The sequence below is a fragment of the Actinoplanes campanulatus genome (genome assembly GCF_014647795.1).
Taxonomy (GTDB): domain Bacteria; phylum Actinomycetota; class Actinomycetes; order Mycobacteriales; family Micromonosporaceae; genus Actinoplanes; species Actinoplanes campanulatus.
The window spans coordinates 226,787-282,652 of the sequence record NZ_BMPW01000014.1 but is presented as its reverse complement, the minus strand read 5'-3'; the positions used below and the strand labels follow the sequence as shown (position 1 = coordinate 282,652).

Annotated in this window: 42 protein-coding genes (1 of these 42 running past the window's edge); 24 read left to right on the top strand and 18 right to left on the bottom strand. The window is 72.3% G+C overall.

All coding sequences use genetic code 11. From position 1 onward, the window contains the following. The 7 genes from IEZ13_RS26860 to IEZ13_RS26830 all read right to left on the bottom strand — a co-directional run. Window positions 1–441, bottom strand: a 441-nt coding sequence (locus IEZ13_RS26860; protein WP_306421545.1) for an S-adenosylmethionine synthetase N-terminal domain-containing protein, incomplete at its 3' end; no start/stop codon positions are given. Further along, the gene (locus IEZ13_RS26855) at window positions 438–1,667 is read right to left on the bottom strand and encodes a benzoate/H(+) symporter BenE family transporter (protein WP_183223957.1); all 1,230 of its coding nucleotides are present in this window, start codon (window positions 1,665–1,667) and stop codon (window positions 438–440) included. The genes IEZ13_RS26855 and IEZ13_RS26860, both read right to left, overlap by 4 nt. After that, complete coding sequence (locus tag IEZ13_RS26850; RefSeq protein WP_203833994.1) at window positions 1,651–2,967, bottom strand: nucleotide sugar dehydrogenase; 1,317 nt, start codon at window positions 2,965–2,967, stop codon at window positions 1,651–1,653. The genes IEZ13_RS26855 and IEZ13_RS26850 overlap by 17 nt, the downstream gene beginning before the upstream one ends. Window positions 2,968–3,007: 40 nt before the next feature. Beyond that, window positions 3,008–3,955, bottom strand: coding sequence for a UbiA family prenyltransferase (locus tag IEZ13_RS26845; protein ID WP_183223955.1), 948 nt, complete (start codon window positions 3,953–3,955; stop codon window positions 3,008–3,010). Further along, complete coding sequence (locus tag IEZ13_RS26840; RefSeq protein ID WP_183223953.1) at window positions 3,952–4,782, bottom strand: class I SAM-dependent methyltransferase; 831 nt, start codon at window positions 4,780–4,782, stop codon at window positions 3,952–3,954. The genes IEZ13_RS26845 and IEZ13_RS26840 overlap by 4 nt, the downstream gene beginning before the upstream one ends. Window positions 4,783–4,815: 33 nt before the next feature. Next, on the bottom strand, window positions 4,816–5,931 hold the full coding sequence (locus IEZ13_RS26835; RefSeq protein ID WP_203833995.1) for a DegT/DnrJ/EryC1/StrS family aminotransferase: 1,116 nt from the start codon (window positions 5,929–5,931) through the stop codon (window positions 4,816–4,818). Further along, window positions 5,928–7,106 (bottom strand): DegT/DnrJ/EryC1/StrS family aminotransferase, encoded by a 1,179-nt coding sequence (locus IEZ13_RS26830; protein WP_229795068.1) that lies wholly within the window; start codon window positions 7,104–7,106, stop codon window positions 5,928–5,930. The genes IEZ13_RS26835 and IEZ13_RS26830 overlap by 4 nt, the downstream gene beginning before the upstream one ends. A gap of 487 nt (window positions 7,107–7,593) precedes the next feature. On the opposite strand from IEZ13_RS26830, the gene IEZ13_RS26825 reads away from it, so the two are divergent. The 11 genes from IEZ13_RS26825 to IEZ13_RS26775 all read left to right on the top strand — a co-directional run bounded on the left by IEZ13_RS26825 (window position 7,594) and on the right by IEZ13_RS26775 (window position 19,840). Beyond that, a complete protein-coding gene (locus IEZ13_RS26825; protein WP_183223951.1) occupies window positions 7,594–8,649 on the top strand; it encodes a polyprenyl synthetase family protein in 1,056 nt (351 codons plus the stop codon). A 16-nt stretch (window positions 8,650–8,665) separates the two neighbouring features. Beyond that, window positions 8,666–9,700, top strand: coding sequence for a Gfo/Idh/MocA family oxidoreductase (locus tag IEZ13_RS26820; protein WP_183223949.1), 1,035 nt, complete (start codon window positions 8,666–8,668; stop codon window positions 9,698–9,700). Beyond that, a complete protein-coding gene (locus IEZ13_RS26815; RefSeq protein WP_183223947.1) occupies window positions 9,693–10,580 on the top strand; it encodes a sugar phosphate isomerase/epimerase family protein in 888 nt (295 codons plus the stop codon). Before IEZ13_RS26820 ends, IEZ13_RS26815 begins: the two co-directional genes overlap by 8 nt. Next, entirely contained in the window at window positions 10,577–11,875 is a 1,299-nt protein-coding gene (locus IEZ13_RS26810; protein WP_203833996.1) for a M20 family metallopeptidase, read from the top strand. Before IEZ13_RS26815 ends, IEZ13_RS26810 begins: the two co-directional genes overlap by 4 nt. Before the next feature lie 6 nt (window positions 11,876–11,881). Beyond that, a complete protein-coding gene (locus tag IEZ13_RS26805) occupies window positions 11,882–13,009 on the top strand; it encodes an Ldh family oxidoreductase (RefSeq protein ID WP_183223945.1) in 1,128 nt (375 codons plus the stop codon). Beyond that, complete coding sequence (locus tag IEZ13_RS26800) at window positions 13,006–13,920, top strand: Gfo/Idh/MocA family protein (RefSeq protein ID WP_183223943.1); 915 nt, start codon at window positions 13,006–13,008, stop codon at window positions 13,918–13,920. Before IEZ13_RS26805 ends, IEZ13_RS26800 begins: the two co-directional genes overlap by 4 nt. Then, window positions 13,917–14,333, top strand: coding sequence for a DUF6917 domain-containing protein (locus IEZ13_RS26795; protein WP_183223941.1), 417 nt, complete (start codon window positions 13,917–13,919; stop codon window positions 14,331–14,333). Before IEZ13_RS26800 ends, IEZ13_RS26795 begins: the two co-directional genes overlap by 4 nt. A 10-nt stretch (window positions 14,334–14,343) precedes the next feature. After that, window positions 14,344–15,264, top strand: coding sequence for an alpha/beta hydrolase (locus IEZ13_RS26790; protein WP_183223939.1), 921 nt, complete (start codon window positions 14,344–14,346; stop codon window positions 15,262–15,264). Beyond that, a complete protein-coding gene (locus IEZ13_RS26785) occupies window positions 15,261–16,685 on the top strand; it encodes an NAD(P)/FAD-dependent oxidoreductase (RefSeq protein WP_183223937.1) in 1,425 nt (474 codons plus the stop codon). Before IEZ13_RS26790 ends, IEZ13_RS26785 begins: the two co-directional genes overlap by 4 nt. After that, complete coding sequence (locus IEZ13_RS26780; RefSeq protein WP_183223935.1) at window positions 16,682–17,347, top strand: class I SAM-dependent methyltransferase; 666 nt, start codon at window positions 16,682–16,684, stop codon at window positions 17,345–17,347. The genes IEZ13_RS26785 and IEZ13_RS26780 overlap by 4 nt, the downstream gene beginning before the upstream one ends. Before the next feature lie 246 nt (window positions 17,348–17,593). Further along, window positions 17,594–19,840, top strand: coding sequence for an ATP-binding protein (locus IEZ13_RS26775; protein ID WP_183223933.1), 2,247 nt, complete (start codon window positions 17,594–17,596; stop codon window positions 19,838–19,840). 693 nt (window positions 19,841–20,533) lie between these two features. On the opposite strand, the gene sigJ is transcribed toward IEZ13_RS26775, so the two are convergent. After that, entirely contained in the window at window positions 20,534–21,415 is an 882-nt protein-coding gene (gene sigJ, locus IEZ13_RS26770; protein WP_183223931.1) for an RNA polymerase sigma factor SigJ, read from the bottom strand. Between the two features lie 133 nt (window positions 21,416–21,548). On the opposite strand from sigJ, the gene IEZ13_RS26765 reads away from it, so the two are divergent. Genes IEZ13_RS26765 through IEZ13_RS26755 form a run of 3 tightly spaced genes read left to right on the top strand, consistent with a single transcriptional unit; the run spans window position 21,549 to window position 25,419 of the window. Further along, a complete protein-coding gene (locus IEZ13_RS26765; protein WP_183223929.1) occupies window positions 21,549–23,189 on the top strand; it encodes an MFS transporter in 1,641 nt (546 codons plus the stop codon). A 31-nt stretch (window positions 23,190–23,220) separates the two neighbouring features. Next, window positions 23,221–23,703: an ester cyclase gene (locus tag IEZ13_RS26760; RefSeq protein ID WP_183223927.1), complete on the top strand. Its 483-nt coding sequence runs from the start codon at window positions 23,221–23,223 to the stop codon at window positions 23,701–23,703. Between the two features lie 21 nt (window positions 23,704–23,724). Beyond that, window positions 23,725–25,419, top strand: a complete 1,695-nt coding sequence (locus IEZ13_RS26755) for an AMP-binding protein (RefSeq protein ID WP_183223925.1) — start codon at window positions 23,725–23,727, stop codon at window positions 25,417–25,419. Between the two features lie 286 nt (window positions 25,420–25,705). Here IEZ13_RS26755 and IEZ13_RS26750 read toward each other — a convergent pair whose 3' ends face one another. Continuing rightward, window positions 25,706–27,079 carry an aminotransferase-like domain-containing protein gene (locus tag IEZ13_RS26750; protein ID WP_183223923.1) on the bottom strand — a complete coding sequence of 458 codons (1,374 nt, stop codon included), beginning with the start codon at window positions 27,077–27,079 and terminating at the stop codon, window positions 25,706–25,708. A gap of 92 nt (window positions 27,080–27,171) precedes the next feature. Here IEZ13_RS26750 and IEZ13_RS26745 point away from each other — a divergent pair, with 92 nt between their 5' ends. Beyond that, entirely contained in the window at window positions 27,172–28,380 is a 1,209-nt protein-coding gene (locus tag IEZ13_RS26745) for an MFS transporter (protein ID WP_183223921.1), read from the top strand. Here the strand turns inward: IEZ13_RS26745 and IEZ13_RS46815 are convergent. Both IEZ13_RS46815 and IEZ13_RS26735 read right to left on the bottom strand, forming a co-directional pair. Continuing rightward, window positions 28,333–29,139 carry a hypothetical protein gene (locus tag IEZ13_RS46815; protein ID WP_229795066.1) on the bottom strand — a complete coding sequence of 269 codons (807 nt, stop codon included), beginning with the start codon at window positions 29,137–29,139 and terminating at the stop codon, window positions 28,333–28,335. The genes IEZ13_RS26745 and IEZ13_RS46815 overlap by 48 nt on opposite strands. A gap of 9 nt (window positions 29,140–29,148) precedes the next feature. Further along, a complete protein-coding gene (locus tag IEZ13_RS26735; RefSeq protein WP_183223918.1) occupies window positions 29,149–30,804 on the bottom strand; it encodes a serine/threonine-protein kinase in 1,656 nt (551 codons plus the stop codon). 322 nt (window positions 30,805–31,126) lie between these two features. Between IEZ13_RS26735 and IEZ13_RS26730 the strand changes: the two genes are divergently transcribed. From IEZ13_RS26730 to IEZ13_RS26705, 6 genes are all read left to right on the top strand, one after another. Further along, on the top strand, window positions 31,127–34,993 hold the full coding sequence (locus IEZ13_RS26730; protein WP_183223916.1) for a Pls/PosA family non-ribosomal peptide synthetase: 3,867 nt from the start codon (window positions 31,127–31,129) through the stop codon (window positions 34,991–34,993). Continuing rightward, window positions 34,990–36,318 (top strand): M1 family metallopeptidase, encoded by a 1,329-nt coding sequence (locus IEZ13_RS26725; protein ID WP_183223914.1) that lies wholly within the window; start codon window positions 34,990–34,992, stop codon window positions 36,316–36,318. Before IEZ13_RS26730 ends, IEZ13_RS26725 begins: the two co-directional genes overlap by 4 nt. Before the next feature lie 109 nt (window positions 36,319–36,427). Then, on the top strand, window positions 36,428–37,288 hold the full coding sequence (locus tag IEZ13_RS26720; RefSeq protein WP_229795064.1) for a glycoside hydrolase family protein: 861 nt from the start codon (window positions 36,428–36,430) through the stop codon (window positions 37,286–37,288). A gap of 12 nt (window positions 37,289–37,300) precedes the next feature. Further along, a complete protein-coding gene (locus IEZ13_RS26715; RefSeq protein WP_229795061.1) occupies window positions 37,301–38,320 on the top strand; it encodes a glycoside hydrolase family 5 protein in 1,020 nt (339 codons plus the stop codon). A gap of 259 nt (window positions 38,321–38,579) precedes the next feature. Continuing rightward, window positions 38,580–40,523 carry an Hsp70 family protein gene (locus IEZ13_RS26710; protein WP_183223912.1) on the top strand — a complete coding sequence of 648 codons (1,944 nt, stop codon included), beginning with the start codon at window positions 38,580–38,582 and terminating at the stop codon, window positions 40,521–40,523. A 126-nt stretch (window positions 40,524–40,649) separates the two neighbouring features. Next, a complete protein-coding gene (locus IEZ13_RS26705) occupies window positions 40,650–43,814 on the top strand; it encodes a LamG-like jellyroll fold domain-containing protein (protein ID WP_183223910.1) in 3,165 nt (1,054 codons plus the stop codon). A gap of 104 nt (window positions 43,815–43,918) precedes the next feature. On the opposite strand, the gene IEZ13_RS26700 is transcribed toward IEZ13_RS26705, so the two are convergent. Both IEZ13_RS26700 and IEZ13_RS26695 read right to left on the bottom strand, forming a co-directional pair. Beyond that, window positions 43,919–45,661, bottom strand: a complete 1,743-nt coding sequence (locus IEZ13_RS26700; protein WP_183223908.1) for a helix-turn-helix domain-containing protein — start codon at window positions 45,659–45,661, stop codon at window positions 43,919–43,921. A 144-nt stretch (window positions 45,662–45,805) separates the two neighbouring features. Beyond that, complete coding sequence (locus IEZ13_RS26695) at window positions 45,806–46,354, bottom strand: hypothetical protein (RefSeq protein ID WP_183223906.1); 549 nt, start codon at window positions 46,352–46,354, stop codon at window positions 45,806–45,808. A gap of 323 nt (window positions 46,355–46,677) precedes the next feature. Here IEZ13_RS26695 and IEZ13_RS26690 point away from each other — a divergent pair, with 323 nt between their 5' ends. Then, window positions 46,678–48,519: a rhamnogalacturonan lyase gene (locus tag IEZ13_RS26690; RefSeq protein WP_183223904.1), complete on the top strand. Its 1,842-nt coding sequence runs from the start codon at window positions 46,678–46,680 to the stop codon at window positions 48,517–48,519. 39 nt (window positions 48,520–48,558) lie between these two features. Here the strand turns inward: IEZ13_RS26690 and IEZ13_RS26685 are convergent, their stop codons facing one another. Continuing rightward, window positions 48,559–50,004, bottom strand: coding sequence for a family 43 glycosylhydrolase (locus tag IEZ13_RS26685; protein WP_183223902.1), 1,446 nt, complete (start codon window positions 50,002–50,004; stop codon window positions 48,559–48,561). A gap of 207 nt (window positions 50,005–50,211) precedes the next feature. On the opposite strand from IEZ13_RS26685, the gene IEZ13_RS26680 reads away from it, so the two are divergent. Beyond that, a complete protein-coding gene (locus tag IEZ13_RS26680) occupies window positions 50,212–51,678 on the top strand; it encodes a family 43 glycosylhydrolase (RefSeq protein WP_183223900.1) in 1,467 nt (488 codons plus the stop codon). On the opposite strand, the gene IEZ13_RS47565 is transcribed toward IEZ13_RS26680, so the two are convergent. The 3 genes from IEZ13_RS47565 to IEZ13_RS26665 form a co-directional block, all read right to left on the bottom strand. Beyond that, entirely contained in the window at window positions 51,606–52,520 is a 915-nt protein-coding gene (locus IEZ13_RS47565) for a phosphatase PAP2 family protein (protein ID WP_183223898.1), read from the bottom strand. The genes IEZ13_RS26680 and IEZ13_RS47565 overlap by 73 nt on opposite strands. Window positions 52,521–52,581: 61 nt before the next feature. Next, window positions 52,582–52,929: a phosphotransferase gene (locus IEZ13_RS46805; protein WP_229795059.1), complete on the bottom strand. Its 348-nt coding sequence runs from the start codon at window positions 52,927–52,929 to the stop codon at window positions 52,582–52,584. Between the two features lie 185 nt (window positions 52,930–53,114). Beyond that, complete coding sequence (locus IEZ13_RS26665) at window positions 53,115–53,324, bottom strand: DUF4287 domain-containing protein (protein ID WP_183223896.1); 210 nt, start codon at window positions 53,322–53,324, stop codon at window positions 53,115–53,117. 75 nt (window positions 53,325–53,399) lie between these two features. Between IEZ13_RS26665 and IEZ13_RS26660 the strand changes: the two genes are divergently transcribed. Continuing rightward, on the top strand, window positions 53,400–55,277 hold the full coding sequence (locus tag IEZ13_RS26660; RefSeq protein ID WP_183223893.1) for a glycoside hydrolase family 5 protein: 1,878 nt from the start codon (window positions 53,400–53,402) through the stop codon (window positions 55,275–55,277). A 299-nt stretch (window positions 55,278–55,576) separates the two neighbouring features. Here IEZ13_RS26660 and IEZ13_RS26655 read toward each other — a convergent pair whose 3' ends face one another. After that, window positions 55,577–55,866, bottom strand: the 3' portion of a protein-coding gene (locus tag IEZ13_RS26655; protein WP_229795057.1) for a peptide chain release factor 3. 1,324 nt of this gene lie beyond the right edge of the window; only the last 290 of its 1,614 coding nucleotides appear in the window; the start codon falls outside the window, past its right edge; it ends in the stop codon at window positions 55,577–55,579.

The window sequence follows — 55,866 nt, the reverse complement described above, 5'->3', positions numbered from 1 at the left end:
CCGGGCCAGACGGTGCGCCAGCGCGATCGGCAGCGGCATCAGCTCGGGCGTCTCCGAGCAGGCGAAACCGAACATCATGCCCTGGTCGCCGGCGCCCTGCGAGTCCAGGTCGTCCCCGTCGACACCGAGGGCGATGTCCGGCGACTGCGCGCCCAGCGACACGCTCACGCCGCAGGAGGCGCCGTCGAAACCCTTCTTCGACGAGTCGTAGCCGATGTTCAGGACGGTGTCGCGCACGATCTTGGGGATGTCGGCGTAGGCCTGCGTGGTGACCTCACCCGCCACGTGCACCTGGCCGGTGGTGATCAGGGTCTCCACCGCGACACGGCTACGCGGATCCTGCGCGAGCAGGGCGTCGAGAATCCCGTCGCTGATCTGGTCAGCGATCTTGTCCGGGTGGCCTTCCGTGACCGACTCGGAGGTGAACAAGCGAAGGTTCATCGTCTTCTCCAGCTGTCCGGGATGAGATGTGGGGTCTGACCGGGCACGCGCCGCCGGGTCAGGATCAGGTGGGCCAGGATCCCGAGGACCAGGCCCCAGAACGGGGCGGCGAGACCGAGCACGGTGATGCCCGAGCCGCTCACCAGGAAGGTGATCAGTGCGCTCTCCCTGTCCCGCGGCTCGGCGAACGCCCCGGCCAGGCCGTTCAGCAGCGGGCCGAGCAGCGCGATCCCGGCCATCAGCGCCACCAGTTGCGACGGCAGGGCCAGGAAGACCTGGGCGAGCGCCATGCCCACCGAGCCGACCAGCAGGTACCAGAAGCCGGTCGACAGGCCGGCGACGTACCGCCGGCGCGGATCCGGATGGGCGTCGGGGCCCGCGCAGATCGCCGCGGTGATCGCCGCGACGTTGATGCCGGGGCTGCCGAACGGCGCGAGCGCCACCGACGCGACGCCGGTCGCCAGCACCACCCGGCCGGCCGGTGGGTGGTAGCCGGCGGCGTTCAGCACCGCGAAGCCCGGCGCGTTCTGCGAGGTCATGGTGACCACGAAGAGCGGCAGTGCCAGACCCACCAGCGCGGCGGCGCTGAACTGCGGCGTCGTCCAGAGCGGGACGGCCGGGTTCAACCGGACGCCGCCGAGGTGCAGGCCGGTGGTGACCGCCGAGGTGAGCACCCCGGTCGCGAGGGTGAGGGCCAGGGCGTACCGGGGGAGCAGGCGACGTGCCACCACGTACGTCAGGATCATGACGCTCGCCAGCAGCGGCGCCCCGGAGAGGGCTCCGAAGGCGCCGAGGCCGTAGCGCAGCAGGATGCCGGCCAGCATCGCGGCGGCGATCGTCACCGGGATGCGCGCCATCAGCCGGGTCAGCACCCCGCTCAGGCCGGCGAGGACGGTGAGCACCCCGGCGACCAGGTAGGCGCCGACCGCCTCGGCGTACCGGTACTCGGCGAGCCCGGTGACCAGCAGCGCGGCGCCCGGGGTGGACCAGGCCGCCAGGATCGGCATCCGGTACCGCAGGGAGAGCACGATGCCGACCAGCCCGCTGCCGATCGAGATCGCCCAGATCCACGACGCGAGCCGCTCGTCGCTCAGCTGAGCCGCCCGGGCCGCCTGGATGACGACCACGAGCGGGCCCGCGTAGGAGACCAGGGCGGCCACGAGACCGGCCACCACGGCCGGGAACGAGAAGTCGCGCAGCAGGGACGGCTCAGAGGAGTTCGACATTGGCGTGCCCGGCCGGCGCCCGGTTCCGGCAGTCGAAGACGTACCGCGCGTGGCGTACGACCATGTCGTAGTCGAAGTCGTCGTGGTCGGTCAGGATGACCGCGACGTCGGCCGCCTCCACCTCCTGGCGGGTCAGTTCGACCCGGGTGACCCCGGCGCCCGGCGGGGGCGCCTCGACGGCGTGCGGCTCCGCGGCCCGGACGTCGGCGCCCCGTGCGGCGAGCAACTCGGCGACCCGCACGGCGGGCGACTCCCGTACGTCACTGGTGTTCTTCTTGTAGGCCAGCCCGAGCAGCAGCACCCGCGAGCCGTTGATCGCCTGCCGCTGCCGGTTGAGCCCCTGCAACAGGCGGTTGACCACGTAGTTGGGCATGTGCTCGTTGACGTCGTTGGCGAGCTCCACGAAGAGGAACCGTTTGCCCAGCTTGCGCTGCACCCGCCAGGACAGGTAGTGCGGATCGATCGGCAGGCAGTGGCCGCCGACCCCGGGACCGGGCGTGAACCGCATGAACCCGAACGGCTTGCTGGAGGCGGCGTCGATCGCCTCCCAGACGTCGATGCCGAGCTCCTCGGCGCACATCGCGACCTCGTTGACGAAGCCGATGTTGACGTGCCGGAAGGTGTTCTCGATGAGTTTGGACAGTTCGGCCACCTTCGGCGAGCTGACCGGGACGGTGCGCTCGACGACGCTGCCGTAGAACTGCTCGGCCCGCCGCAGTGCCGCCTCACCGAGTCCGGAGACCAGCTTGGGAGTGTTCTCCAGGCGCCATTCCCGGTTGCCCGGGTCGATCCGCTCGGGGCTGTAGCCGAGATGGAAGTCGTCGAGCCGCAACCCGGACGCCGCCGTCAGCAGCGGCGCCACGATCTCCTCGGTGGTGCCCGGATAGGTGGTGGACTCCAGGATCACCAGGGCCCCGGGCCGCAGATGCCGCCCGAGGGTCCGGGACGCGTCCTCGATGTACGACAGGTCGGGCGCCCCGTCGCGCAGCGGCGTCGGCACGGTGATCACCGCGACGTCGAACCCGGCCAGGTCGGCCTCGACGAGCGTGGGCTGGAACCGGCCGCTGCCCAGCACGGCGGCGAGCCGCTCGGCGGGGATGTCCTCGACGTACGACTCGCCGGCCGCCAGCCGCTTGATCCGGCGCTCGTCCACGTCGTACCCGATCACGGTGTGCCCGACCTCGGCGGCCCGGACGGCCAGTGGCAGCCCGACGTAACCCTGGCCCACGATGACGACCCGCAAGCCGCTGTCGTGGACGTCGGTGGCCGGCGCCGGGCCGGCTTCGATGCGCGTCACCATCGCTGCTCTCCTTGTGCGTGCGTTCGATTGCGTACGGTGCTCAGCGGACGTGGAAGATGAGCAGGTTCGCCACGACCAGGACGGCCACCCCGGTCCGGTGCGCGGTGATGCCCAGCTTCCGGGCGGCGAGGGGCTGCGCGCGCAACAGGCCGAAGCCCACCTGCCGGAGCCGGATCAGCAGCACCGGCAGCCAGGCCACGGCGAACCACCACGGCGCCGCCCCGGTGGCGACGGCGATGCCGATCGCCACCGGTTCGAGCAGGGTCAGCAGGCCGATCAGCACCCGGTAGGTGTCCGGGGACACCCGGGTGGCGAGGTTGCGCCGGCCGGCCGCGCGGTCGCCCTCGACGTCGTTGACGTTCGAGTAGACCGAGACGAGCAGGCTCCAGAGGCCGAACAGGAACGACTCCAGCAGCGCCAGCCCGCTGACCGAGCCGGCCAGCAGCCAGTACGGGATGAGGACGCAGAGCGCCGTGCTGAGCAGGATCACCAGCTCCTGGCCGCCGCGGTAGCTCAGCCGCAGGCCGTACGAGTACTGCACGCTGATGAACACCGAGAACGCGGCCGCCACGATGGCCCCCACCGGCTGGTACGGGGCGATCAGGATCGCCGCGGTCCAGCAGAGCACCCCCCACAGCGCCGCCGCGTAGCCGAACCGCACCGCCTGCCTGACGGTCAGCGCCCCGCTCAGCAGCGGCTTGCGGGCCCGGTCGCGCAGTGCCGCCCCGGGCGCGTAGTTGCGGTCGTCGCTGCCGTCGCGGTAGCCGGTCACGTCGTCGAGGGTGACCGTCGCCGCGACCACGCCGACCCAGCCCAGATCGAAGAGCAGCAGCACGGCGAACGTGCCCGGATCGGTCCGCGCCGGGGCGGTGAGCAGCGTCCAGACGACGAAGACACAGAGGTAGTAGTCGTAGAAGGAGAGTTTCGCCAGTTTCGCGTACGCCCGCAGCCGGTCGCCGAGCGGTGGCGTGACGGGCAGCACGGTCATCGGCCGGCTCCCGGCGAGCCGGAGGGCCGGCGGGCGATCGTGGAGATCAGGATCTGGCTGAGCCAGTAGTTCTCCGGGTCGGCCATCTCGGCCAGCGCCTCGTCGATCCGCTCGGCGGTGAGCAGGCCGGCCGCCAGGATCCTCGGGCGCATGTAGTCGAGCCACAGCATGTAGTGGCGGGCCTGCGGGGAGCCGCCGCGCACCATCACCACACGTCCGTCGGCCTGGGCGTTCAGTCCGAGCGCGCGTGCCGCCTGGAGGTCGAAGTGGCCGCCGCGGGGCTCGTGCCCGGCCTGGGCCATCAGCCCGTACCCGGCCTCCCGGACGTCCTGGAGGAAATCGGTCGAGCGGAAGCTGCGGAACAGCGGCAGCGAGTCGGTGTCCTCCAGGAAGAGGGTGCCGCCCGGGCGCAGGGCCCGGACCAGCCGGGCGATGGCCGCCTCCCGGTCCGGCAGGTGCTGGATCAGCATCCGGGAGTGGATCAGGTCGAACGCGTCGGCCGGCAGGTCGTCGGAGCGCAGGTCGTGGCACCACACCTCGACCTGGTGGCCGCTCAGCCAGCCCAGCCGCTCGACCTCCAGATCGGTGGCGACCACCCGGCCGCCGGGACCGACCCGGTCGGCCAGCCACTGGGCCGCGGAGCCGTACCCGGCGCCCACTTCCAGGCAGGACCAGCCGGGAGCGACACCGATCTGGTCGAAGCGCGCGACCGTTCCGGGGTCCCAGAGGGCCTCGTTGGTGCGCAGCCGTTCGGTCTCGCGGTCCCAGCCGGGATCGAAGACGTAGCCGGAGGAGATGTCGTCGGTGGCGGATTCGAGCAGATTCATGTCGGTGGCTCCAGTCGTCACGGGCGGCGGTTCTCAGGAGACGAACGCGCAGACGGTGTCGGCGATGTACTCGACGTCGGCGTCGGTGAGGTGCGGCCAGATCGGGATGGCCACGTTGGCCCGGCCGGCCCGGCGGGCGTTCGGCCAGGCCCGGTCCGGGGTGGCGAAGTTCGCGAAGGCCTGCTGCTCCGGCAGGGGGATCGGGTAGTAGACGTGCGACCCGATGCCCTTCTCGGTCAGCCAGGCCCGCATCTCGTCACGACGGTCCACGAGCAGGGAGTAGACGTAGTAGCAGCGGCCGTCGCGGCCGGGCGGCGGCGCCTGCACCCCGCGGTCGGCGAGCCCGGCGAAGCGCGCGGTGTAGTAGTCGGCGATCCGCGCCCGGCGTTCCAGCCGGTCGGCGAAGCCGGGCAGCCGGTGCAGCTGGACCGCGGCGAGCACCTCGTCGAAGCGGCTGTTGACGCCGAGCCGGTGGTGCAGGAAGCGGGTCACGCCGTCCTGGCCGTGGTTGCGGATCATCCGGCAGGCCCGCGCCAGCTCGTCGTCGTCGGTGAGCACCATGCCGCCCTCACCCGGTGTGCCGAACGCCTTGACCTGGAAGAAGGAGAACACCCCCAGGTCACCCCAGCGGCCGGCCGGGTGGCCGCCGAGCACCGCGCCCTGGGCGACCGCGGCGTCCTCGATGAGCGCCAGCGAGTGACGCGCCGCGATGTCCCGGAACGCGGGCATGTCGGCCATGATCGAGAAGACGTGGGCGGGCAGCAGCGCCCGGGTCCGTGGCGTGATCAGCTTCTCGGTCTCGACCGGGTCCATGACCAGCGTCCAGGGGTCGATGTCGGCGAACACCGGCACCGCCCCCACGTTGGCCACCGCGCTGGCGACCGGCTGGCAGCAGAAGGCCGGCACGATGACCTCGTCGCCGGGGCCGAGGCCGAGCGCCCGCACGCTCAGCTCCAGCCCGCCGGTTCCGCTGCCGCAGGCGATGACGTGCCGGGCGCCGGTCATCTCGGCCAGCGCGGCCTCCAGCCGGGCGGTGCGCTCGCCGAGGATGAATCTCTGGTCCGGTGTCGTGCCGACCTCGTGCACCAGGGCGAGCATCGCGTCGCGGTCGGTCTCGAACAGGTCGGGCGGGAAGAAGGGCAGATTCACGCGGCGCTCCCGGTGTAGAACTCGCGGACGGCGTCACACACCCGGTCCACGTCGTCGATGCTCAGGTCGGGGTAGAACGGCAGGCCGACCGCGTGCCGGCAGGCCGCCTCGGCGTGCGGGAACTGACCCGGGCGATAGCCCTGACCGGCGAAGAGCGGTTGGGCGTGCAGCGGGATCGGGTAGTAGACCTCGGTGCCGATGCCCCGGCCCGTGAGGTGCGCGACCAGGTCGTCACGGCGGTCCACCTCGATCAGGTAGACGTAGAAGACCGAGTCGGTGGGCACCGGCCGGGTCACCACGCGCGGTGTCCTGCGTACCCCCGGCACGCCGGTGAGCCGCGCGGTGTAGGCCTCGGCGAGCCGGGCGCGGGTCGCGATGTCGCCGTCCAGGTGCGGCAGTTTGGCGAGCAGGACCGCGGCTTGCAGATCGTCCATCTTGCTGTTGGTGCCGGAGGCGCCGGAGAGGTTGGAGATCCCCGCGATGTGGTCGATGGTCCGGCCGATCCGCCCGTGGTGGCGCAGCGTGCCGGCCCGGTCGGCGATCCCCGGGTCGTCCGTGATGATCATCCCGGCGTCGCCGATGGCGCCCAGCGTCTTGGTCGGGAAGAACGAAAGCACGCCACCCGCGCCGAGCAGCCCGGCGTGCCGCCCGTCCCAGCGCATGCCGATCGCCTCGGCGCTGTCCTCCAGCACCGTGATCCCGTGCCGGGCGGCGAGCTGGAGCACACCCTCCATGTCGCACATCTGCGTGAACAGGTGGACCGGCATGATCCCGGCGGTCCGGGGCGTGATCGCCGCCTCGGCGGAGGCGGGATCGATGCCGTAGGTGTCCGGGTCGATGTCGGCGAAGGTGGGGCGGGCCCGGGCCAGCGCCACCGAGCTGGCCGACGCCACGAAGGTGAAGGCGGGCACCACGACCTCGTCGTCCGGGCCGATCCCGGCGGCGCGCAGCAGCAGGGTCAGGGCGTCCGTGCCGTTGTTGACGGCCACCGCGAACCGGGCGCCGGTGTAGCCGGCGATCGCCTGCTCCAGTTCCTCGACCTTGCGGCCGTGCGAGAACTTGCCGCGGTCGAAGACGTCGTGGAGGTGCCGGGCGATCTCCGGCCATCTGGCGTCGAAGCTCTTCGCCTGGGTGAAGAACGGGACGTCGACGGGTGGCGCCGTTGCTGGCTTCACGCGCAGCTCCTCAGATTCGGTGAATGAGGGAGTCTCTTTACAGGCCGTAGACAACCCGGAGAATGTTTCGAAAGATTCGCCGACGTCAATCACGGTCGATCGTGGGCAACCTCGACGAAGCGTAGGTCACGGCTATCTCCAGCGACAACTGACAGCTTCTGGCAATGCCTATCGGCAGCCGTAACAAGAACCAGCCATGCCTTGCCGAGGTCCTGCCGGGGAGGGATTACACCGGATTTATCGGGCATTACTGGTGCTCTTTGCCCGTTATATCGGTCTATTTGGCAACGCCGGAATGTCCTTGACAAGGTGCGCGGTGGTCCCCGAGCGTATTAGCCGACGCGCTGCCGGGCCTCTTCCGGCGGCATCCGGCCTCCTTTCAGGCGTTACTCGGTTATCGGCAGCCGACCGGATTCCGCGCGTTCAATTTCAGTTCAGCAGTGGTGGATCGGGGGCTTCATTTATGTCCGCAGATCAGGAAACCGGCTTGCCGGCGGCCGCCCGGGCCGCGGCAGCGGCCCGGGATCGCCTGCTCGCCCGTGCCGACGAACGCATCGGCGAACTGCTGGCCGGCGAGCGCGCCCGGTGGTCCGCGGTGCACGACCTGGCGGCCGTCCCGGTCGAGGCGATCGAGACGCTCGTCGGCTCCGGCGGCAAGCGGCTCCGGCCGTCCTTCGTGATCAGCGGCTACCTCGCCGCGGGCGGCGCCGAGGCGGCGTCCGGGCCGGTCGTCGACGCGGCCGCGGGGATCGAGCTGCTGCACGCCTTCCTGCTGCTGCACGACGACGTCTTCGACGACTCGGCGCTGCGCCGTGGCCGGCCGACCGCTCACGAGCACCACGCCGATCTGCACCGCGCCGCCGGGTGGGCCGGTGAGTCCCGCCGCTACGGCGAGGCGGTGGCGATCCTCGCCGGCGACCTGGTGCACGGCTACGCCGACCGGCTGACGGCCGGCCTGCCCGCCGACGCCCGCCGGATCTGGTTCGAGCTGCGCGAGGAGGTCCTCGTCGGACAGTTCCTCGACCTGCGCGCGGCGGCCGGACGCCGGTTCGACGCCCCGCTGGCCCGCTGGATCGCCATCGCCAAGTCCGGCCGGTACAGCATCCAGCGGCCACTCGCCCTCGGCGCCGTCCTGGCCGGCCGGCCCGATCTGATCGAGCCGTTCACCCGCTTCGGCGACGCGCTCGGCGAGGCGTTCCAGCTCCGCGACGACCTGATCGACACGTACGGCGACTCCGCCGCCTCGGGCAAGCCGTCCCGTCTCGACGTCGCCGGGCACAAGATGACCCTGCTCCTGGCCCTCGCGGCCGCCCAGAACGACCGGATCGGCGACCTGCTCGACGGCGCCGAGACCGTTGCCGGGACCGGCGCCGCGACGCTGATCGGCGAGCTCGACCGGCTCGGGGTGCGCGAGCAGGTGGAGAAGCACATCGACGAGCTGGTGGCCGAGGCCGGAACCGCCCTCGACGGGATCGACCTGTCGCCCGGCTGGGATCCGGCACTGCGGCTGACGGCGAATCACGTCGCCTACCGCGACCGGTGACGAGGGGGAGACCGTCATGTTCCGTGTCTTGATCATCGGCTTCGGGCGATCCGGCCATGGTCTGCACCTGCCCGTCCTGCGCCGGTTGCGCGCGGGCCGGCACGCCGGGCTGTTCGCGGGCGCGCCGATCGCGGTCCACGATCCGTATGCGCCCGCACCGGCTTCCGCCCCGGATCTGCGGCCGCTCGCCGACCTGGCCGCCGCCCCCGCCGTGACGCCGCCGGACCAGACCGTGGTGCATCTCTGCACCCCACCCGAGGTACGGGTCCGCGTCCTGCGCGAGCTGGCCGCGATGGGCTACCGGCGTTTCCTGGTGGAGAAGCCGGTGGCCACCGACGAGGCGTCCGCCGAGCAGATCCTCGACCTGCGGCGCCGCCTCGGCCTGCACATCGTGGTGGTGGCGCCGTGGCTGGCCAGCACCCTCACCGCCGGCCTGCGCCGGCTGATCACGGACGGCACGCTCGGCACGCTCAGCCGCATCGACATCCTCCAGACCAAGCCGCGCCTCGGGCGTACGCTGCGCGGCGACGGCCACCCGACCGCGCTCGACGTCGAGGTGCCGCACTCTACCGGTGTGGCGCTGCGCCTGGCCGGCCCGGCCCGGCTGGTCGACGCCGGCTGGACCGACATGCGCGCCGGCGACCGGGTGGTCCCGCGGATGGGCACCGGCCGGCTGACCCTGGCACACGCCACCGGCACGCGTACGCACATCTTCACCGACCTCACCTCGCCGATCCGCGAGCGGCGGATCACCCTGACCTTCACCGGAGGGCAGGCCGTCGGGTTCTACCCGAGCAGCGAGACCGACCACTACGCGCATCTGCGGACCTCCGGGCTGGCCCATCCCGGCGCACGCCAGATGTTCGTCGACGACTCGCTGACCGAGTTCATGCTGCGCGCGTACACGGCGTTCCGGGACGAGACCGACCACGAGCTCGACCTGCTGCTCAACATGGACGTGGTACGCCTTATCAGCGCGGCGAAGGCCCGGATCACGGCGGCCGAGCAGGCGACGCGGCCGCCGACGCTCGCCGGGACCAGTCATGGCTGAGCGGCGGCTGACCGTGGCGCCCTCGGGCATCACCCTGGGCGGCATCGGCGACGAGGCGGCCCCCGACCTGGCCGGGCAGATCGAGGCGCACACCCGGCTCGGCTGGTCGGCGATCGAGCTGCGCAACGTCGACGGCCACGCTCTCGCCGACCTCGGCGACGGCGCCTTCGAGCAGGCCCGGGACGCGATCGTCGCGGCCGGCCTGCGGGTGACCTGTGTGGACTCGCGGATCGCGAACTGGGGCCGGCCGATCAGCGGCAACCTGGGCGCCGACGTCGCCGAGCTGGCCACCCTCGCGCCGCGCTGCCGGGCGCTGGGCACTCGGTACGTGCGCATCATGTCCTACCCCAACGACGGGCTGACCGCCGCCCAGTGGGGCGCCGAGGTGGTCCGCCGGATCCGGTTGCTCGCCGCCCAGGCGGCCGACGAGGGACTGGTCCTGCTGCACGAGAACTGCGCCGGCTGGGCGGGGGAGAGCGCCGAGCGGACGCTGCGGTTGCTGGACGCGGTGCAGAGCCCCGCGCTACGGCTCGTCTTCGACATCGGCAACGGCCTGGCGTACGGCTACCAGGGCTACGACTTCCTCACCCAGGTGGTCGACGCGGTGGCGCACGTGCACGTCAAGGACGGCGTCGACCGGGCCGGCGTCCCGGTCTGGACCGGTCCCGGTGACGGCGACTGCCGGGTCGCCGACTGCCTGCGCCTGCTCGCCGACCGGAACTGGACCGGGGTCTGCTCCATCGAACCGCACCTCAACGTCCAGCCGCACGCCGGCGTGACCGACGCGGGGGCCGCCGGGAAGGACGCCTTCGTGGCGTACGGCCGGCGGCTCGAAGAGCTGCTGCGCACCGCCGACCCGCGACTACGGGTCCGCACGTGAGCGCCCCGCAGATCCCGGCCGGGCGGGTGGAGCTGCGGCGCGCGGACCGTGACCTCCTGCTGCGCCTGCTCGCCGTGGACACCGTCAGCCCGCTGGAGACCGGGGTCCTATCGGACGGTCTGTGGCAGGCCCAGCGTGCCTACGCGGCCGCGGCGGCGGACCTGGGTTTCGTGGTGGCCCGGCACGAGGCGCCCACCGCTGCCGACCTGACCGGGACCGGGGTGCCGGCGTCGGTCCGGCGGGCGGCGGCCGACCCGGGGTTCCTCGCCTGCCAGCCGAGCCTGGTGCTCCGGCTCGGCCCGCCGCGGCCCGCCGCCCGCACCGTGATGTTCAACGTGCACCTCGACACGGTCGCCGGGGCGGAGCCGGTCCGGGAGGAGGCGGACCGGATCCACGGCCGCGGCGCGGTGGACGCCAAGGGCCCGGCGGTGGCCCTGCTCGCCGGCGTCCGCGCCGCCCTGGAGACCGAGCCGCGGCTCACCGACCGGGTCACCGTGCTGATCCAGGCGGTGGCCGGTGAGGAGGGCGGAGCGATGGGGGTCTTCGGCACCCGGCCCCTGGTGCGCGCCGGCTTCACCGGCCGGATCAACCTGTTCTGCGAACCGACCGGCGGCCGGCTGCTGGACCACTGCACCGCGTCGATGACCGCCTGCCTGTCCGTTGACGGGGAGGACGCCATCGACGACCGGCCCGGCGCCGGGCACAACGCGACAGTGCTCCTCGGCTACCTGGCCCAGCACCTGGCCGTGGCGCTGTCCGGCGAGACCGCGGGCGGGCAGGTCTGCGTGGCCGGGATGCACACCGGCGACGCCCACAACCGGGTGTACGGCTCGGGCCGCCTGCTGCTCAACCTGTCGTACGGCACCCCAGAGTCGGGCCGGGCGCTGGCGGCCGCGACCGAACAGGCCGTGGCCGAGGGGCTCGCCGCCTTCCGTACCGTCTTCGCCGGCCGGCCGGGATTCGCCCGGACCGCGACCGACGCCGCCGCGGTGACCCACCTGGAATGGCTCAAGCGCGACCTGCCCGCGCTGACCCCCTCCGCCGACCCGGTCGCCCGGGCGCTCCTGGAGGAGCACGCCGGCCTGCCGCGCTGGCCGGCGGACGAGCCGGGCTTCACCTGCGACGCCATCTGGATGCAGGGGGTGCCCGGCGCGCACACCGCCGTGTTCGGGCCCGGCGATCTCGCCGCCAACCGGGCACACGCGGCGGGGGAGTACGTCGACGTGGCCGATCTCGAGCGGTACGCCGCCGCGATCGGCCGTGTCCTGGTCCAGTTCAGCCGAACCGAAAGTTGACCATCGATGACCTCAGCAAGCACCGTGGCGGTGACCGGAGACGTCTCGGTCGCCTACCCGGACCTGATCACCTTCACCACCGGCGTCTTCGAGCATCACGGCGTGCCGGCCGCGCGGGCGAGGACGGCGGCCGAGGCGCTGTGCCACGGCGACCTGACCGGCGTGCGATCCCACGGGCTGGCCAATCTGACCCGCCTCTATCTGCCCCTGTTCGCCGAGGGGCGGGCCGATCCGGTGGCGGAACCGCGGGTGCTCGCCGACCGCGGCGCCAGCGTGCTGCTCGACGGCGGCCGGGCGCTGGGCCTGTGGCTGGCCGCCGAGGCGGTGGACCTCGCCGTCGAGCGGGCCGGCGAGCACGGTGTCGGCCTGGTGTCGATCCGCAACGCCACCCACTTCGGCTGCGCGGGCTTCCACGCGGCCCGCGCCGTCCCGCACGACATGGTCGGCCTGCTGGCCGGCAACTGCGGCCGGCAGCGGATCGCCCGGCCCCCGGGCGCCCGGCCCGCGCTGCTCGGCACCAACCCGCTGAGCATCGCCGCGCCGGCCGGACCGCACCACCCCTTCGTGCTGGACATGAGCACGACGGTGGTGCCGACCGGGCGGATCCGGGCGGCCGAGCGCGCCGGCGAGACGATCCCGGTGGGCTGGCTGGAGGACACCGACGGCCGGCCGGTCACCGACCCGGGCGCGCTGGACCGCCGGGAGGCCTACGTGCAGTGGCTCGGCGGCTCGCCGGAGACCGGCGCCTTCAAGGGGTACGGGCTGGCGCTGCTGGTGGAGGTGCTGGCGGCCGCGGTCGCCGGAGCCGGACTGGGCCCCGATCCGGAGGCGTTCGGCGGTGACGGCGGCCCCACCGGCCGGGACGACGACATCGGCGTCTTCGCCCTGGCCGTCGCGCCCGGCGAACTGCGCGGCGCGGACGGCTTCCGGCAGACCGTCACCGCGCTGTTCGGCGCGCTGCTCGACAGCCCGGCGGCGCGGCCCGGCCAGGCGGTCCGCTATCCCGGCTGGTACGAGGCGGAGCGGGCCGGCGAGTACCAGCGAGACGGTGTTCCGCTCAGCGCGGCCCTCGCGGCCGAACTGCGCGCGGTCGCCGCACAGACCGGTGTCGCGTTCCCGGCGGTGAAGCGATGAGCGAGCTGCGGGTGGGGGTGATCGGCCTCGGCGTGATCTCCCGGTTCTACGTCGAGGCGTTCGCCGGGGTGCCCGGCATCCGCCTCGAAGCGGTGTGCGACCTGCGCCCGGAGGTGCTCGACCCGTTCGCCGGGCGGGCGCGGCGCTACATCGATCACCGGGCGATGCTGGCGGCCGGCGGGATCGACGCCGTCGTGGTCAACGCCCCGAACGACGTGCACCTGGAGATCTGCCGGGACGTGCTGAACGCGGGCCTGCCGGTCTGCGTGGAGAAGCCGCTGGCCCTCGACGTCGCCGGCGGCCGCGAGCTGTCCGATCTGGCCCGCGCCCGTGGGCTGACCCTGTTCACCGCCTTCCACCGCCGGTACAACGACAACGTCCTGCGACTGCGCGACGGGTTGCCGGCCGGGGTGCCGATCGCCGGCCTGACCGTGCGGTACCTGGAGAAGATCGAGGAGCACGCCGGCACGGACAGCTGGTACCTGGATCCGGGCCGGTGCGGTGGCGGCTGCGTCGCCGACAACGGGCCGAACGCGTACGACCTGGTGCGGCTCTTCCTCGGTGAGGTCTCCGTCGAGGACGTCCGGGTGACCCGGGACGGCGCGGGCGTCGACCAGCAGGCCGTCGTGGAGCTGCGGTCCACCGGCGGGGTTCCGGCCCGGGTGGAGCTGGACTGGGCCTATCCCGGTGAGATCAAGGACGTCACGGTACGGCTGGCCGACGGGACCACCGCGTACGCCGACATGCTGGCCGGCCACTCCGAGTTCAAGAGCTCGCTGTGGCACGAGTACGTCGCGGTGCTCACCGACTTCGCGGCGGCGGTGCGGGGCGGGCCGTCGTCGCACCGTGCCGAGGACGGTCTCGCCGCGCTCCGGCTGGTCGAGCGGACGTACGCCCGGGAGGCGCGATGAATCCGGCCGAGGACGGGCCGAAGCGCCCGGTCCACGCGGTGGTCGTCAAGACGCTGGTCCACCGGCGTGACGACCGCGGCATGAGCCTGGAGCCGTTCGCGAGCCGTTGCGTGCGGGCCGGCGAGGTGCACGAACTCGTCACCACCGACCACACCGAGACCGCCGCCGGCGCCCGGATCGACCGGGTCGGCTTCCTCGGGTTCGCCGAGGTCGGCAACGCCGGCGTGCTGGACCGCGGCGACGAGGTGGTGATCGGCGGCGAGGTGGTGGGCACGGTGCTCGGCTTCGACGGCTGCCACTTCCCGAACCACTACAACGTGCTGATCCACACCCCGGTGCCGGTCACCGGACCCGACCTGGGCCTGAAGCCGGAGATCGAGATCCAGTTCCGCCCGGCCCGGCGTTTCCCTTAAGGAGAACAGCATGTCAGCCAACCGTGCGATCACGTTCGACGTCGCGCTGCACGACGGCGATCCGGTCCGCTACCCGGTGCACGCCGAGCTCTTCCTGCCCGAGGGCCCGGCCCCCGACTCCGTCCAGGTCCTGATCTCCGGCCTGACCTACGACAGCCGGTACTGGACGCTGCCCGGTGAGAACGACTACGTGGCACACCAGGTCCGGGCCGGTCACGCCGTGCTGGCCCTGGACCGGATCGGCACCGGGCGCAGCGGCCGTCCGCCGGCCACCGAGGTCACCGTGGACGGCAACCTCGCGGCGCTGCACCAGGTGATCACCGCGCTGCGGGCCGGTCACGCCGGCCTGCCCACGTTCCGCCGGGTGATCGCGGTCGGGCACTCACTCGGCTCCGGTCTGGCGCTGCTGGAGGCGGCCGAGCACCGCGACGTCGACGGCGTGGTGGTCACCGGGCTCCAGCACCGTCTCGGCCCGCTCCACGACGAGGTCGCCGGCGGGCTCTACCCGGCGGCGCTGGACCCGGCGTTCGAGGCGGGCGCCCTGCCTTCGGGGTACCTCACCACCCAGCCCGGTAGGCGGGCCGACTTCTACGAGCACCCCGGCGCGGTGACGCCCGAGCTGAGCAAGTGGCACGAGGAGACGAAGTCGACGGTCACCCTCGGCGAGGGCGGCACCCTCCAGCGGATCTACGACCCGGCGGTGCCGGCCGGCGTGGAGGTCCCGGTCCTGCTGGTGGTGGGAGCCGAGGACCGGATCTTCGGCGGCGGTGACGCCGCAACGGTCCTCGCGCACGAGCGGCCGCTCTACGCGCCCGCGGCCCGGCTGGAGGTGTTCGTGCTCCCCGCCGCCGGTCATGCGCTGAACGTGCACGCGAACGCCGCGCAGTGGTTCACCGCAGCCGGCGCCTGGATCGACGGGATCCTCCGGTGACCGCCCCGGCCGCCGGCGGTCACGCGATCGTGCTCGGCGCCAGCCTCACCGGCCTGGTCATGGCCCGGGTCATGGCCGACCACGTGGAACGGGTGACGCTGATCGAACGCGACACCCTGCCGGACCGGCCCGCCTGGCGGCGCGGCGTGCCGCAGGCGCGGCACACCCACAACCTGCTCGCCGCCGGGCAGCGGGCGCTCGACGAGCTCTTCCCCGGCCTCACCGGCCAGTTGCGCACGGCCGGCATGGTGCCGGTGCGGATGCCCCGCGACATGCTGCTGCTGGTGGCCGGCGGCTGGGTGAACCGGTTCGACGGCCCGCACGTGGTGCTGACCGGAACGCGGGACCTGCTGGACCATCACGTGCGGTTCCGGCTGCGCGAGATCCCGAACGTCGACTGGCTGGAGGCCACCGAGGCGACCGGTCTGCTCGCCGCGGACGACGGTGGCGTCGCCGGGGTCCGGGTCCGCACCCGGACGGCCGGCGGCGGCACCGAGGAGAGCGACCTGCGGGCCGACCTGGTGGTGGACGCGACGGGCCGCACGTCACAGGCGGCGAACTGGCTGCGGGCCCTCGGGTACGACGCGCCGGAGGAGTCCGTGGTGGACCCCCGGACCTCCTATGCGACGTGCGTGTTCGAGCCCGGGCCGGATCACCGGCGCGACTGGAAGTGCATCCTGATCCAGTCCACCGAACGGGAACCGCGCCAGGGCATCCTCAACCCGATCGAGGGCGGCCGCTGGATGGTGTCGGTGACCGGGATGAACGGTGAACGTCCGCCACACGATCACGACGGTTTCGTGGAATTCGCGCGGGGACTGCGTACCCCGGTGCTCTACGAGGCGCTGCGCACCGCGACCCCGGTGTCGCCGGTGTACGGGTCCGGCCGTACCGAGAACCGCCGCCGGCACTACGAGAAGCTGTCCCGCTGGCCGGACCGGTTCATCGTGGCCGGTGACGCCTTCGGCTCCTTCAACCCCTCGTACGGCCAGGGCATCTCGGTGGCCGCCCGGACCGCGGTGGCGGTCGGCCGGGCGATGGCCGCGGCCCGGGAACGCAACGGCGGCCGCCTGCCGGCCGGGCTCGCGGCCCGCCTGCGCAAACCGATCGCGGCCGAGGTGAACGCGGCCTGGGCGCTGTCGGCGGCGGCCGACTCGGGCTACCCCTGGGCGCGCGAGGGCAGGCAGCCGCTGCCGGACCGGCTCGCCGGCCGGTACATGCGGCGCCTGCTCCGGGTGGTCACCGACGACCAGCGTGCGGCCACCGCGCTGTTCGACATGACGCACCTGGTCGCGCCGCCCACCGTGGTCTTCCGGCCGGGCATCGTGGCCGCGGTGCTCCGTGGCCCCCGCCGGACCGTCATCGACACCGTCACACCCCCGGCCGACCGGGGCCTGATCTTCGAGGGGGAGCGGTCATGACCGTCGACGAGAACCGCCGCATGGTGGATGTCTACCGCAATCTGGCGGGGAAGTACGACATCGTGTCGAACCGTCTGTACGTGGTCGGTCAGCGCACGATGGCCTACAAGCATCTGGCCGTGCAGCAGCTCGATCTGAAACCGGGCGACACCGTGGTGGACGCGGGCTGCGGCACCGGCCACAATCTGCCGCTGCTGTCGAAGGCGGTGGGTCCCACCGGGCGGGTCATCGGTGTCGATCTCACCGACGCCATGCTGGCCCGGGCCGACGACCGGGTGCGCCAGCACGGGCTGACCAACGTCACGCTGCAGGAGGCGGACCTGACCAGGTTCGTCTTCCCGAAGGACACCGCCGGCATCATCGCGTGTTTCTCGCTGACCCTGATCAGGGAATTCGGCACGGTGATCCAGCACGGGTTCGATGCGCTGGCGCCCGGCGGCCGGTTCGTGGCGCTGGACTACAAGCTACCGCGCTGGTGGCCGAATTTCGCGGTGCCGGCGATCGGGCCGATGGTGGCGCCGTTCGGCGGGACGCTGGAGATGGTGCGGCGCAAGCCCTTCGAGGAGGTGGCGCGCCATGCGGAGACCATGCGCATGCTGGAGCGCTACTTCGGCTGGGTGTACGTCGCCGTCGGTGTCGCGGGCGATAGATCAACAGTTTGATCGACGTTTATGTAACGTCAATCACGCCTCGCGATCTGCGCCCGGAAGGTGGGGGAACTATCTAATGGAACGACGAGAGCCGATGTAAAGGCTCGCTTGCCAATTGGTGATCTTCATCAGATGTACGGGGGCTATGAGGTGTCGCGTGACCATTTACCGGGGGTTACTGAAACGATCGATCGCTCCTCAGGATTCCTTCCGGTCGGGTCGCTGCTGCCGCTCGTCGGCCGCACGGAGGAACTCGCGATGCTCACCGGGCACCTGCTCTCCCCGGACCTCCGCATCCTGAACCTGACCGGGCCGGGTGGGGTCGGCAAGACCCGCCTGGCCCTGGCCGCCACCGAGCTCGCCGCCGCCGAGCACCCGGTCGACGTCGTCATCGCCGATCTGGCCGGGGTGACCGACGGCCGTGCGGCGCTCGCCGCCCTCGCCGAGCGGGTCTTCCCGCCGGGCGCCGGCGACGGGCACGAACTGCTGCTGGTGCTCGACGGCTGTGAGCGGGCCGCCGGCCTCGCCACCGAGCTGCATCACCTTCTCACCGCGGCGCCCCGGCTGCGGGTGCTGGCCACCAGCCGGGAAGCCCTGGGGGTGTACGGCGAGCGCCTGTTCCGGGTGGACCCGCTGCCCACGCCGCGCCAGGGCGCCCGGGCCGACCCGCTGGAGCTCGAGGAGTATTCCTCGGTGGCGCTCTTCGTGCAGCGTGCCCGGACCGTCGACCCCGCCTTCTCCCTCACCGCGGACAACGCCGCCGTGGTCGCGCGACTCTGCGCCCGGCTCGACGGACTGCCGCTGGCCATCGAGCTGTGCGCGGGGCGCCTGCGGCTGTTCTCCCTGGCCACGATGCTGACCCGGGTGCGCGCCGGCAACGGTGTGCTCACCGGGGGGCATGTGGCCGCACATCCCCGTCAGCGATCCCTGACGGCAACCATCGAGTGGAGCCTGGACGCGCTCGAACCGCCGTTGCGGGAGGCCCTGGACCGCCTCAGCCTCTGCCTCGACGGCTTCGACCTGCGAACCGTCGAGGAGCTGTGCGAGCTCACCCCCGAGGCGGCCGAGCACACGGTCGAGGCCCTCGCCGACCGGAGCCTGATCACGGCCGCCGAGCACACCGGCGACGAGCCGCGGTTCCGGATGCTGCGGACCATGGCGGCGCACTGCCGGGACCGGCTCACCCGGGTCCCCGGCCGGTTGGAGGCCGCCCGGGACCGCCACGCCCGCTACTTCGCCGCGCTCGCCGCCCGGACCGGCCCGGCCCTCGACGGGGCCACCCAGGCCACCGCCCTGAACCGGCTGCGCACCGTCCACGACGACCTGCTCGCGGCCCTGACCCACCTGAGCGCCGGCGGCCTGCACCGGGAGGTGGCCGCGCACTGCCTGAACCTCCACCGGTACTTCCTGATCGACACCCGCGCGGCGGAGGGACTGCGGCTGCTGGACGCCGCCGCCGAGCAGTGCGCCGAGACCGACCCGCCGCTCGCCGCCCGGGTCCGGGACGCGGCGGGCCAGCTGGCCACGGCCCTCGGCGACCCGGACGCCGCCGCCGATCGGCACGAGCGGGCGGTGGACGTGCTGGCCGAGGCGGTCGGCGACCCCGCGGACGCGCTCCAGGCGCGGGCCCGCGGCCGCACGGCACGCCTGCTCGCCGGCTCCGGCACCGGCCGCGACCCGGCCGCCAGGATCCTGCCGGCCCTCGACGAGTCCCGGCCCGCGGCGGCCGCGGCGGTCCGCCTGAGCCTCGCCGACGTCCTGATCCGCAACGGTGACCTGGTCGCCGCCGCGGAACACGCGGAGACCGCGCTCGCGGCGTACCGGCGTCTCGACGACACCTACGGGGAGGCCCTGGCCCTGCGGCAGGCCGCCGTCATCGCCGACGCCGAGGGCGCCGTCGAACGTGCCGACCAGCTGCACCGCCGGAGCCTGCGCATGCTGTACGAGGTCGGCGCCGAGGGCGAACTCGGCCGCGGGCTGACCCACGCCGCGCTGCTGCTGCTCTCCTGTGTGGCCGGGCAGGAGACCCGGGTCGCCCGGGTGCTCGGCACCGCCGACGCGGTGCGCGAACGTGCCGGCATCAGGCTGCTGCCCCACGAGTCGGCGGCGTTGCGGACCGCGGTGGACGACGTCCGTACCCGGCTCGGCGCCCTGGCCTTCGAGACCGCGTGGCGCATCGGCGGCCGGTCCAGCGCCGCCGCCGCGACCCTGGACCTGCTGTCCGCGCCCGGCGCCGAGCCGGTCGAGGTCCTCGACGGCAGCCGCGCCCGCACCCTGACCGCCCGCCAGTTCCAGGTCGCGATGCTGGTCGGGCAGGGCATGACGAACCGGCAGGTGGCCAAGCGGTTGGAGCTGTCGGAGTGGACGGTGATCAACCACGTCCGGCAGATCATGCGCAAGCTCGACCTGCCGTCGCGGGTGCACGTGGCTCAGTGGATCTCGCAGCAGCGGGGCGCCGAGTCCACCGGCTACGCCGAGGTCGCCGGGCGCGCCGATGCCGGCTGACCCCGATCGTGGGGATGTGCCGGGCGGCTGGAGATCTCTCGTGGTCGAGGTCCGCGTTTCGCTTCCAGCTTCATTTCCTGTACGCGTGTCGTCGTCCCGCCTTGTCGGGGCCGTTCCGTCCGCCCGGCGCGATCCTACTGCCGGCCCCCGCCTGTGCCGCGCCCGCCGGGCGTAGATCGGTTGGACCCTTTCGCATGTGCTGCCGCTCGCGCCGGGCGGGTGGTTGTGGTGGTGCTTGCCAGGCATCGGGGTGCGGCTCCGGGCCGTCACGCCGGTCGCGCCAGGTGGGTGGTGGCGCTCGATGCCCGTCGCGCCATGGGAATCCCATCGAAAGTCACTCACCGTGACCGGTCGGGCCTCGGGAGGTGAAGGCACACGGAAGCCGCCACATGGGCGGCCGTCGTGGCGGTAGGCCACGTAGGCGGCCACGATACTGCCGCCGTGCGCACCCGCCCAGCGTGACCGAAAGCAGGGGGCACAAGTGGCAACCCGCCCGGGCACCGATCTAACTCGAAAGTAGACCTACTTCCTCCCGATTAGGGCCGCTTCGCGCAGCGGAGCGGCAGGGACTCAGCCCGGCGGGCGCGGCACAGGCCGGAGTCGGCAGCGAGATCGCGCCGACCGGACGAGACCGTCCTGATAAGACGGAGCGGAGACACGCGTACCACAGAGGAGCGAGACGCGGACCGTGACCTAGCCGGGGACCGAGCCGAGCCGGGTGAGCTTCTCCGGGTTGCGGACCAGCCGGACCACGGCCACCCGGCCCTGCTCGTCGAGGTCGAGCAGGACCGCCGCGGCGATCCCGTCGGCGGTGGCGAGCAGCCCGGCGGGCCCTCCGTTGAGGTCGGCCGGGTGCGCCGCGATGTCCGGCGGGAACAGCTTGATCGAGTCGCGGAAGAACGCGAGCACGGCGTCCCAGCCGTGCAGCACCTCGCGCGGCATCTCGTTGGAGCCGTTCGCGTCGGCCCACAGCGCGACGTCGGGGGCGAGCACGTCCATCAGCCCGCTCAGGTCGCCGCCCAGGCAGACCTTCAGGAACCGGTCCGTGACGGCCCGCCGGAGCGCGGGATCGGCGTTGTACCGCGGGCGGCGTTCCCGGACGTGCGCGCGGGCCCGGGCGGCGAGCTGGCGCACCGCGGGCTCGGCACGGCCGACGGCCTCGGCAACCTCGGGGTAACCGAACTCGAAGACGTCGTGCAGCACGAAGACCGCACGCTCCAACGGCGACAGCGACTCCAGCAGCACCAGCATGGCCATCGAGACGGACTCGGTCCGCGCCACCGGCTCGTCGGCGCCCGGCGCACTCGGCAGCGGCTCGGGCAGCCAGGGTCCGATGTACGCCTCCCGGCGCACCCGCTCGCGGCGGAGGTGGTCGATCGCCAGCCGGGTGGCCGTGCGCACCAGGAAGGCGCGCGGGTCACGAACCGTCCCGGGCTCCACCCGGTGCCAGCGCAGCCACGTCTCCTGGACCACGTCCTCGGCGTCGGCGGTGCTGCCGGTCATCCGGTACGTCAGCTGGAAGAGCAGCCCGCGATGGCGCTGGAAATCGTCGGTGGACACGGTCTGTCCGGACACGTGCGGCCTCCTGCCGTGGCTGCCGATCTCGTTTCTCACCTTACTTCGCACGCCATGTCACAGACGACGGGAACCCCGCGTCGTATGGGCCGAACGCACCGACGCGGAACCGAAAATCCGAGGAGACGTGATAGTGAGGAAGTTGCAAGGAAATCCGTGGGCCGTGCTCGTCACCCTGTGCCTCGGCTTCTTCATGGTCCTGCTGGACACCACCATCGTGAACATCGCGATTCCCAGCCTGACCGCCGATCTGGGCGCCTCGTTCGACGAGATTCTGTGGATCGTCAACGCCTACACCCTGGTGTTCGCGGCGCTGCTGCTGGTCGGCAGCCGGCTGGGTGACGTGCTCGGCCGGCGTTCGATGCTGATCACCGGTGTCCTGGTCTTCACCGTCGCCTCGCTGCTGTGCGGCCTGGCGCAGACCTCCGAGCAGCTGATCGGCGCCCGCGCGTTGCAGGGTGTCGGCGGCATGCTGTTGCTGCCGCAGACGCTGGCGCTGATCACGATGGTCTTCCCGCGCGAGAAGCGGGGCACCGCCTTCGGGGTGTGGAGCGGTGTCGCCGGCCTGGCCCCGGTGGCCGGCCCGATCGTGGGCGGTGTGCTGGTCGACAACGCGTCCTGGCGCTGGATCTTCTACGTCAACGTGCCGATCGGTCTCGCGGTGCTCGCCCTCGCGGTGCTCGTGATCCCGGCCACACCCCGGATCGGCCGCTCGATCGACCCGCTGGGCGCGCTGCTCTCCACCGCGGGCCTGACCGCGGTGATCTACGCGCTGATCGAGGGTGAGCGCTACGACTGGGGCCGGATCAACGCGGTCTTCTCCATCCCGCTGCTGCTGGGCGCGGGTCTGCTGCTGCTCGCCCTCTTCGTCGCCGACCAGTGGTGGCGCCGTGACCGCAACCCGCTGCTGCCGCTGGGCCTCTTCGCCGGCCGCGACTTCTCGGTGATGGCCTTCGTGACGACCGCCGTCCTGTTCTCGGTGGCCGCGCTCCTGCTGCCGCTGACCCTCTACCTCCAGTCGGTGCTGGACCTGTCGCCGCTGCAGGCCGGGCTGGTGCTGGCCCCGCCGTCGATCGTCCAGTTGCTGATCGCCCCGTTCGCGGGCAAGCTCGCCGACCGGGTCGGCGGCAAGTTCATCCTCTTCGGAGGCCTGGTCCTGTTCGCGACCGGCTTCGGGATCCTCGCGGCCACCGCCGAGGCCGACTCGTCCCGCCTGTCCCTGATGCCGGGTCTGCTCGTCGCGGGCGTCGGCATGGGCGCCGTCTTCGCGCCGATGAACACGCTGGCCATGCGGGGCGTCACGGTGCAGATGGCCGGCGCGGCGTCCGGGGTGATCAGCCTCGCCCGCCAGTTCGGGTCCGTGCTCGGCGGCGCCGCCGTCGGCGCGCTGTTGCAGGCCCAGCTGTCGAGCCGGATCGTCGTGGCGGCGTCCGACCGGGCCGGCGAGGTGCCGCCGGGTGTGCGCGACGGGTTCGTGGCCGCCATGCGCAGCATCGCCGACGGCAGCGCCTCCTTCTCGCCGCTGGCCGCGCTGGCCCGCCTCGGCATCCCGGAGGCCCAGCGGGCGCAGGTCAGCGCGCTGGCCGCCGAGGTGTTCGGGCGGAGCTTCACCGAGGCGCTGCGCCCCACGCTGCTGCTGCCCATCGCGACCCTGGTGGTCGCCGCCCTCCTCTGCCTGCTGCTGTCCAACCGCGACGCGGTTCCGGCCGCCCCCGAGCGGCCGGGGACCGAGGACGCCACCGAGCCGGCGACCGCTGTCCAGCAGGTTCGCTGATCCGTTCCACTTCGACCCGAAAGGCACAACCATGACCGACAGCTTCGGCGTCCGCTACCTCACCGCGGTGGCCTCCGCGGACTACGACACCCTGACCGAGATGTACGCCGACGACGTCGTCTTCTACACCCCGTTCCGCCGCGGTGACACCGGCGCCGCCTTCATCAAGGGCTTCCTCGCGGCGTTCCACCGGGCGCACCCGGGGCTCACGGCCTCGCTGCACGACGAGTTCAGCAACGCCGACGGCACCAGGGTCACGCTCCGGATGAGCATCCGGTGGCACAACACCGGGCCGTTCATGACCTTCCCGCCCACCGGAGCCGAGGGCGTGGAGAGCGAGATCCACACCTTCCGGCTGCGTGACGGCCGGATCGTCGAGCAGTGGGTGGGCCACAACACCCTCGGCCTGACCCGCCAGCAGCTGACCGACTGGCAGATGCCCCTGCCGCAGGACGAACAGGATCCGGCTCCGGCGATCGTGACCGTCCAGGCGACGCCGGTCGAGGTCGGCTGACACCGAGAAGAGGAGATCGAGATGCCGTCGTCAACGGTCCTGGCCGAGGAACAGAGCGATTTCGCCGCGCTGGCCCGGGCGTTGCGGCCACCGCCGTACGTCGCCGACCGGTTCTATGCCGCGGGCTGGTGGCGGCGGCAGACCATCCTGCACGACCTCTACCTGGTGGCCGCGCGCTACCCGGACCGGCCGGCTTTCCTGCTGCACCAGGCGGCCGCCGGCCGTACCGTCACCATGCGGTACGCCCAGTTGGTGCAGCACGTCGACCGCTTCGCCCGGGCACTGCTCGCCCTCGGGGTCCGCCGCGGCGATCCGGTGGTGGTCCAGCTGCCCAACTCGTGGGAGGCGATCGCCCTCCTGCTGGCCTGCCTGCGTGCCGGTGCGGTCGCGGTGCCGGTCTCCCCGTCGGTCCGCCAACGGGAACTCGAACGCGTGCTGCGGATGACCCAGGCGACGGTGTGCGTGGTGCCCGACCAGTGGCACGGCTTCCCGCACGCCGAGGCGCTGGCCGAGGTGGCCCCCCGGCTGCTCTGGCTGCGGCACCGGGTGGTGCTCGGCGACGCGGCCGCCACCGGGGCGATCGACTTCGCCGGCTTCTTCGTGCACACCTGGCACGACCTGCCGGACGCGCCGCACCGGCTCACCCTCGACGACCCGGACCGGGCGTCCATGGTGGTCTTCACGTCGGGCAGCACCGGCGAGATGAAGGCGGTCCTGCACAGCCACAACACGTTCCGCTGCGGGACCGGCGCCCATGCCGCCGTGCAGGAGCGGGGCTGGGGTGAGAACGAGGTGTTCGCGACACCGTTCGCGGCGTACGACACCACCTCACTGCTGTTCGCGGTGTGGGGGCCCATCCTCTCCGGCGGCACCGGGATCTTCCTGGACCGCTGGGACCCGGAGGTCATGCTCGACGTGGCGGACAGCGCGGGCGTCACCCAGCTGTCCGCCGCGCCGCCGCACTGGCAGGAGCTGGCGGCCGCCCAGCGCCGCCGGCCCCGCGCGCTCAGCCGGCTGCGGACCGCCATCACCACCGGCGCCGCCATGCGACCGGCCATGTTGCAGGAGGTGTCGGCCGCGTTCGGCAAGCCGATGCACCGGGTGTGGGGGATGACCGAGACCGGCATGGGCATCCGCACCCGCCCGGACGCCCCACCCGCGGCGGACGACCTCCAGGTGGGGTACCCGGTGACCGGCCTGGAGACCGATCTGGTGTCCACCGGGGAGGCCGACGAGATCTTCCCGATGCGGGTCCGTGGGCCGTCCGTCTGCCTGGGCGTGTGGCACGACCAGCTCACCGTGCGCGAGACCTGGAAGCACGACGACGGCTGGTTCTCCACCGGGGATCTCGTCACCCGCGAGACGAGCGGGGCGATGCGCATCGCCGGGCGCGTCGACGACCGGATCGGCCACCCGCACATGATCCCGGTGCAGGAGGTCGAGATGGAGCTGGCCCGGCATCCCGCGGTGCGCGAGGTCGCGGTGGTGGGGTATGTCGACCAGCGCGGCGGCGAGCGGCCGTGCGCGGTGGTGGTTCCCCACGGGGTCCCGCCGACCCTGACCGAACTGCGCGACTACCTGACGTGGCGGGGGATGACCGGCTGGTACCGGCCGACCCGGCTGGAGGTGGCGGCCGCGCTGCCCCGCAGCCACGTCGGCAAGATCCGCAAGGACGTGCTGCGCCGCTGGATCGCCGGCGCCGAGGTGCCGGACTGAGCGTGGATCGTGAGGTCCGGTCGGTCGGGCTTTCGGCGGTGAACGCACACGAAAGCCGCCACGTGGGCGGCCATCGCGGCGATAGGCCATGTAGGCGACCACAACACCGTCGCCGTGCGCGCCTGGGCCGGCCTGCCCGGGCACCGATCTCAGTCCGGCGGGCGCGGCACAGGCCGCAGCGGGCAGCAGGCACGCGTCGACCGGACGGGACGGTCCTGAAGAGGCGGGACGAGGACACGCGCGTACCTCTGAAGGAGCGAACGTGGACCTCGACCACGAAAGGTCTTCAGCCGCTGACGGCCCGGGCGAGCAGGCCGACCGCCCGGGTCAGGATCTCCGGGGTGCCGGTGAAGGGGATCCGCAGATGACGCGTGAGCGTCCCGTCGGCGGAGAAGACCGGCCCGGGTGATAGTCGCAGGCCCAGGCCGGCGGCGCGGGTGGCGACCGTCCGGGCGTCGGCGCCGTGCAGCCGCAGCCACAGGCACAGGCCGCCCGGCGGAAGCGTGAAACTCCAGTCACCGGCGCCGTCGAGCAGGCCGGCCAGATGGTCGCGCTGGGCGCGCAGCCGGTCCCGGCGGTCGCGCAGCAACTCGCCCGGATCGCTGAGCAGCTCGCAGGCGATGAGCTGTTCCAGCGGCGGCGGCGCCAGCCGGGCCTGCAACGGGTTCAGCCGGAGCTCCCGGACGCGCGACGCGGCGGCGCGGATCCAGCCGACGCGCAGCCCGCCCCAGACGAGCTTGCTGGTGGATCCGATGGTGACCACCCCGGGCCCGGCCAGGTGCGGGATCGGGCCGGGCGGGTCGCGCAGGTCCAGGTCGCGCAGCGTCTCGTCGACGATCACCGTCATGTCGTGGCGTGCGGCCAGATCGGCCACCCCGGCCCGCAGCTCGGGCGGCATGAGCGCGCCGGTCGGATTGTGGAAGTCCGGTGTCACATAGGCCAGTGCCGGCCGGGCTGCCCGCACGGTACGGGCCAGACGGTCGGCGTCCCAGCCGCCGGACGTCATCGGCACCGCCGCGAACCGGGTGTGGCGCCGCCGCAGGACACCGAGCGCCCCGTGGTAGGTGGGGCTCTCCACCAGGATCGGGCGCACCGGATCGGCCAGGTGGTCGGCCAGCAGGGTGAGGGCGGCCCGTGCCCCGGAGGTGACCAGGATCTGCTCCGGCCGGGTGGGCAGCCCCTCGCGCGAGTACCGGTCGGCCAGCAGCTCCCGCAGTCGCGGCAGGCCCGCGTCCGGCTCGGCGGCGTCCACCAGCAGGGTCGCCGACCGTTGCACGGCCCGCCGGGAGGCCTCCAGATAGGCGGCGTGCGGAGCGGCGGGCACCGCGCGGGTGAGATCCAGCCCGTCGCCCTCGGTCACCGACCACGGGGCGGTGCGGCCGGTCACCGACGGTGGCAGCCGGATGGCGCTGCCGCTGCCGTGCCGGGTCCGCAGCCAGCCCGCGTCGCGCAGCGTGGCCAGGGCGGTCACGACCGTGCCCCGGCTCACCCGCAGCGCCGCGGCCAGGGCGCGTTCCGACGGCAGCCGGGTGCCGACCGGGATCCGCCCGTCGACGACGGCGGACCGGACCGCGGTGGCGAGCGCGCCGGCGAGTGGGCCCGGCACCTGCCGCCAGCCGCCCAGGAGAGCGGCGAAGCCGGACTCGGGAACCTCAGGCACTGGTCCACTTTGCCACAGGTGGACCAGGACCCGGCTCGGCGCGGGACATAGCGTCCCCGGCGCCGAGTAGCTGAGAGTCGAGGGAGCCGAGCGTGAACCGGTGGTGGCGACGGACCGCGGGCGGGCTGCCGGCGACGTTCTGGTACCTGTGGACCGCCTCCCTGATCAACCGGACCGGGGCGGTGGGGCAGCTCTACCTGGGGGTCTACCTGCTGACCGTGCGGGATTTCGACGCCGGGTACGCCGGACTGGTCATCGGCCTGGGCGGCATCGGCACCGCACTGGGTGCGCTGCCGGGCGGGATCCTGGCCGACCGCTGGGGACGGCGCCCGGCGATGCTCGTCGCGGGGGCGCCGGCGGCGATCGTCATGGTTGCGCTCGGGCGCGCCTCCGACCGTACGATGATCGCGGTCTTAGTGGTTTTGATCGGGTTTTGCCTGGGCGCCGTCCGGCCCGCGTTCACCGCGTCCATCATCGACGTCGTCGCCGTCGCGGACCGGAGCCGGGCCCTGAACCTGAACTACTGGGCGTTCAACCTCGGCTCGGGCGCGGCGGCGCTGCTTGCGGGGATGCTGGTCCGGACCGACCCGGCGTCGCTGTTCGCGGTGAACGGCGCGGTGCTGATGGCGTCGACCGTGCTGCTGGCGGTCAAGGTGCCCGAGACCCGCCCCGCGGTGGCGGCGGCGACCGGGCGGGGTGGGCTCGGCGTCGTCGTCCGGGACCGGGTGTTCATGACCTTCGTGGGGCTCGCCATGCTCGGGTGGACGATGATCGAGACCAACAAGATGCTGCCGGTCGCGATCGTCGCCGACGGCCTGGACGTGACGTCCTACGGCCGGGTCATCGTGGTCAACATGGTGCTGATCGTGGCCGGGCAGCTCGTCCTGCCCCGGCTGGTCGATCACCGGCGGCGCGAGCACGTGCTGGCCGCCTCGGTGGTGCTCGCCGGCGCCGGGTTCGGGCTGGTCACCCTGGCCGACACGCTGTGGGCGTACGCGCTGACCGTCGCCGTCTGGACCGTCGGCGAGATGCTGATGACGGTGGCCAACTCCGCCCTCGCCGTGGAACTCGCCCCACCCGGGGCGCGCGGCCGCTACCAGGGCGTCTTCAATTTCGGGTTGACCGCCGCGATGTTCCTCGGCCCGGCGGCCGGCGGGCTGGTGGTCACCCGGTTCGGGCCGGACACGCTGTGGGTCGCGGTGTTCTGTCTCGGGCTGCTGCTGGCGGTGGCGCACCTGGCCGCCAGGCCGGGATCAGCGGCGGCAGCGGTAGACGACCGGCGCCGTGGCCTGCACCGGTGACGGCTCGATGATGTTGACGGTGGCGGTCTCGGTGGCCGTGCCGACGCCGCTGAACGTCCAGGTGAGCGTGAGGGTGGCGATGTCCTGTCCGCGGCCCACCCGTTCGGTGAGCACCGGCCCCGGCGGCGCGTCCGAGCGGAACCACTGGTAGCGGATCGTGCCGCCGCGGCCGTTGGTGCGCACGGTGGCGACCACGTCGACGGCGACGTCGCAGCGGTTTCCGGCGGGCCGGGGCACGGCCACCGTGGCGCCCTCCACCTCGAGCGGGCGCAGCCGCTGCCACAGGTAGAGGCCGACCACCACGACCAGCGCGAGGGTCAGCAGGCCGGAGACCAGCGACACCAGCCGGCGCAGCAGCGGGCGCGGGCGGGTGGCCGGGGCGGCGGCCGGCCAGGCGGGGGTGGCCACCGGGGTCGCCGGCACGCCGGGCCCGAAGCGCATCTCGCTGTGGGTGCGGATGGTCGGCTCGGACTCACCGCCGGCGTGGACGGTCGGCGCGGGCGGAGGGCCCGCGTGGACGGTAGGGGCGAGCGGCGGCCCGGACAGGTGCACGGTCTGGTCGGGCGAGCCGATGGAGACGGTCGCGTCCGGGTCGGCGAAGCGGGCGGTGCGCTCGTCAGGAGAACCGACATAGGCGGTGCGCTCGTCTGATGAACCGATATAGGCGGTGCGCTCGTCGGGAGTGCCGGGGCGGCCGATGGTCCGCCACGGATCGGCGGGCTCCGGCATCGCCCGCTGGTCGAAGGGTTCCTCCGGCACGGCGTACTCCTAACCGGGGCTGCAGATGTTGTCGAGGGTCACGTACACCGGTGACGCCGACCGGCCCGAGTTGCCGGCGGCGTCGACGGCGACGACGGAGATCGGGATCCGGGTGGCCACCTTGGGCATCGGCAGCGAGGTGAGCGTCCCCCGGAAGAGGTTACGGCCCGCCGAGCTCATCGCGACGGTCGAGGTGGCGCCGTTCAGGGTGTAGCGGAAGGTCACCTTCAGCTCGGCCGCCCCGCTCACGTCGTCGGTGACGGTGGTCGTGACGGTGCTCGAGCGGTTGCCGTAGGTGCACTTCTCCGACTCCAGCCTGGTCGGGCTCGCCCGGACCGCGCCGACCGTGGGTGCAACGGTGTCGGGCGGCGGCGTGGGGGAGGTGCTGACCGACGGGCTCGGCGCGGCCGAGGGGGTGGTCGTGGTGGTGGCCGGCGTGGACGGTGACCGGGTGACCGGGGCCGTCGTCGCGGTCGGGCCGGTCGTGGCGTCCGGCGTCTCCGGGCTCTCCGTGGCCGGCGTGACCGTGGGTGTCGCCGACGCGGCCGGGGGGATCACGCTGGACGGCCCGGCGGGCGCCGGGGCGGCGGCGGTGGGGCTGCCGGCCTCACCCGCCGCGATGATTGGGGAGACGTCGTCGGCGGCGGCGAAGCGGTATCCCGCCCCGCCGATCACCAGGGTCGCGACGACGGCGGCCGCGGCGAACACGGTCACCTTGCGGCTGCGGCGGCCGGTGGCGGTGCCGGCGCCGACGGTCGTGGAGGCGAGGCTGGTGGCGTTCTCGGCGCGGTCGGGGAACGGCCACAGCATGGCGAGCAGGGCGGCCCGGCGGGCCAGCTCGCGCAGCCCGCGGTCCTCCCAGTCCGGCCCGTACGCCGCACCGGCCACCCGCTCCAGGATGTCAAGGAAGGCGAGGGCGTGTGGCGGCCGGTCGGCGGGCTGCTTGGCCAGGCCGTGCCGGAGCAGGTCGTGCACCGGCGCCGGGGCCGGATCGGTCGGGATGGGCGCGTTGGCGTGCTGGTCGTGCAGGGCGAACAGGTTCGCCCCGTCGTACGGCGGCCGGCCGGTGAGGCACTCGTAGAAGGTGGCGGTGGCGGCGTAGATGTCGCAGGCGGGTGTCGCCGGGGCGCCGGTCCACTGCTCGGGGGCCATGTAGCGGGGCGTGCCGGTGACGACGGTGCCGGTGCCCTGACCTGCCTGCGTGGCGATGCCGAAGTCGGCGAGCTTGCTCAGCCCGTCGCCGGTGACCAGCACGTTCTCCGGTTTGTAGTCCCGGTGCACGACGCCGTGGCCGTGCGCCGCGGCCAGCCCGGCGAGGGAGCCCTTCAGCACCACCAGCGCCGACTCGGGGGTGGTCGGGCCGTTCTCCCGCAGCATCTGCCGCAGTGACACCCCGTTGACCAGCTCCATCACGATCGCCGCGCCGTCGGCGGTCTCCACGTACTCGTAGAGGCGGGAGACGTGCGGGTCGTCGATCTCGCCGAGCAGCCGCGCCTCCCGGCGGAACGCGGCCCGGAAGGCGGCGTCGTCGCCGAGCACGTGCACCAGGTACTTGATGGCGACCGGGGTACCGGTCTCGTCGTGGGTGGCGAGCACGACGGTGCCCGACGCGCCGGCGCCGAGCTGACGAACGGTCGTGTAGCCGGACAACTGCCAGCTGCTCATGTCGACCTACTCCACCATCCAAGGGGCGGAGGCCCCCTCCGCCGCGCCGATCATTCTGGTCGCGGAACAGCCACCCGGGGGATCAGCGCATCGGGTGATTTCCCCGGCCGGATCGGCGACCTCGAATGCGTTCAGGACTCGAACGTGTGCTGACCAGGCCGACGCTATCTACTCGCCGCAAGTGCCAGAAATCGGTGCGTAATGTGGTCATCGCGGTGTGTCAGTAGACACGTATACGTCATTCCAGCGTCGTTCTCCGTTCCCGTCTCGTAGTTTCGAAGGCTGCCGCGGACGGTTCCGAGGCGGAGAGGAAGTGCGCCCGGTGACCGCGACGACCGACCTGCGACTGATCGAGCTTCCCGAGTTCGCCCTGGAGCCGGAGGCCCCGGCGGTGTTCCGCTCCCGGTCCACCCCGGTCCGGCGCACGCTGGTCGACATCCTCGACGCGACGATCGCGGCTCACGCCGATTCCCCCGCGATCGACACCGATGCCGGCACGCTGACCTACCGGCGGCTGTCCGCCGAGGTGGAGGCGCTGCGCGCCACGCTGAGCGGCCACGGGATCGGCGTCGGCGACCGGGTCGGCGTCCGCATCTCCTCCGGTACGGCGGAGCTGTACCTGGCCATCCTCGGCGTGCTGGCGGCCGGTGCCGCGTACGTGCCGGTGGACGCCGACGACCCGGAGGAGCGCGCCGAGCTCGTCTTCGCCGAGGCGGGCGTCTGCGCCGTCCTGGGCGACGGCCTGGACGTGTCGCTGCGGCGTACCCCGCAGGGGCGGCCCGGGCGCCCGGGCCCGATCGACGACGCCTGGATCATCTTCACCTCGGGATCCACCGGCACCCCGAAGGGGGTGGCGGTCCCGCACGGCGCCGCCGCCGCGTTCGTGGACGCCGAGGCGCAACTGTTCCTCACCGGCGACGGCGTCGCGCCGCTCGGGCCGGGCGACCGCGTCCTGGCCGGCCTGTCGGTGGCCTTCGACGCGTCCTGTGAGGAGATGTGGCTCGCCTGGCGGCACGGCGCCTGCCTGGTGCCGGCCGCGCGGTCGCTGGTGCGCAGCGGCGTCGACCTGGGCCCGTGGCTGGCCGGGCAGCGCATCACGGTGGTGTCCACGGTGCCGACGCTCGCCGCGCTGTGGCCCGCCGAGGCGCTCGAGGACGTCCGGCTGCTGATCTTCGGTGGTGAGGCGTGCCCGCCGGAGCTGGCCGAGCGGCTGGCCGTCGGGGGCCGCGAGCTGTGGAACACGTACGGCCCGACCGAGGCGACCGTGGTGGCCTGCGCGGCCCGGATGACCGGCGAGGGCCCGGTGCGGATCGGGCTGCCGCTGGCCGGCTGGGAGCTGGCCGTCGTCGATGCGTCCGGTGAGCCGGTCACCATGGGGCAGACCGGCGAGCTGGTGATCGGCGGCGTCGGCCTGGCCCGCTATCTCGACGCCGCCAAGGACGCCGAGAAGTTCGCGCCGCTGCCCGCCCTGGACTGGGATCGCGCCTACCGTAGCGGCGACATCGTCCGCGCCGAGCCGGAGGGCCTGCTGTTCCTGGGCCGCGGCGACGAGCAGGTGAAACTCGGCGGCCGCCGGATCGAGCTGGGCGAGGTGGACGCCGCACTCCAGGCACTGTCCGGGGTGGCCGGCGCGGCCGCCGCCGTGCAGCGAACCGCCGGCGGCAACCAGCTCCTGGTCGGCTACCTGGTGCCGCACGACGGCGACGACTTCGACCTGGCGGCCGCCAACCGGCGGATCCGCGAGCAGCTCCCGGCCGCGCTCGTCCCGCTGCTGGCCGTGGTGGACGGGCTGCCGACCCGCACCTCGGGCAAGGTGGACCGGGCGGCGCTGCCCTGGCCGCTGGCCGCCGGCGCGGAGACGGCCGGGGAACTGACCGCGACCGAACAGTGGCTCGCCGGCGGGTGGGAGGAGATCCTCGGGGTCCGCCCGGCCGAGCCCGCCGCCGACTTCTTCAGCAGTGGCGGCAGCAGCCTGAACGCGGCACAGCTGGTCGCCTGGATCCGGCGGGACCACCCGCGGGTGTCGGTGGCCGACGTCTACCAGAACCCGCGACTGTCCGAGATGGCGAGCGTGCTCGACGGCCTCGGCGCGGAGACGACGGTCCACCGGGCGGTGCGGCCCACGCCCCGGCGGACCGGTTTCGTCCAGGCCCTGCTCATGGTGCCGATGCTGGCGATGGTGGGGCTCCGCTGGCTCACCGTGGTCGCCGCGCTCGGCAAGGTCCTGGGGCTGGTCCCGGCGGTCTCCTGGTGGTGGATCGCGGCGTCCTGGGCGCTGCTGTTCAGCCCGCCGGGCCGGATCGTCATGGCCGCGGCCGGCGCCCGGCTGCTGCTGCGCGGCGTCGGCCCCGGCGCCTACCCGCGCGGCGGACAGGTCCACCTCAGACTGTGGGCGGCCGAACGCTTCGCCGAGCTGACCGGCGCGACCGGGGTGGCCGGGGCGGGCTGGATGATCACCTACGCGAAGGCGCTCGGCGCACGGCTCGGCCGGGACGTCGACCTGCACTCCGCGCCGCCGGTCACCGGGCTGCTCAAACTCGGCCGCGGCGCCGCGATCGAACCGGAGGCCGACCTCTCCGGCCACTGGGTCGACGGTGACGTCGTCCGGATCGGCACGGTACGCGTCGGCGCCGGCGCCCGGGTCGGCGCCCGGAGCACCCTGATGCCCGGCGCGCGGGTCGGCAAGGGCGCGCGGATCGGCGCCGGCTCCACCGTGACCGGCACGGTGCCGGCCGGGCAACACTGGGCCGGTTCCCCGGCCGTACCGGTCGCCGGAAAGAACACGACCGGCTGGCCGGAGCGCCGCCCGGAGCCCTCCCGGCTCGGCGGCCCGTTCTGGGTGGCCGCCTACAGCGCCACCGCGCAACTGCTGGGCCTGCTCCCGGTGCTGGCCGCGCTGCCCGCGATCGCCCTGGTCGGCTGGGCGTTCACCGGCGGGCCCGCCCTGCTCGCCGTCCCGGCCGCGCCGGTCGCCTACCTGGTCGCCCACGCCCTGCTCGTCCTGGTGGCGGTCCGCCTGCTCAGCATCGGCCTGCGGGAGGGGTTCCACCCGGTCCGCGGGCGCGTCGCCTGGCAGGTGTGGACCACCGAGCGCCTGATGGGGATGGCCCGGGTCGCACTGTTCCCGATCTACTCCAGCATGTTCACCCCGGTGTGGCTGCGCCTGCTAGGGGCGAAGGTGGGCCGTGGCGCGGAGATCTCCACGGTGCTGGCGGTCCCGGCCATGACCACCGTCGACGATCACGCGTTCCTGGCCGACGACACGATGGTGGCCACCTACGAGCTGAGCCACGGCTGGCTGCGGGTCGCCCCGGCCCGGATCGGCAAGCAGGCGTTCCTCGGCAACTCCGGGATGGCCGCGCCGGGCCGGTCGGTGCCCAAACGCGGCCTGGTCGGGGTGCTCTCGTCCGCGCCGCGCCGGGCGAAGAAGGGCTCGTCCTGGCTGGGCGCCCCGCCGATGCCGCTGCGCCGCGTCGTCGAGGCGGCCGACACCGGCCGCACCTTCGCCCCGCCGCTGCGCCTGCGGCTGGCCCGGGCCGCGATCGAACTGTGCCGGGTCGTCCCGGTGATCTGCGCCGGCGCCCTGGCGGTCCTGGTGCTCGCCGTGCTCACGCTGATCTGGCGGACCGCCGGCGGACCGGTGGCCGCGCTCGCCGCCGGGCCGGTGCTGTCCGCCGCCGCGATCGTCGCGGCGCTCACCGCGTCGGCCGCGAAGTGGCTGCTGGTCGGCCGGTTCCGGGCCGGCGAGCGGGCGCTGTGGACGTCGTTCGTCTGGCGTAACGAACTCGCCGACACGTTCGTCGAGGTGCTCGGCGCGCCCTGGCTGTTCCGGTTCGTCACCGGGACGCCGCTGCTGAACCTGTGGCTGCGGACGCTCGGCGCGCGGATCGGCCGCGGGGTGTGGCTGGAGACGCTGTGGCTGCCGGAGTACGACCTGGTCCGTCTCGGCGCCGGCGCGACCGTGAACCGGGGGTGCGTGGTGCAGACCCACCTGTTCCATGATCGGATCATGAGCATGGATGAGGTCACTCTCGGCGCCGGCGCCACCCTCGGCCCGCACGGCATCGTGCTGCCCGGCGCGAGCATCGGCGACCGGACCACCGTGGGCCCCGGCTCGCTGGTCACCCGCGGCGACGCCGTGCCCGCCGACACCCGCTGGCTCGGCAACCCGATCGCGACCTGGGTATGAACCCCCCGGCCTCGCCGGGCGCCGACCGTTCCCCCGATCCCTATCTGCCGGAGCACGGCAACGGCGGCTACCGGGTGCTGCACTACGAACTCGACCTCGACTACCGGGTGGTGTCGAACCGGCTGGCCGGGAAGGCCATCGTCACGGCGCGGGCGGTCCAGCCGCTGTCGCGGTTCAGCCTGGACCTGGCCGGGATGCGGGTTCAGGGGGTGCGCGTCGACGGCCGCCCGGCGAGCTTCGACCACCGGCGGGGCAAGCTCCGGATCAAACCGGAGCGCCCGATCGGCTACGGCGTCACCTTCAAGACCGAGATCCGGTACGGCGGGAAGCCCGCGCCGGTCTCCGGGCGGTGGGGCGACATCGGGTGGGACGAGCTGACCGACGGCGTGCTCGTGGCGAGCCAGCCGAACGGGGCGCCGTCCTGGTTCCCGTGCAACGACCGGCCCGACGACAAGGCCGCCTTCCTGGTGCGGTTCACCGCGCCCTCGCCGTACACCGTGCTGGTCACCGGCGACCTGGTGTCCCGGCGCCGCGGGGCCGGTTCGACCACCTGGGTGTACGAGCGCGACGAGCCGACCGCCCCGTACCTGATGAGCGTCCAGATCGGCCGCTACGACCTGGTGGAGCTGGCCGCCGGTGGGGTGACCCAGCGGGCCGCGATCACACCCCGGGTGCGGCACGCCTTCCGGCACGACTTCGGCCGGCACGGCGAGATCATGACGGCCCTGGAGCGGCTGTTCGGGCCGTACCCGTTCCACGAGTACGTCGTGGTGGTCACCGACGACGAGCTGGACGACCCGGTCGAGGCACAGGGTATGGCCGTCTTCGGGCGCAACCACGTCGACGGGCGGCGCACCCACGAGCGGCTGGTCGTGCACGAGCTGGCCCATCAGTGGTTCGGCAACAGCCTGACGGTCGCCGACTGGCGGCACATCTGGCTCAACGAGGGCTTCGCCACGTACGCCGAATGGTTGTGGTCCGAGGTCTCCGGCGGCGTGCCGGAACATGTGCACGCGGCCCGATGGCACGCCTGGGCGGCGGCGCAGCCGGCGACCGTCGTCGTCGGCGACCCGGGCGTGGACAAGATGTTCGACCCGCGCGTCTACAAGCGCGGCGCGCTGACCCTGCACGCGCTGCGGGTGCGGGTCGGCGAGCAGGCGTTCTTCGCGCTGCTGCGCTCCTGGGTGGCCGAGCACCGGCACCGGACCGTGACGACCGCGCAGTTCCGGGCGCACGCCGCCCGCTTCACGACCGCGCCGCTGGACGACCTGTTCACCGCGTGGCTGGACCGCCCGGTGCTGCCGCCGCCCCCGCGCCTGCTCTGAACCCGTTCCTGTTCGCTTGTGAACGGTTCTGAGTGCCCTTGCTCGCTTCGTGGACACCTGCCTACCCGACTGAACATATTTCAGGGGCGGTCCCACGAAGGGAGCAAGGATGAAACGCATTCTGATGGCGGTGACCGGCCTGGTCGCCCTCGTCCTCGGCGGCCTGGCCCTGCCCCAGCCCGCCAGCGCGGCCACGACGCTGATCTACGCCACCTTCAAGGGCGACGGCGCGGCCGACCAGGAGCTGTGGATCTACCAGTCCACCAACGGCGGCACCACCTACAACGTCCTGTACGACACCAACTTCCGGGGCCCGACCGGGGTGCTGCGCGACCCGAGCATCATCAAGCGGGGCAGCACCTGGTTCATCGCCTACACCTGGCAGTCCTGGACGACGAACTCGACGTACTTCGCGGTGGCCCGCAGCAGCGACCTGCTGAACTGGACCAACATCGCCACGGTCCCGTCCGGGATCAGCAGCACCCGGTTCACCTGGGCGCCGGAGTTCTACATCGAGGGCTCCACGGTCAACATCATCACCAACGTGGCCCAGACGACCTGCTCCAACTGCTTCCGGCCGTACGTCTACACGGCGCAGAACAGCGACCTCACCTCGTGGAGCGGCCCGCAGCAGATGTGGGGCCTCGGCTTCAACCACATCGACGCGTACGTGGTGAAGTCCGGCAGCACCTGGCACTCCTTCGTCAAGAACGAGACCACCAAGTACATCGAGCACTGGACCAGCACCGACCGGCTCACCGGCGGCTGGATCAACCAGGGCACCCTGTGGGCCTCGGGTTACGAGGGGCCGTCCCTGGTCCGGCTGGACGACGGCCGGTGGCGCATCTACATCGACAAGTACACCAACGGCGGGATCTGGACCGCGACCAGCTCCGACCTCAACACGTGGACCGGGCTGAGCGCGGTCGGCTGCTCCGGTTGCCGCCACGGCACCGCCATCCCTCGATGATTGGACCCCCCCATGACACCGTTGCGCCGGCTCCTCGTCCCCCTCCTGGTGACCGCCCTGACCGCGCTGGGCGCCGTCGCCGCCGGCTCGTCGCCGGCGGCCGCCGCCACCAACCAATTCCGCGGCATGAACTGGGCGGTGCTGGGCGACAACTTCAGCACCGGCCCGCTGGTCGTGCAGGGCCTCAGCTCGTCGGACAGCAACGCGACGGTCCGGGCCAAGGCCAACGCCCTGTACGACGACATGGCCGCGATCGGCGTCAACACGGTCCGGCTGCCGATCAACACGCACACCGTCGGCACCACGTGGTGGGAGAACTACCGGGGCGCCATCGACGCCGCCACCGCCCGCGGGTTCAAGGTGATCCTCGCCTACTGGGAGGACGGCGCCGCCTCCGGTGGCCGGATCACCAACATCGCCGCCTGGAACACCATGTGGTCGAAGGTGACCTACCAGTACGGCGCGAACACCAACGTGTACTTCGAGCCGATGAACGAGCCGCACGGCTACACCTCGGCGGAGTGGCGCAACGTGGCGGCGACCTGGATGAGCTACCACTACTCGGCGGTGCCGGCCCGGACGCTGATCGGCGGCACCGGGTACAGCCAGGACCTGCGGGACGTGTGCAACGACAGCCGGTTCAGCGGCACGCTGCTCTCGTTCCACCACTACGCGTTCTTCTACAGCGCGATGACCTACGACGCCTTCCGCAGCCACATCCAGACCCGGCTGGGCAACTGCGCCTCCCGCGCCGTGGTGACCGAGTTCGGCGCCCCGATGTCGACCGGGCTCAACTACGGCGACGCGAACAGCACCGACAATTTCGTACGCCACATCCGCGCCGTCACCCAGGTGATGCGGGACAACCAGATGGGTGGCACCTACTGGCCGGCCCTGGGCGGCAAGCCCACCGGCACCTCGGGATTCGACTACTACTCGATGTTCGCCTTCAGTGGCAGCGGCACCAACCTGAATCTGGCCGTCCGGAACGCCTCCGGGCGCGACCGCATCCGGTACGGCTGGGGCCTCTGACGCTCGGAACGGACCGGCCCCCTGCCGCGGCACGCGCGGCTGAGGCAGGGGGCCGGTCCATGTCGAGACATCCACGGCACGGGTGGAGCCGCGTGCCGGGGCCGCGACCGCGGTCCTCCCCGGCGGTTGGCCCGGTGGTGTGAAGCCCGGCACGCCGGAGATCTCCCGGGCGGCCCGGCCGTCCGCGTGACCCTATTCTGGTGGCCCCCCGGCCCGGGGGAGGCAGGTCACGCCCTCGACCGGATCCGGAGTAATCGGGATGTATGCGCTCGGTATCGATCTGGGAACCACCTACACGGCCGCGGCCGTCTGGCGCTCCGGCCACGCCGAGATCGTCTCGCTGGGCAGCCGGTCGGCGGCCGTGCCCACGGTGGTGCTGCTGCGCGCTGACGAGACCGTCCTGACCGGCGAGATCGCCGGCCGTCGTGGGCTGACCGAGCCGCACCGGGTCGCCCGCGAGTTCAAGCGGCGCCTCGGCGACCCCACGCCGATCCTGCTCGGCGGGGCGCCGTACTCGGCCGAGTCGCTGATGGCCCGGATGCTGCGGGCCGTGATCGACGAGGTGTCCTCCCGCGAGGGTGGTGAGCCGAACGCGATCTGCGTCTCGCATCCCGCCAACTGGGGACCGTACAAGATCGATCTGTTGTATCAGGTGATCCGGCTGGCCGGCATCGAGCAGCCGGTCCAGTTGATCACCGAGCCACACGCCGCGGCGGTCTTCTACGCCCGGCAGCAGCGGCTGGAGCCGGACGCGACGGTTGCCGTCTACGACCTCGGCGGCGGCACCTTCGACGCGGCGGTGCTGCGTAAGACCCCGGACGGGTTCGAGCTCCTCGGCAAGCCGGAGGGGATCGAGCGGCTCGGTGGCGTCGACTTCGACGCCGCCATCTTCGCCCACGTGGCCGGGGCCCTCGACGGTGCGCTGGACGACCTCGACGAACGAGATCCGGCGGTGACCGGCGCGGTCGCCCGCCTCCGCGAGGAGTGCGTGCAGGCCAAGGAGGCGCTGTCGGTTGACACCGACGTGACGATCCCGGTGCTGCTGCCGGCTCTCACCACCGAGGTCCGGCTCACTCGCGACGAGTTGGAGGCGATGGTCCGCCCGGTGCTGGGTGGCCCGATCGAGGCGCTGCGCCGGGCCGTCAAATCGGCCGGAATCGAGCCGGCGGACCTGCACTCGGTGCTGCTGGTCGGCGGCTCGTCGCGGATTCCGCTGGTCGCGCAAATGGTGGGCGCAGCGTTCGGCCGGCCGGTGGCGGTCGACGCCCACCCCAAGCACGCGGTGGCGCTCGGCGCCGCCTGGCATGCCGGCGCCTCGATCGCCGAGGCCCAGACGGCGCTGGTGCTGCCTGAGGCCGTCGACCCGTGGGCGACCGGCGCCGCGGAGGCCGTCGGCCAGCCCTGGCCCGACGGCACCTGGACGGTCCTTCCCGAGGCGGTTCCGACGCAGCGGTCCGCACCCGCCGGAGCACCGGCCGGGCCGACCGAGGCCGTCGCGACGGCCGCCGGGTCGTCCGCTCCGGTCGTGACGCCCGCCGGGTCGTCCGCTCCGGTCGTGACGCCCGCCGGTGCGCCCGCTCCGGCCGCCTCGTCGCGCCGACTTCCCGCTCTCGTGGCCGGCGCCGTGGTGGCGTTGCTGGCCGGCGTCACCGGCGCCGTCTGGGCCGTGGACCGGTTCGGCGGCACCGCGGAGAAGAAGAGCCCGGCGACCGAGGCCGGCATGCACAGCCCGCAGCACACCCCGGCCGCGGGGACGGCCGCCTCGCCGAGCGCGAGCGTCCCGGCGAGCGCGGCCGCCGCCCCGGTGCCGGCCGACGAGGCGTGCACCGATCAGATGAAGCAGAGCCCGCGCTGGGTCTGCCTCTCCCGCGCCACCGTCCGGGACGGCAAGTTCACCATCTGGTACGAGGCGGACTGGAACGGCGAGACCCCGGACACCGTGAAGGGGTTCCACCTGCACGTATACGGCGGCGACGGGCAGAGTCCCGACGAGACGACGATGGGCAGCCAGGCGACCGCGCACGGCGACTACTACTTCGAGGACCGGCAGCCCTCGGTGCGCAGGACCAGCGACGCCGACTTCGAGGCCGTCGGCGACGCCCCGAAGGTGTGCGCCCGCATCGCCAAGAGCGGACACGGGCTGGCCCGCGCCGCCGACGGCAGCTACCACACCGGGAACTGCATCCCCATCCAGCGCGACTGACGAGCCGCCCGCGCGAGGGACGGCGGACTTCGCGCGAACATGTCCGAAGCTGTTGCCTTCTGTTGACTTCACATATGCAAATAGTTCAGTGTGTTTGCAGTGCCGTCGATCGAAGGGAAACAATCGATGCCCCGATCACCCGGGAGAACCCTGCTCCTCGCCGTCCTGCTGGTTCTCTCCGTCCTCGGCGTGCCCGCCGCGCCCGCCTCCGCGGCGCCGCCGGTGCACGGTCTCAAGGGTGAGTACTTCCGGATGTCCGCGCCGGGCGCCCGGGACTTCGCCGAACTCGGCGGGATCGTGCTCGACGCGAACATCGATCTGCCCGGTCTGGCCGGCACGTTCGAGTCGCTGACCGGGCGCACCGAGCACACCACCGCCCGCTGGACCGGGAAGATCACCGCGCCGGCCACCGGCGACTACACGTTCTCCATGATCGGCGACAACGGGTTCCGGTTCCTGATCGACGGGCGGCCGGTAATCGACCACTGGGTCGGTGACTGGGACCGTGAGCAGGTCAGCGCCCCGGTGCCGCTGGTGGCGGGGGAGGCGCACGACGTCCGCATCGAGATGTTCCAGGACGTCGGCGGCGCGAACCTGTTCCTGCGCTGGTCGGGCGCCGGGCTCGACAGGCAGATCGTTCCGGAGAGCGCTTTCACGCCGCCGGACGGCTTCCAGATCTTCCCGGTCGCGTTCACCGTCCAGCCGGACGGCCGGACCCTGATCGCCGACTTCGACGCGGCCGTCGACGACCTCGGCACGCCGGCCGAGCACCTCAGGGTCGAAGTGGACACCACGGCTTTCCCGATCCGGAGCGTCCGTAAGAGCGGTGACAAGGCGGTCGTCACCCTGGCCGAGAAGATTCAGAAGAACCAGCGGGTCCGGGTCAACTACGACGGCAACGGCGGGCTGATCGTCGGCGGCGAGACGGTTCCGCAGGTCATCCGCTCGGCGGTCAACACGTCCACGCACCGGCTCACCACGCCGTGGGGCGACCGGGTCGACGAGCGTCATCCCCTGCCCGAATACCCGCGTCCCCAGTTGATCCGCAAGGACTGGATCAACCTGAACGGGCCGTGGGAGTTCGCCGGCGCCCAGGCCGGGGAGCAGCCGGTCTTCGGTAGGACCCTGGGCGAGCGGATCGTCGTGCCCTACCCGGTCGAGTCGCTGCTGTCCGGCATCGAACGGCGCGAGGACCACATGTTCTACCGCAAGCTCGTCACCGTTCCCCGCGGCTGGACCGGCAAACGCATCAAGCTGAACTTCGGCGCCGTCGACTACGAGGCGAAGGTGTGGGTCAACGGCACGCTGGTCACCACGCACACCGGCGGCTACACGGCCTTCACCGCCGACATCACCGGCGCGCTCCGTAGGCACGGGCCGCAGGAGATCATCGTCGCGGTCACCGACGTGACCGGGCCGAACCAGCCGAAGGGCAAGCAGTCGCTGAACCCGGGCGGCATCGTCTACGAGCCGTCGTCCGGCATCTGGCAGACGGTCTGGATGGAGCCGGTCGCGCCGGCCGCCGTCGACGGCCTCGTCGTCACCCCCGACGTCGCGACCGGGTCGGTCGTCGTCCGGGTCGAGTCCGCGGTCGGCGCGACGGCGGTCATCGTGGCCCGGGACAGGAAGGGCAGGATTGCGGGTAGGGCCGTGGCGAAGACCAACACCGACGTCCGCCTGAAGATCGATGAGCCGCGTCTGTGGAGCCCGGACGACCCCTACCTCTACGACCTCGACGTGCGGCTCGGCAGCGACGCCGTCCGCGGCTACTTCGGCCTCCGTGAAGTCGCCGTACAGAATGTCGGTGGATTCCCGAAGCTGGTGCTGAACGGCAAGCCGATCTTCTCGCTCGCCACCCTCGACCAGGGCTTCTGGCCGGACGGCCTGTACACCCAGCCCAGCGACGCGGCCCTGCGCTTCGACCTGGAGGAGACGAAGAAGCTCGGCTTCAACGCGGTCCGCAAGCACATCAAGGTCGAGTCGGCCCGCTGGTACCGGCACGCCGACGAACTCGGCCTGCTCGTCTGGCAGGACTTCGTCTCCGCCGACATCAACAGCACGGCCGGTCAGGAGACGTTCCTGAGTCAGGGCCGGGAGATGATGCGCCAGTTGCACAATTTCCCGTCGATCATCGGGTGGATCGTCTTCAACGAGGGCTGGGGCGAATGGGACCGTACGACGACGGGACAGATCGCCACCGCCGTCAAGATTGACGACCCGTCCCGCATCGTCAATGCGCACAGTGGCGTCAACTGTTGCGCGTCCAAGGGTGACTCCGGCAAGGGCGACGTGATCGACCATCACGACTACGTCAACAATGATCCGCCCTACCCGGACGCCACCCGCATCGCGATGGACGGTGAACACGGTGGCTTCACCCTGCGTACCCCCGGGCACATGTGGCCGGGCACGCCCGCCGTCATCTACAGCGGCGTCGCCGACAAGGCCGCGCTCACCGCGAAGTACGTCGACAACACCGAGCGCTTCTACCTGGAGGCGGCCGGCGCGGAGCTGTCCGGGTCGGTCTACACCCAGATCACCGATCTGGAGACCGAGCTCAACGGCCTCTGGACCTACGACCGGCGAGAGATCAAGGTCAACCCCGCGGCGGTACGGGCGGTGAACGCGAAAGTGATCGCGGCCGGGGCGGCGTCCGGTCAGGCCCGCACCTACCCCGGGCACGGCGCCTGGGACCTGGACGAGGGCAGCGGCACGACCGCCCGCGACAGCGGCGGCGACAGTCACCTCACCCTGACCGGCGACACCGCGTGGGCTCCCGGCGTGAGCGGCACGGCGCTGCGGTTCGACGGTGACGGCGACCACGCCGACACGGTGGCGCCGGTGCTCGACACCACGAAGGACTACACGGTCGCGGCCTGGGTGACCCTCGACGAGCTGCCCGGCAACTACGCCACCGCGCTCAGCCAGGACGGCCGCCGCACCGAGAACCCCTTCTACCTCCAGTACGGGCAGGGTGCCTTCGCGTTCAGCACCCCCGGCGGCAACCGGGCCCGGCTGGTCACCACGCCCGAACTGAACCGCTGGTACCACCTGACCGGCGTCCGCGACCACACCACCGGCGAGATCCGCCTCTACGTCGACGGCCGGCGAGCCGCCACGGTCCCGGCCGGCCCGGACGTGGTGAGCACCGGCCCGCTGTCGGTGGGCCGGGCGAAGTACGCGGGCAACCGCACCGACTTCTGGTCCGGCTCGATCGACCGGGTGCACGCCTACGACCGCAGCCTGACCGACGAGGAGGTGTCCGCCCTCTACACGGCCGAGGCCGCCTGACCGCTCGGGTGAGGATGGCCGGGTCGGCTGACCCGCTCGGGTGAGGATGGCCGGGTCGGCAGCCCGTTTCGGCGCCGGGATCGTCCTGATCCCGGCGCCGGACATCATCCGGCAGGCAGGGCGTCCAGGCGGTCGCGCAGATCGTCGGCGTCGGGGTGGCGCAGCGACTCGAGGATCCGCAGCCCGCGCTGCCACGCCGCACGGGCCGCCGCCACGTCACCCATCGCGAGACACGTGTCGCCGAGGCGGCCGGCCACGTCCGCCTCCTCGTAGCGGCACCCCAGCTCGGCCTGCGACTCCAGGGCCTCCCGGAAGTCCGCGGCGGCCCGCTTGTGCTCGCCGAGCCCGTGGTGGGCGGCGCCCAGCGTGTCCAACGTCGCCGCCAGCCCGGCCAGGTGACCGACCCGGCGTTGCAGGGCGGCGGCCTCCCGGCAGAGCTCGACCGCTGTCGCGTGCTCGCCGAGCCGGTTGTGCAGGTGACCCGCCATGTTGAGCGAGAAGCCCAGCACCGCCGGATCGTCCGCCACCCGGGCCAGGGCGATCGCCCGCTCACCGTGGGCCAGGCCCTCCGGCAGCCGGTCCGCCTGCTCGTACGCCCAGGCCAGCAGGTAGAGACAGTTCGCCGCCCGGCCGAGATCGCCGATGCCGCGGCACAGCTCGTAGGCCCGTTCCAGATGGGCCACCGCGTCCCCCGGCTTCCCGGTCTGGAGGTGCGCGGTGGCGACGACCCGGTGCGAGAACGCCAGCGCCCTCGGATCGCCGAGCCGTTCGGCCGCCGCGAGCGCCGCGGTGTGCACCCGGGCCCACTCCGGCCAGTCGCCGCCCCGGTCCAGGAACTCACCCATGCCCCAGGCCAACTGCCAGGCCGCACGATCCCTTCCGGTACGCGCGGCGAGCTCGAAGACGGCGAGCAGCACCCGCTGCCCGGCCGCGAACCAGGCCAGCGCGGCCGCCTCGTCACCGAACCGCTCCACCGCCCCGGCCCGGTCGCCACCCAGCCGTCCGGCGAGCAGGTCCACGGCCTCGCGGTCGCCGAGCGGCCGCAGCGACAGCGGGTACGCGTTCTCCGCCACCACCAGCCCGGTCAGCTCTCGCCGGCTGGTCAGGACCGCGAGGCAGCCGTCCGGTGGCAGCAGGCCCCGGACCTGCTCGGCGTCCGCCACGTTGTCCAGCACGACCAGCACCCGGCGGCCGGCCAGCGTCCGGCGGTAGAGCACTGCCGCGTGATCCGGATCGGCCGGCACCTGATCACCCGGCACACCCAGGGACAGCAGCAGGTGGCGCAGCGCCTCGCCGGTGCCCACCGCCCGGCCCGGATGGAAACCGCGCAGATTCAGGTACGTCTGCCCGTCCGGGAACCGGTCGGCCACCCGGTGCGCCCAGTGCAGCGCCAGGCTGGTCTTGCCGACCCCGGCCATGCCGCTGATCACGATCGGCCGTCCGTGGCCGCCCGTCCCGTCCAGCCGGGCCAGTTCGTCCAGCCGGGCCAGCTCGGCGGCCCGGGCCACGAAGGCGCGCTGCGGCGGCGGCAGATCCCGGGGGACCGGCGCGGTGCGGCGGCCCGGTGCGGCCCGGCGGCGTTCCTCCTCGATGCCGTCGCGGACCCTCGCCAGCATGGCCGTCTCGGCGGCGGTGGCGCCGAGGATCCGGATCAGGCTGTCGAGCCGGTCGGCCGGGGGCAGCACCCGCCCGGTGAAGTACTCGCCGACCATCCCGTGCGACCAGCCGGCCCGCTCCGCGATGTCGCGGTAGGACAGCTGCTTGCGGCCGGTCTGCCGGGCCTGGCGCCGGCGCAGCCGCCGCAGCACCTGTCCCAGGTCGGCCGGCGTGGCGGGGTCGGTCGGCAAACCGGGGACTCCTCGGCGGGCGGGGGAAGCGGCACCCGCGAGCCTAGGGCCTGTCGGGTGGGTCACCCAAGTGCCCGGGGGAAGTCCCGGACGGGGGCTCGGGCCTCGCCGTGGCGCTGGATGACCCACCGGACAGGACCTGGGTCAGCGGCCGGCGGCGAGGATGTCGCGGGCCTCCCTACGGTGCTTGACGACCTGGCCCAGCGCGCTCGGGACGAGGATGAGGGTCGCGATGCCGGCCGGCAGGCTCACGGTGAACCAGCCGTCGGACTCGCCCTCCACGACCGGCTGTCCGGCGTGGCCGAAGAAATAGTTCGCCGCGACCGCGAAGACCACCAGGCTCAGCAGGGCGGTGATCAGCCAGGCCCGGGCGCGCAGCGTCTCGCGCTGGACCCGCTCCCGCACCGGCAGGGCGGTGATGCCCTTGAGGCGCAGCCGCTCCTGCCGGAGGGCGGCCTTGCCCTCGGCGGGCGTCAGGCCCAGTTCGGTCAGCATCCGGCGGTGCGGGACCAGCAGCACGGCCCCGACCGCGACGCCGAGCGGCCCGCCGAAGCTCGCCAGCTGGGTGGCGCCGCTGGCGATCGCGACCGCCAGCACCGCGCCCATCAGCACGACCACCGCCACGGCCGAGAGCCTCAGCTGGTGATTCGAGCGTTTCAACCGGTCCAGCTCGTCCGCGTTCAGGTCGCGCATCGTCTCCCCCAGTCTCCGTGCCGTTCCGGCCGCCGGAATCTACGCGGGAAGATGCCGTGCCGGGTTGCCCGCGGCGTGCCGGACGGTGTCATGTGACCATGCTGAGCTGCGGTGATATCCGGTTCGCCGAGATCGGCCGGTGTCCGGCGGTGTCCAACGCGAGGCCCGGAGTGCCGAAATTCAATCGATGGACATCGAAGCTTGACCCTCCATTGAATCGTTAACATACTCAAGAAACCGCGAGCCGCCCCGAGGCTCGTTCCGCCCGCGCTTTCCCCGAGCGCGGTCCGTGTGTCCCCGTTCCTGCACACGATGGGATCCCCATGCACATCGCTGCCCTACCCCGAAAGGCCGTCGCGCTGGCGGCCACCACCCTGCTCCTGCTCGGCGGCGCCACCTCCGTGGCCGCCGCCGAGAGCGGCCCCCTCGCGGCTGTCGCGCCGTCCGCCCGTACCACTGAAGATCTTGATCGTGGTCTGATCGCTCTGCGCACGTCACGGGGGAACTTCCTGTCGTGGCGGCTGCTCGCGTCGGACCCGGCCGGAGTGGCGTTCAACGTCTACCGCGGATCGGTCAAGATCAACGCCGCGCCGATCGCCGCCGGCACGAACTACACCGACGCCGGCGCCCCGGCCGGCGCGTCCTACACCGTGCGGCCGGTCGTCGACGGCGCCGAGGCCGTCACCCTGGCCGCCGAGGAACCCAGCGTCGGGCTGCTGGCCGCCTACCAGGACGTGCCGATCCAGATCCCGTCCGGCGGCACCACCCCGGACGGGGTGGCCTACACCTACTCGGCCAACGACGCGTCGGTGGGCGACCTCGACGGCGACGGCCAGTACGAGATCGTCCTCAAGTGGGACCCGTCGAACGCCAAGGACAACTCGCAGTCCGGCTACACCGGCAACGTGTTCATCGACGCCTACAAGCTCAACGGCACCCGGCTGTGGCGCATCGACCTGGGCCGCAACATCCGGGCGGGCGCGCACTACACCCAGTTCCAGGTGTTCGACTACGACGGCGACGGCAGAGCCGAGGTCGCCATGAAGACCGCCGACGGTACGAAGGACGGCGCCGGCGTGGTGATCGGCAGCTCGAGCGCCGACTACCGCAACTCGTCGGGCTACATCCTGTCCGGTCCCGAGTTCCTGACCGTGTTCAACGGGCAGACCGGGCGGGCCATGGCCACCGCCGACTACGTGCCCGCCCGCGGCACCGTCTCGTCGTGGGGCGACTCCTACGGCAATCGGGTCGACCGGTTCCTGGCCGGGACCGCCTACCTCAACGGGTCGTACCCGAGCATCATCATGGCCCGCGGCTACTACACCCGCAGCGTGATCGCCGCCTGGGACTTCCGCAACGGCACGCTGACCCGGAAGTGGACGTTCGACAGCAACTCGTCCACCAACGGATCCGCCTGGGCCGGGCAGGGCAACCACCAGCTGTCCATCGCCGACGTGGACGCCGACGGGCGTGACGAGATCCTGTACGGCGCGATGGCGGTCGACGACAACGGCTACGGACTGTGGACCACGGGCCGGGGACACGGCGACGCCTACCACGTCAGCGACCTGATCCCGAGCCGCTCGGGGCAGGAGGTCTTCAAGGTGTCCGAGGACGGGTCCAAGCCGGCCATGTGGATGGCGGACGCGCGTACCGGTGCTCTGATCTGGTCGACCGCGTCGTGCGGCTGCGACAACGGCCGGGGCGTGTCCGCCGACGTCTACGCGGGCAGCGCGGGCGCCGAGTCGTGGTCGTCGGCGGTCGACGGCCTGCGCAGCGCGAGTGGCGCGAACCTCGGCCGCAAGCCGTCGTCGACGAACTTCGTGATCTGGTGGGACGGTGACGCCCAGCGGGAGCTGCTCGACCAGACCCGGATCGACAAGTACGGGACCGGCGCCGACACCCGGCTGCTGACCGCCAGTGGCGTGCACTCGAACAACGGCACCAAGGCCACCCCGTCGTTGCAGGCCGACATCCTCGGTGACTGGCGGGAGGAGGTCATCTGGCCGACCACGAACAACACCGCCCTGCGGATCTACTCGACCACCGACTCGACCAGCATCTCGCGGGCCTCGCTGATGCAGGACCGGCAGTACCGGGAGGCGGTGGCCTGGCAGAACACCGCGTACAACCAGCCGCCGCACCCGAGCTTCGCGATCGGCTGAGTGGGGGTTGCGGGGGCGGGCGACCGCCCCCGCAACCGCTTAACCGAGGCGCCAGTTCTGGGCGGCCAGGCTGTTGCAGGTGTAGAGGGAGAGGCGGGCGCCGTTGGCGGCGTCCCAGTTGTAGTTGTCCAGGCAGGTGTTGCCGGCGACGTTGCGCAGCGAGAACCAGCCGCTGCCCCGGTCCAGCACGATCCACTGCTGGCTGGTGGAGCCGTTGCAGGTGTAGAGGCCGACGTCGGCGTTCGCGGCGGTGCTGGCGTTGATGTTCGACAGGCAGGTGCCGGTGTTGCGGTTACGGATCTCGTAGTACGACCCGTTCTTGTAGGTCAGCTCGAAGTGCTGGGCCGTGCCGCCGTTGCAGTCGTAGAGGCGGACCAGCGCGTTCAGCGTGGTGTCGCGGTTGTAGTTGTCGACGCACCGGTTGCTGTGCTGGCCCCGGATGCCCGGGTTGGTGACGGTGCTCGGGATCGGCTGGCCGAAGAAGGGGTCGCCGTTCTCCCGCCACAGCAGCTGCTGCATGCGGGTGTGCCGGTTCGGGTCGGTCAGCGCGTCCGGCGTCGGGGTGGCGTAGTCGCGGGCGTGGTAGACCAGCATGTCGGTGACGCCGTCCTCGGCGACGGTGAAGCTGCCGTGGCCGGGGCCGTAGACGCCGTTCGCGGTCTGGAAGACCGGGTTCGGGTGCTTGTACCAGGACGCCGGGTTGAGCAGGTCGCTGGTGTCCCACGAGGACAGCAGGCCCAGCTTGTAACGGGAGTCGGTCGCGGACGCCGAGTAGGCGATGTAGACGCGGCCGTTCTTGACCAGCGGCGACGGCCCCTCGACGACGCCGGCGACGCCCTCCTTCTCCCACGCCACGGTGGGCCGGGCGATCTCCACGGCGGTGCCGGTGATCGCGGTCGGGCCGTTCATCCGGGCGAGGTACATGTGGCTGTTGAAGCTGGTGGACGGGCTGTCCTGGGCCCAGGCGAAGTAGCGGACGCCCTTGTTGACGAAGACCGCGGCGTCCAGCTGGAACGACTCCCAGCCGGTGTTGAAGCGCTGCGGGGCGCTCCACGTACCGGTCATCGGGTTGGCACTGGTGTTGCGGATCCAGTAGAGCCGCTGGTCGAACTGGGCGGTGTTGGGCGACGCCGAGAAGTACATGTACCAGGCGCCGTCGATGTACTGGATGTCGGGCGCCCAGATCCAGCCGCTGAGGGCGCCGCTGGACGGGGCGACGAACGCGTTGCTCGTGGCGGCGGTGCCGAGCCCCTGGAGGGTGGTGGCGCGGCGCAGCTCGACGCGCTTGTAGTCGGGCACCGACGCGGTCATGTAGTAGTAGCCGTCGGTGTGCTTGAAGATCGCGGTGTCGGCGCGCTGCGAGACGACCGGGTTCTTGACGCTGATGTATTGGGCGGACGCCGGGGAGGCGAAGCCGGCCAGCAGCACCACCGTCACGGCCAGCGCGACGGTGAGCTTGCGACGGATTCGAGCACGAAGACCCATCGATGACTTCCTTGTGGGTGGGGGACGGGGATGTGTGATCGTTAACATGCACGTCGATCACCCGTCACGTCAAGAAACGTCGCGGAAATAGAAGGCGGTCGCAGAGGCTGGGGATCAAGCCTTGTGACGCATATGGATGTCTCGTAACATGCCGGTCATCTTTGTGAGCGCTAACGCTTAAGGAGGCGTGCCGTGCGGATACGGGCCATGATCACCGTGTTGGTCACCGCGATGGCTCTCATCGTGACGCCCACCCCAGCCCTCGCCGCGCCGGGAGCGTCCTATCAGAACCCGGTCGTCGGCACTCCCAACAGCGCCGACCCGTGGATGAGCTACTACAACGGCAACTACTACTACGCCGCCACGACGTGGACCGGGAAGATCCTCATCCGTAGATCCACCACCCTGGCCGGGCTGAAGACCGCCGCCGAGACGACCGTGTTCACGATGTCGCAGCCCAACGCGGTGTCGAACATGTGGGCGCCCAGCCTGCACCTGCTCAACGGGCCGAACGGGCAGCGCTGGTACCTCTACTACTCGGCCGGGCCGTCCGCCTGCTGCGGCGGGCAGCGCCAGCACGTCCTCGAAAGCGCCGGCACCGATCCGATGGGGCCGTACACCTACAAGGGCGCGCTCACCCTGATGCCGAACAACGGCTGGTCGATCGACGGCAGCGTGATGACCGTCGGCGGGGTCAACTACTTCGTGTTCTCCGCCTTCAACAACAACGGCGGGTTCGAGAACGGCGGGTTGCAGAGCCTCTTCATCACCCGCCTGACCAACCCGTGGACACCCGCGTCGCTCGGCATCATCATCTCCGAGCCGACGCTGGCCTGGGAACGGGTCGGCAACCCGGTCAACGAGGGCCCGTACGTGCTCCAGCGCAACGGCCGCACCTTCCTGACCTACTCGGCCAGCTTCTGCGGCACCCCCGACTACAAGATCGGCGCGCTCGAGCTCACCGGCTCCGACCCGCTCAACCGGTCCGCGTGGACCAAGCTCGCCAACCCGCTCTTCCAACGCAGCGACGCCAACGGGGTCTACGGGCCGGCCCACCACAGCTTCTTCAAGTCACCGGACGGCACCGAGGACTGGATCGTCTACCACGCCAACAGCTCCACCTCGCAGGGGTGCGGCACCACGCGTACCAGCCGGGCCCAGCGGATCTCCTGGAACGCCGACGGCACCCCCAACCTGGGCGTCCCGGTCTCCACCGCGACGGTGCTGGCCGGGCCCTCCGGCGAGCTGGGCAACCCGGGCGCGGTCACGGTCCAGCGAATCCAGTCCTACAACTTCCAGGACCGATTCGTACGCCACTCGAACTTCGCCACCCGCATCGACGCGAACGTGACCCCGGCGCTGGACTCGCAGTTCCGCGTCGTGGCCGGCCTCGCCGACAGCACCGCCGTCTCGTTCGAGTCGGTCAACTTCCCCGGCCACTACCTGCGGCACAACAACTACGTGCTGCGGCTCGAACCGAACAACGGGACGGCGACGTTCCGGCAGGACGCCACCTTCCGTCAGGTGGCCGGACTGGCGGACTCCTCCTGGTCGTCGTTCCAGTCGTACAACTTCCCGACCCGCTACATCCGGCACAGCAACTACGTGCTGCGGATCGACCCGGTCTCCACCGCCGCCGAACGCGCCGACGCCACCTTCCGCCGCACGTCCTGACCGCGTTCGCCGTCGGTCGCCAGCCACAGCCACACCAGGAAGGTGGCGGCGACGACCGCGGCGATCCCGGCCGCCCCGGAGGCGACAGCGATACGGCTCGGCTCCGGGGTGGTGGTCATCGGCTCGGACGCCTTCGCGGCGAGGAAGCCGAGGGCCGCGGCGGGCGCCGTGACCAGCCCGGTCAGCGCCAGCGGCAGCACACCCAGCGGGCTCGGGCGGCCGGTGGCGGCCGTCCGGTCCAGGCTCGTCAGCCGGACGCCGAGGATCACCAGCGCACCCCAGCCCAGCACCACGAGCATGGCGGCGACCGCGTCGCTGGGCCGGTGCCACTGCGACCACACGGTGGCGATCGCGATCGCCGCCGTGTAACCGGCCCCGCACAGGGCGGCGGTCGCGCGGACCGCCTCGGGCAGGACCAGGACCACCGCGAACGCCACCGACGCGGCGGCCGTCGTATGGCCGCTGGGCAGCGAGTTCGCGAACTCCAGCCGGTCGATGGGCGGCCGGGTCAGGACGTCCTTGAGGAACTGGGTGGTGCCGTTGGCGCCGAGCACCAGCACCGCCGCCGCCACCGCCAGGCCGGGCCGCCGCCGAACCACGCCGACCGCGACCACGACCACGCAGACCAGCACCAGACCGGCCAGAGTGGTGCCGTTCAGCACCCGGGTCAGGATCTGCGCGAGCCGGGGATGCTCCACGTCGGTGCCGAGCATCGCGGCGGTGTCCAGCCACTGCCCGGAGATGGTGCGCACGAACACGTGATAGGTCGCCAGCGTCCCGAGGGCGGCGAGCGCGCCGACGACCAGCGGCGCTCCCAGACGCCTCGGGGTCATGTCGGTCATGTCGGGCAGCCTTCCATCCTGTCGAGCGACCGAGCTTACGACCCCGGGTCAACCCGGGAACCTAGGCGACCGGCACCGGGCGGGCCAGTTCGGTCAGCTCCTCGTCGAGCAGCTCGGCCAGCCGCTCGTAGCGCTCCGGGTGCGCCTCCCGGGTGATCCGCCGGCTCGGCATCTCCACGGTCATCAGCAGGTGGAGGTGCAGCCGGTAGAGGCTGAGCCGGCGCAGCGCCGGCGCGTCGAGACGGACCTCGCCGTACCCCTGAAGGAAGGGGTGTTCGGGTTCGTCCTCGATGCGGCGGAACAGGGCGGCCGAGGTGAAGTCGAGCAGCGGGTCGCCGTAGAGGAACCGTTCACCGTCCACGAACCCGGTCAGGCGGCCGTCCGCCACCAGCAGGTTGCTGACCTTCAAGATCACAAGCTCTTCCGGTACGCCGAAGGTCGCCGAATTCCAGACGTACGCCTCCTGACGTCGGTCGCCGGACCGGGCGTGTCCCGGTCCGGCGAGTCGCGCCCGCCACGAGCCGCGACTCGGCGCGCATGTGCGCCGGACGGCCCCGCTTCTCGGCGGGATCCGGGCCTCCGTGCGCCGCCCGGTCAGTTCCTCTGTTCGGCGAGGGTGTGCGCGACCAGGGCGTTGGCGTGCCCGTGCCCGAGGCCGTGCTCAACCTTCAGCCAGGAGACCAGTTCACCGTGCCGGGTGAGCGGGGACGAGCGGATGAGTTCGGTCCAGTACGCGATCGGCTGCCCGTACTTCTTCTCGATCGACGGAAAATAGCTGGCGGGGCCCTTCACCGGGTTGGTCATGCGGGGTAGACCGGCCCCGCCCCGGGAACTCATCGGTGATCTGGGTCACCGAAAGGTATTTCCTGAAATCCGTTCATGTTCTTCAATGGACGGGTGCACATCGTCGTACGCCTGCTTGTTGTTCTGTCGTCGTCGTTCGCGACCCTGCTGCCCGGCGCACCGGCCGCCGTCGCGGCCGAACCCGGATGGACCGGCCCATTGTCGACCCGTGGCCGCTACATAGTCGACGCCGACGGGCAGCGTTTCAAACTGCGCTCCGGCAACTGGCACGGCGCGAGCGGCACGTGGAACGGCTCCGGCGACACGGCCGACAACGCCAACCATCACGCGGGGGAGAACTCGGGGCGGATCCCGCTCGGGCTCGACCGGGCGCCGCTGGCCACCATCGTCGCCGGATTCCGGGAGCTGGGGCTCAACAGCGTCCGGCTGCCGTTCTCGAACGAGATGCTGCGCGACACCCGCCCGGTGACCGACCCGGCCGTCGCCGCGAATCCGCAGTTGCGCGGGCTCACACCGTTGCAGGTGTACGACCGGGTCGTCGCCGCGCTCACCGGCGCCGGGGTCGCCGTGATCCTCAACAACCACACCAACACCACCCGCTGGTGCTGTGCCGTCGACGGCAACGAGCGCTGGAACACGTCGCAGAGCGTGCAGCAGTGGGAGGACGATTGGCTGTTCATGGCCCGGCGCTACCGCGACGATCCGCGGGTGGTCGGCGCCGATCTGTACAACGAGGTGCGGCGTACCGTCCTGGACGACCCGAACTGGGGCTGGGGCAACGCCCACGACTGGTTCGCCGCGTCGCAGCGCACCGGCGACCGGATCCTCGCCGAGGCCAACCCGAACCTGTTGATCATCGTGGAGGGGATCAACTGGACCGGGATCCCGGTGGACGGGTTCGCGCACGAGCGGCCCACACTGCGGCCGGTCCGTACCCTGTCGCACACCCTGGTCCGGTCCGGGAAGCTGGTGTATTCGGCGCATTTCTACGACTACACCGGCCCGAACCACAGCGGGGCCACCGGGACCGGCGAGACGACCGATCCGCGCTACCGGGATCTGAGCGCCGCCGATCTGGCCGCCGTCGTGCAGCGGGACGCCCTGTTCGTGGCGGGGGAGTCCGGCAACCACTTCACGGCGCCGGTGTGGATCAGCGAGTTCGGGGTGGCCGCCGACGCCGCTCCGGGCAGCCCGCAACGGGCCTGGTTCGAGAACTTCGTCGACATCCTGATCCGGGCCGACGCCGACTTCGCCTACTGGCCGGTGGTCGGCTGGGCGGAGAGCGGCAACGAGTGGGGGCTGCTGTTCTTCGACGCCGCGGGGCGGCGATCCGGGCTGATCGACGGTCCGGATTGGCGGTCGGCCGCCTGGCAGCGGCTGGTCGATGCCACGACACGACAGGGGTACGTTGATCCTGTCCTGTCACGGTCAATGTTGAGCCCGGATCATGTTGACTTCATCGCGTCAACATTGATGCGTGCACAGCCGGACTGGGACCGGGGCGCCCGCAAGGCCGCCTGCCCGGACGGTCAACGGTTGATCGGGTTGAGCCACACCGGCAACCGCGGCCTGTGCACCGACGTGTCCGGCGCGACCGTCTGGAGCGCCTACCAGGTGGTGACCGACGAACGGCACGTCTCCCGCGACTGGGCGTCCGGCTACACGAAGCTGCAGTGCCCGGCGTCGTCGGTGCTGATCGGCTACGCGGTGCGGGGCGCCGCCGTGTCCAGCGCCCTGTGCGCCACCGCCCGGCCCACGGCGGCCACCGACAGCGGCCGGACCGTGTGGTTCGACCGCGGCGACAACCGCCCGGCCGGTGGGCCGGGCGGTGACTTCGCGAGCGGCCACTACAAGGGCCAGTGCGCCGACAACGAGTACGTGGCCGGAATCGCCTACACCGGACGCTTCCTGTCCTCGAAAACCCCGGACGCCCTTTTCTGCCGTCGCCTATGAGCGGCCGGGGCCGCTCTGCTTCCGTCGCCCGCGCCGGGCCGCATGCTCTTGCCGTCGCTTGAGAGCGCCCGGCCTGGCCGGCTTCTGCCATTGCCCGCGCCCGGCCTGCCGGCTTCTGCCATTGCCCGCGCCCGGCCTGGGCTGCTTTGCCGTTGCCCGTGCCGGCCGCATGCCTTTTGTCGTCGCTTGTGAGAGGCGGGGGCGGCTCTGCCGTCGCCTGCGTCTGGCCTGGGCCGCTTTCCGCTGCTGCCTGGGCCCGGCCGCTGCTGGTGCTCATGAGCGGCCGGACGCCTGTCCGCCTATGACAGGCCGGCGTCGATCACCCCGTCGAGGCGGAGGCCCTGGTGGCGGCCGGCCACCGTGCGCATCCGCCAGCGGTGCTGGAAGACGGCGAGCAGCGCGTCGTCGCGGACCCGGGTCATCACCTCGACGTTCGACTCGCCGCGCAGCATCTCGCGGCCGGCCGCGTCGGTGACGGCGGCGATCTCGTACGGCAGGAACTCCAGCTTCACCCGCACCCCGAACTCGGCCTCGAGACGGTGGGTGGCGACCTCGAACTGCATCGGCCCGACGGCGGCGAACACCGGGG

What these genes read in the sequence shown, in the direction of transcription:
- IEZ13_RS26725 (WP_183223914.1), top strand. Translation starts at nt 34,990, where the DNA reads ATGAACCCCCCGGCCTCGCCGGGCGCCGACCGTTCCCCCGATCCCTAT.
- IEZ13_RS26755 (WP_183223925.1), top strand. Translation starts at nt 23,725, where the DNA reads ATGCCGTCGTCAACGGTCCTGGCCGAGGAACAGAGCGATTTCGCCGCG.
- IEZ13_RS26690 (WP_183223904.1), top strand. Translation starts at nt 46,678, where the DNA reads ATGCACATCGCTGCCCTACCCCGAAAGGCCGTCGCGCTGGCGGCCACC.
- IEZ13_RS26805 (WP_183223945.1), top strand. Translation starts at nt 11,882, where the DNA reads ATGACCTCAGCAAGCACCGTGGCGGTGACCGGAGACGTCTCGGTCGCC.
- IEZ13_RS26705 (WP_183223910.1), top strand. Translation starts at nt 40,650, where the DNA reads ATGCCCCGATCACCCGGGAGAACCCTGCTCCTCGCCGTCCTGCTGGTT.
- IEZ13_RS47565 (WP_183223898.1), bottom strand. Translation starts at nt 52,520, where the DNA reads ATGACCGACATGACCCCGAGGCGTCTGGGAGCGCCGCTGGTCGTCGGC.
- IEZ13_RS26850 (WP_203833994.1), bottom strand. Translation starts at nt 2,967, where the DNA reads ATGGTGACGCGCATCGAAGCCGGCCCGGCGCCGGCCACCGACGTCCAC.
- IEZ13_RS26735 (WP_183223918.1), bottom strand. Translation starts at nt 30,804, where the DNA reads ATGAGCAGCTGGCAGTTGTCCGGCTACACGACCGTTCGTCAGCTCGGC.
- IEZ13_RS26820 (WP_183223949.1), top strand. Translation starts at nt 8,666, where the DNA reads ATGTTCCGTGTCTTGATCATCGGCTTCGGGCGATCCGGCCATGGTCTG.
- IEZ13_RS26680 (WP_183223900.1), top strand. Translation starts at nt 50,212, where the DNA reads ATGATCACCGTGTTGGTCACCGCGATGGCTCTCATCGTGACGCCCACC.
- IEZ13_RS26710 (WP_183223912.1), top strand. Translation starts at nt 38,580, where the DNA reads ATGTATGCGCTCGGTATCGATCTGGGAACCACCTACACGGCCGCGGCC.
- IEZ13_RS26790 (WP_183223939.1), top strand. Translation starts at nt 14,344, where the DNA reads ATGTCAGCCAACCGTGCGATCACGTTCGACGTCGCGCTGCACGACGGC.
- IEZ13_RS26760 (WP_183223927.1), top strand. Translation starts at nt 23,221, where the DNA reads ATGACCGACAGCTTCGGCGTCCGCTACCTCACCGCGGTGGCCTCCGCG.
- IEZ13_RS26665 (WP_183223896.1), bottom strand. Translation starts at nt 53,324, where the DNA reads ATGACCAACCCGGTGAAGGGCCCCGCCAGCTATTTTCCGTCGATCGAG.
- IEZ13_RS26775 (WP_183223933.1), top strand. Translation starts at nt 17,594, where the DNA reads ATGCTCACCGGGCACCTGCTCTCCCCGGACCTCCGCATCCTGAACCTG.
- IEZ13_RS26685 (WP_183223902.1), bottom strand. Translation starts at nt 50,004, where the DNA reads ATGGGTCTTCGTGCTCGAATCCGTCGCAAGCTCACCGTCGCGCTGGCC.
- IEZ13_RS26840 (WP_183223953.1), bottom strand. Translation starts at nt 4,782, where the DNA reads ATGAATCTGCTCGAATCCGCCACCGACGACATCTCCTCCGGCTACGTC.
- IEZ13_RS26715 (WP_229795061.1), top strand. Translation starts at nt 37,301, where the DNA reads ATGACACCGTTGCGCCGGCTCCTCGTCCCCCTCCTGGTGACCGCCCTG.
- IEZ13_RS26855 (WP_183223957.1), bottom strand. Translation starts at nt 1,667, where the DNA reads ATGTCGAACTCCTCTGAGCCGTCCCTGCTGCGCGACTTCTCGTTCCCG.
- IEZ13_RS26815 (WP_183223947.1), top strand. Translation starts at nt 9,693, where the DNA reads ATGGCTGAGCGGCGGCTGACCGTGGCGCCCTCGGGCATCACCCTGGGC.
- IEZ13_RS26660 (WP_183223893.1), top strand. Translation starts at nt 53,400, where the DNA reads ATGTTCTTCAATGGACGGGTGCACATCGTCGTACGCCTGCTTGTTGTT.
- IEZ13_RS26795 (WP_183223941.1), top strand. Translation starts at nt 13,917, where the DNA reads ATGAATCCGGCCGAGGACGGGCCGAAGCGCCCGGTCCACGCGGTGGTC.
- IEZ13_RS26800 (WP_183223943.1), top strand. Translation starts at nt 13,006, where the DNA reads ATGAGCGAGCTGCGGGTGGGGGTGATCGGCCTCGGCGTGATCTCCCGG.
- IEZ13_RS26845 (WP_183223955.1), bottom strand. Translation starts at nt 3,955, where the DNA reads ATGACCGTGCTGCCCGTCACGCCACCGCTCGGCGACCGGCTGCGGGCG.
- IEZ13_RS26780 (WP_183223935.1), top strand. Translation starts at nt 16,682, where the DNA reads ATGACCGTCGACGAGAACCGCCGCATGGTGGATGTCTACCGCAATCTG.
- IEZ13_RS26720 (WP_229795064.1), top strand. Translation starts at nt 36,428, where the DNA reads ATGAAACGCATTCTGATGGCGGTGACCGGCCTGGTCGCCCTCGTCCTC.
- IEZ13_RS26695 (WP_183223906.1), bottom strand. Translation starts at nt 46,354, where the DNA reads ATGCGCGACCTGAACGCGGACGAGCTGGACCGGTTGAAACGCTCGAAT.